Here is a 55,490-nt window from a genome sequence, read left to right on the forward strand (position 1 = left end):
GAACCGCCGCGTAGACCTCCACAGCGAACATCCCCGCCAACCCCAAAAGGGACCAGCCTATCCAGTGGACGGGTTTTACGCCGCCCGAACCAGCACAATCACCGGCGCTCCACTGGTTGGTTTTGTCACCGCCCTACACAATTGCGCTCGATGATTTGCCCAATTTTGTGTCTCGTCTGTCTATATTTTCCTCTCGGTCGCGGCTGCCCTAGGTAAGGGATCCGTTTTGAAGCCCGCAGCACTCAACGGGCATTCATGAAGGCCTTCTTGCTCAGGGCCGTGCGGAGGAGGATCGCGATGTCCAGCCAGATCGACCAGTTGTCGATGTACCAATGGTCGAAGGCGACGCGTTTGGCCATTTTCTCGTCGGTGTCGGTCTCGCCGCGCAGGCCATGGACCTGCGCCCAGCCGGTGATGCCCGGCTTGACGTTGTGGCGCCGCGCGTAGAGCGCGATCTTGCGCTCGAACTCCTGATCATGGGCGACGGCATGCGGCCGCGGCCCGACCAGCGACATCTGCCCTGTCAGGACGTTGAGCAGCTGCGGCAGTTCGTCGAGATTGTAGCGCCGCAGCAACCTCCCGATGCGGGTGACGCGGGGGTCGTTGCGCGTTGCCTGGACGATGACATCGCCATCGTCGGTCGTCGTCATCGTTCGGAACTTGAAGATCCGGAACGCCTGCTGGTTGAAGCCGTAGCGGCGCTGGCGAAACAGCACCGGGCCTGGCGAGTCGAGGCGGATGGCGACCGCGACGAGCACAAGCAGCGGCGCCGAGAGGACGAGGATCAGCGCGGCGGTGATGATGTCGAAGGTGCGTTTCAGCGCGACCGCGGCGGCGCTCAGCGGGGGCCGTGTCAGGCGCAGGCTGGTGAGGCTGCCGGTGTGGACGATGTGCGGCCGCTCGAAGCGATCCATGATCTTTTCCGGCGTGAGATGGATCGCGACAGGCAGGTTCATGAACGCGCCGATGCAGGCGTCGATCGTCTCCTGGTCCGACCAGGGCAGCGCGATGAAGACCGAGTCGGGCTGCTTCTGCCGGCAGCTCACCACCGCACTCGCCAGATCGCTGGCGAGTGCGGCGGCCGGGTCGTTGATCCGGCGGGCGTCGTTGCTGCGCAGGAAGGCGACATCGACGATCGCGTAGCCGACATTCCAGGGCTGGTGACGCTGGACGAAGGACATCACATCGGGCTCGCGGCCGATCAGAAAGACGCGCTCGCTGGTGATGCGGCCGGTCTTGCTGGCGATCGAGATGCTTGCGACCAGGGCCGAGCGTGTCAGCACGATCACCGGAATGCCGACGAGGTAGCTCGCGACGACGACGCCGCGCGAGTAATGGTCGGCGATCTTGGCCATGAAGAGGATGGCGACGAAAGCCACCATCGTGATGTTCCAGACCGAAAAGGCCGAGGCGACCTGCCCCTTGGCTGAGAGATAGTTGGCGAGCTGATAACGGCCCTGCACGGCGTTGATGAAGACGAAGATCGAGGCCAGCATGATCGCGAGTTCGAGCGTGATCTGGTCGGCCCGTAGCGCGCCATAGACCGTGAGGTGATAAGCCAGCGAAACCAGCCCGACCATCAGCATGATCACCGCCGCGTCCGTTGCCGAAGTGACGAGCCAGAGCCAGTGACGCCAGGCGTTGGCGCGCCCTTGCGTGACGGAACTCGGGGCGAAACCCATGTCGTTGACGCTCATCTGGCTCGACCGCTTTCGCACGCGCACAGCCTGGGCCGTGCGGCTCCGACGTTTCGCTGTGGCACAAGCGTGCCGTGTCAGCGCTGGTTCGGGGCAAGGGTCGCAAGCGCCATACCGCCGTGGCATGTGCCAGGTCGGGCTGTTCCGGCGCGGGAGCGGCAGGATTCAGCCGGTTCAGGCCGCGTTTCCGGCCCTCGTCCGGTCGAGGCGATGAGGGAATGCGCCGTTCTGGAACAGGCGCGTCGCGAGCGCTCCGGCTGGGTCGCCGGCTCAGCCGGCGGCGACGGAGGCGAGATGGTCGCCGTTCAGCAGGCGAACCCCGTCGGGGACGAGCAGGATGACGCGGTCGCGCGACAGGCGCGTCAGCGTGCGGCTGACCGTCTCGATCGTCAGGCCGAGGAAATCAGCGATGTCCTGCCGGCCCATCGGCAGCTGGACGGTCACGGACGACCGGCCGATCCGGGCCCAGCGCTGCTGCATCCTCAGGAGAAAGCAGACGATCTTCTCCTCCGCCGTGCGGCGGCCGAGCAGCATCATCTGCTCCTGCGCCAGGGTGAGCTCATGGCTCGCCTGTTCGTGCAAGCGCCGCAGCAGCGCCGGCTTCGCATCGACCAGGGCGGAATAGGGGAGCCTGGCAAAGGCGCAGGCTTCGACCGGATCGATCGCGTCGGCACACAGGCTGGCGCTTTCGCGCATCGACAAGCCGATGAAGTCGCCCGGCAACGCGAAGCCGACGATCTGGCGCCGCCCGTCCGGCAGCAGCGTGTAGAGGCGCACGGTGCCACTGGTGATGTTGTAGACGCTCGGGGCCGGCTGGCCCTGAACGAGCAGCGGATCGCGTGGGGCGAATTGCGCCGGGCTCGCCAGATCCTGCAGCAAGGCGAGATCGTGATCGGACAGGGCGGCGCAGACGCTGAAGAGGCGCGTTTCGCAGGACAGGCAGTCCTGCCGGATGCGCACGCCGTTGCAGCCGTGTGGCGGAGGATGGTCCACGGGCGGTCCTTGAGGTCTCCGGACGGTGTTCGTGCAGAAGGCCGAGTCAAACCATAGCCTTTGCGAGGCTCGCGGTCACCTGCGATGCGGCATGCGGGGCGTTCATGGCGCGCCGCGAGCGCGCGGCCTTGGCGCCGTCTCGGCCGCCGGGTTAGGTCTCGCATGCGCAGATCGCGGGAGGCAGACATGACGATGACCGGTTTCGGGCTGCAGGGGCCGCGCATCGCGCGCGGCGGCAAGGCCATCTATGGCGCGCCGCTTGGCATCCTGATGCTGGAGGCGCGCTTCCCGCGCATTCTCGGCGACATGGGCAATGGCGGGACCTGGCCCTTCCCGGTGCTCTACCGGGTGGTCGGTGGCGCCAGCCCCGACAAGGTGGTGCTGCGGGGTGCCGACGGGCTGCTGCCGGACTTCATCGCCGCCGCGCAGGATCTGGTGCGGCTGGGAGCGGAGGCGATCACCACCAATTGCGGCTTCCTCTCCCTGTTCCAGCGCGAGCTCGCGGCGGCCGTCGGCGTGCCGGTCGCGACCTCCTCGCTGATGCAGGTGCCCTGGGTGCAGGCGACGCTGCCGCCCGGCCAGCGGGTCGGCGTCGTCACGGTGTCGGCCGGCAGCCTGACGCCCGCGCATCTGGAAAAGGTGGGCGTCCCGCTCGACACGCCGGTCGCGGGCACGGAAGGCGGCCGCGAGTTCTTCCGCGTCCTGATCAAGGCCGAGAAGGACGATATGGATGTCGATCTGGCGCGGCAGGATGTCGTCGCCGCCGCGCTCGATCTGGTGGCGCGGCATCCCGAGGTGGGCGCGATCGTGCTCGAATGCACGAACATGCCGCCCTATGCCGCGGCCGTGCAGGCGGCGACCGGGCGGCCGGTCCACGACATCTATTCGATGATCACCTGGTTCCATGCGGGCCTGAGGCCGCGGGTGTTCTGACAGGGCAGTGATGCGGGGATAGCCTAGCGGGTTTATCCCCGGTGCCTGCGCGGGAGGCGATGCTGGGCTTCGCATTCCCCGGCGCCGAGGCGGCGCCCGACCCCGCGAGGCTACATGACCGCAACGCCGCGGCTTTCCCTGCCCCTGCTCGCCGCCGGACAGGCGCAGAAGCACGTCACCCATAACGATGCGCTGACCCGGCTCGACGCGCTGGTGCATCTCACCGTCGACAGCCGCTCTGTGGGTACGCCGCCGGCGGTGCCGACCGAGCTCTCGGCCTTCATCATCCCGCCTGGCGCGACGGGCGCCTTCGCCGGCCGCACCGACCAGGTTGCGCTGTTCGAGGATGGCGGCTGGACCTTCCTGGCGCCGCGGCCGGGCTGGCAGGCCTGGGTCACTGATGAGAGCGAGCACCATCTCTGGACCGGCAGCGAATGGCGGCGCGACAGCCCGCTCAGCAGCCTCGGCGCCAGCCTCTGGGGGGTCAACGGCACGGCCGACGTCACGACCCGCTTCGTGGTGCAGGCGCCCGCGACCCTGTTCAACCATGACGGCGCCGGGCACCAGCTCAAGCTCAACAAGGCGGCGGCCGGCGAGACGGCGAGCCTGCTGTTCCAGGACGGCTATTCCGGCCGCGCCGAGATCGGCCTCGCCGGCGACGATGATTTGCATCTCAAGGTCAGCGGCGATGGTGCGGCCTGGACCGAGGCGCTCACCGTCGAGCGGTCGACGGGCGAGGTCTCGCTGCCGGCGACGCCCTGGGCGAGCGGCGTCAATCTCCTGCTCAATGGCGATCTGCAGATCAATCAGCGCGGTTTCGCCGGCGGCGCGCTGGCGGCGGGGGGCTATGGCTTCGACCGCTGGAAGGCTGGCCCGGCGGGCACGACCCTCGCTGTTGCGGGCTACGACCTCACCCTCAGTGCCGGGGCGCTCGTGCAGCCGGTCGAGCCGGCGCTGTGGGGGCTCTCGTCCTTTGCCGGCCTGCCGCTCACGCTGTCGGTCGAGGCGTTGTCGGGTGGGGCGCTCTCGGTGACCGTCGGCAGCGTCTCGGGTTCGATTGCTGCGGGAGCGGGCCGGCGCGGCGTGACGCTGACGCCGGCTGCTGGCGATACCGGCGCGCTCTCGGTCAGTCTTGCGCCGGCCGGGCCTGCCGTGACGCTGCGCCGGATCAAGCTGGAGGTCGGGCGTCGCGCCAGCGCCTGGGTCGCGCGGCCAGCGACGCTCGAAGAGCTGCTCTGCGCCCGCTATTTCTGGCGGCCCGAGAGTTCGCTTTCGCTCGACGCCTATCAGGCCGCGGGCGGCGCGGTGGGCCAGACCCTGACGCTGCCGGCCAGAATGCGGGCGACGCCGAGCGCAAGCTTCGCCGTTTCGGGCATGGTGAATGTCGCGGGCGGAAGTCCGGCTTTGACGGTGCTGTCGCGCCGCGAGGCGCGTGCTTCGGCGACGGCCTCGGCGGCCGGGCGCGTGCAGGCCTCGTTCGGCAGCATCGCCTTCGACGCCGAGCTGTGATCAGGCCCGCTTCAGTCGAGATAGATGCTCTTCACATGCGCGTTGATGGCGGCGATATCCGGCAGCATCCCGCCATTGCGCGCGCGCAGATGGCCCTCGTGCCAGTACCAGTCGTCGAAGCCGACATTCAGCCGCTGATAGCCGGCCTCCGCCAGCAGAACGCGCATCGTCTCGCGGCGCGGCTCGACGAAATTGTGCTCGATGGTGAAGAGCGCGATGGCGTGGCGGGCGAGGTCGATCGTCCTGAGGATGTCGAGTTCCGAGCCTTCGGTGTCGAGTGAGACATAGTCGAAGCCCGAGCCCGCCTGCCCGTCGGCGGCATCCATCTGGTCGAAGGTCGCAGTCTCGACGGTGATCAGCCCGTTCTCGCTGATCGCCTGACGCCTGTGCTCGGCATAGCCGTCCGACTCGGCATATTCGGCGAGCGTGCCGATTTCCTGCGAGGGGACGAAGGACAGGAACTGGCCGCCCTCGCGATGGACGGCCCGCTCCAGGCAGGCGGCCTTGCGGCTCGCAGTGAGCCTGGCGAAAAGGATCGGGTTGGGCTCGACCAGCATACCGCTCCAGCCGTGATCTGCTTCGAGGAAGCAGGTGTTGCTGTGGAGGACGCCGTCGAAGGCGCCGATCTCGGCGAAGCGCCCGCCGCGCCGTCCGCCGCACATCGCCAGCACCCAGCGCTCCTGCTCGATCTGCGAGTTCGTCGGGGTTTCGAAGGCGTCCTGCCAGGAGAGGCGGGGGGCGGGCGTCTGGGCTGGCACGGTGTGTCGTCTCGCGGGGGCGGGACGACAGACTAGGGCAACGCGGTTGCGGATGGAACGTCTGGGCCTCGTCGTCATTGCGAGCGAAGCGAAGCAATCCAGGAAGCGTGGCGCCGCAGGTTCTGGATTGCTTCGTCGCTGCGCTCCTCGCAATGACGCGCTTCAGTGAATCTCGGGCTCGGGAATCTTCGCCGTGCCCTCGAGGTAGTCGAAGTCGCAGCCCTTGTCGGCCTGGCGGATATGGGCGGCCGACATCTTGCCCCAGCCGCGGGGGTAGTCGCGGTCGGGCGGCGTCCAGGCGGTGAGGCGCGTGGCAATCTCGGCGTCTGTCAGGGCGACCGAGATGGTGCGGGCCTCGACATCGACGCTGATGACGTCGCCGGTCTGCACGGCGGCGAGCGGCCCGCGGATGTAGGCTTCAGGGGCGACATGCAGCACGCAGGCGCCGTAGCTGGTGCCGGACATGCGGGCATCCGAGATGCGCAGCATGTCGCGCACGCCCTGCTTCAGGAGCTTCTTCGGGATCGGCATCATGCCCCATTCGGGCATGCCGGGACCACCGACCGGGCCGCAGTTCTTCAGGACCATGATGTGGTCTGGCGTGACGTCGAGGCTCTCGTCGTTCACGGCCTTCATCATCGCATCATAGTCCTCGAAGACCAGTGCCGGGCCCGAATGCTTCAGCAGGCGGGGCTCGGCGGCGGAGGGCTTGATGACGCAGCCATCGGGGGCGATGTTGCCCTTGAGCACGGCGAGGCCATTGGCGGTCGTCACGGCGTTGTCGAGCGGGCGGATGATGTTGTCGTCATAGACGGTGGCGAGCGCGATGGTTTCCGCAATCGGCTTGCCGGTGACCGTCATCGCGTCGGTGTGGAGCTTGCTCTCGAGCTGCTTCAGCAGGGCAGGCAGCCCGCCGGCATAGAAGAAATCCTCCATCAGGAATTCGCCCGACGGGCGCAGATTGGCGATCACCGGTACGGTGCGCGAGAAGGCGTCGAAATCGTCGGGCGTCAGCGACACGCCGGCGCGGCCGGCCATGGCGATCAGGTGGATGATGGCGTTGGTCGAGCCCGCGACCGCCATATGCACGGTGAGCGCATTCTCGAAGCTCTTGCGGGTGAGGATGCGGTCGGGCGTCAGATCCTCCCAAACCATCTCGACGATGCGCTTGCCTGACGCCGCTGCCATGCGGGGATGGGCGGCGTCGGCAGCCGGAATCGCGGAGGCGCCCGGCAAGGTCAGGCCCAGCACCTCGGCATGGCTCATCATGGTGGCGGCCGTGCCCATCACCATGCAGGTGCCATGGGAACGGGCGATGCCGCTTTCCATGTCCTTCCACTGCTCGTCGGTGATGGTGCCGGCCTCCTTCTCGGCCCAGTACTTCCACACGTCGGCGCCAGAACCCAGCACCTTGCCGGCCCAGTTGCCGCGCAGCATGGGACCGGCTGGCACGAAGATGAAGGGCAGGCCGGCGCTGCAGGCGCCCATGATCAGGGCCGGCGTGGACTTGTCGCAGCCCCCTAACAGCACTGCGCCGTCGAGCGGGTGGGAGCGGATCGATTCCTCCGTCTCCATCGCCAGGAAGTTGCGATAGAGCATGGTGGTGGGCTTCTGGTATTGCTCCGAGACCGACATCACGGGGATCTCGACCGGGAAGCCGCCGGCCGCCCAGACCGCGCGCTTCACCGCGTCGGCCCGGTCGCGCAGATGGGTGTGGCAGGGGTTGATCTCCGACCAGGTGTTGATGATGCCGATGACCGGCTTGCCCATGAACTCCTCATGGGCGAACCCCATCTGCAGCGCCCGCGAGCGATGCCCGAAGGAGCGCAGATCGCTGGCGCCGAACCAGCGCTTGCTGCGCAGCGTGTCGGGCGTCTTGCGGGCAGGACCCTTGCGGGGATGGGACGACATCGGCATTTCCTCGGGTGGTTTCTTGTGTGCGTTACGTCTGTCATTCCGGGGCGCAGCGAAGCTGCGAACCCGGAACCCACGACCGGGTGCGACGTCCCGGTGGGTGCTGAAGGTCTCACCCGGTCGTGGGTTCCGGGTTCATCGCTGTGCGATGCCCCGGAATGACAAGGGGCTCTACTCCGCAGCCGCGCGCTGGGCGCCCCAGCCGGAGACGATGGCGCGCAGCTGCGCCTTCTCCTCGGCGTTGAGCTCCGGCAGGCCGGGCAGGCGGACGGGGCCGACATTCGTGCCGAGCAGGCCGAGTGCTTCCTTGACGACGGTGACATTGGCGCCGTTGCCGTATTTGGTGCGCAGCGTCTCGAAACCGGCGATGGCGTCGACTTCGACCCGCGCGGCGGCGTAGTCGCCCTTTTCCAGCGCATGCCAGACCGCCAGCGACCGCTCGGGGGCGACATTGATCAGGCCGGAGGTAAAGCCGCGGGCGCCCAGCGCGTAGAAGGGCGCGGCCCAGCCCTCGGCGAGGCCGCAGATCCAGTTGGCGCGCGTCCCTTGTGTGGCCCGCACGCATTCCGACAGCAGCATCATGTTGGTCGAGGCGAACTTGACGCCGGCGACATTGGGATGGGTCGCGACGCGAACGAGGTCCTTCACGCCGATCGCATCCGAGCGGATATAGGCGACCAGCGGCAGCGTCAGCGCCTCCGCGATGGCGAGGATGTAGTCCGCCTGGGACTGGGGCGCGGCGAAGGGGTCGAGCGGGTGGTGCACCATCACCGCGTCGCAGCCGGCCTTGGCGGCGAGCCGGCCGGTCGAGACGGCTTCCCGCAAGGACCGGCCGATGCCGGCCGTGACCAGCGCCTTGCCGGCGGCGGCCTCGGCGGCCACCGCATGGCTGCGCACGACCTCGTCCGTCGTCATCGGGTAGAACTCGCCCGTGTTGCCGGCGGAGACGATGTTGTGGATGCCAGCCTGGGCGATGCGCGCCACGATCTGGCCCGTCACGGCCCAGTCGGCCTCGCCATCGGCGCCCCAGGCGGTGACATGCACGCCCGAAATGCCGCGCAAGGCAGCACGAATTTTATCACTCGTCATAGTCCAACCCTTCCGCATCGGCGCCGAACACCTGTCGCACATGGGCTTTCGCCGAGCGGACGATGTGGCGGCGCATTCTCTCTTCGGCGAGCGCGGGATCGCGCGCTCGCAGCGCCTCGTAGATGGAGCGATGTTCCTCGAAGCCCTGGCCGCGCTCGGAGGGCTCCGAGAGCAGGGCGATCCGCTGCGCGTGATCGTACATGCGCTGCCCGTCGAGCCGGCGCTCGAGATAGCCGCAGCCCGAGATGCGGTGGATCGCGCCGTGATAGGCCTCGTTCAGGGTGACGAGGTCCTCCAGCGCGCTGTGCTGCGTCGCATGGGCCATCTCCTCGATCAGCCGGGCGATCTCGGCGATATCTGCTTCGCTTAGACGGTTGGCGGCGATGTGGGTCATGACGCTTTCCAGTGCGGCGCGGCCCAGCGCCATCTCCAGCGCCTGGCGGGCGGAGAATTCGACGAACACGCCCCGGCGCGCCTCCGTGCGCACCAGCCCCTCGCTCTCCAGCTTGCGGATGGCGTCCTTCACCGGCGTGGTGCTGACCCCGAGCATCTCGGCCAGATGGCGCTCGTTCAGGCGCTCGCCATTGCGGAAGCGCCCGGCCACGATCGCCCGGCGCAGACGCTCATGCACATGCTCACGCAGGGAGCGCAGCAAATGCGGTGCGACGGGTTCGATGGTCAGGGTCTGGGGCATCGTCGGTCCGGGGGCGGGCGTCGGCCCTCGCGAATCCGCCATGCGGCCCGCGAAGTCTCGGCTCCATCTCCGCATCACTCACCACAAAGGACAAGCGGCGACAAGACTGAAATTTCAGATTTCAAATCTGGAATCCTGTGCTATCGAAGTCGGCAAGGATCCGACAACGGACCGCGCTGGCGAGACTCGCCGGCTCTGTGACAGCCATGGGAGGAAGACCGATGACGATGACACGCAGGGCGGCGCTGGCCGCCGCTTGCCTGCTGGCCGCTCCGGCCGCGCTGGCGCAAAGCGACTATCCCGGCAGCAAGGTGGTGACGATCATCGTCCCCTTCGCGGCGGGTGGAACGACAGACCTGCTGGGGCGTATTCTGGCCGACCGCTTGGGTGCGCGCCTCAACGGCAAGTTCATCGTCGAGAACCGGCCCGGCGCCGGCGGCAACACGGGTGTCGCGGCCGCCGCACGGGCGACGCCCGACGGCTACACGCTGACGATGGGCACGGTCTCGACCCATGCGATCAATCCAGGCGTTTATGCCAAGATGCCCTTCGACCACATCAAGGACTTCGCCCCGATCTCGCAGGTGGCGAGCGTTCCCAACATCCTGATGGTCAACATCGACCTGCCCGTGAAGACAGTGCCGGAGCTGATCGATCTGCTGAAGAAGAACCCCAACAAGTACTCGTTCGGCTCGTCGGGCGCGGGCACCTCGACCCATATGGCGGCGGAGCTGTTCAAGGTCTCGACCGGCACCGACATGGTGCATGTGCCCTATCGTTCGAGCGGGCAGGTGACGCAGGACCTGCTCTCCGGCCAGATCCAGATCACCTTTGACAACATCACCATCGCCTGGCCGCATGTCGAGGCCGGCAAGATCCGCGCGCTCGCGACCGCCACGCCCGAGCGCCTCGCCGTCGCCAAGGACCTGCCGGCGCTGGCCGAGTTCATCCCGGGCTATTCGGCAGCGTCCTGGCACGGTTTCTTCGCGCCCGCTGGCGTGCCCAAGGAGATCGTCGCCAAGCTTTCCAGCGAGGTTCAGGCGATCATGCGCGAGCCCGCCGTCATCGACCAGATGAAGAAGCTCGGCGTCGATCCCGTCGGTTCGACCCAGGAGCAGTTCACTGCCCATATCGCCGCAGAGACAAAGCGCTGGGCGGATGTGGCGCAGAAGGCGAATGTCCGGATCGAGTGATCGACACAGCCGACGTCATGGTCGGGCTTGACCCGACCATCTCGTAAACCAGCGATCTGGTCCTGAGATTCTCGGGTCAAGCCCGAGAATGACGCCCGTCCCACATCCAATGCGTCACAAGAACCGGATAGCGCCGCGATGACATCGACCACCCTCACCGACGACAACCGCAAGAAGCTGAAGCGCGTCTCGACCGCGACGCTGACCACGGCGCTGTTCAAGCGCGGCTTCCGCAACGTCTTCATCCAGGACGTGCGGCCGCTGGGCCAGAAGGCTGAGAGCATGGTCGGCGAGGCGTTCACGCTGCGCTACATCCCGGCGCGGGAGGATCTCGATCATCTCGGCACCTTCGAGGGGACACAGCATCCACAGCGTCGCGCGGTCGAGGATTGCCCGCCCGGCCATGTCATGGTGATCGACTCGCGCAAGGATCCGCGCGCGGCCTCGGCCGGCGGCATCCTGGTGTCGCGGCTGATGCAGCGCGGCGTCGCCGGCATCGTCACGGATGGCGGCTTCCGGGACTCGCCCGAGATCGCTGCGATGGCGATCCCCGCCTATCACAACCGCCCCAGTGCGCCGACGAACCTGATCCGCCACCATGCGCTGGACATCAACGCGCCGATCGCCTGCGGCGACGTCGCCGTCTATCCCGGCGACATCATCGTCGGCGACGGCGAGGGCGTCTGCGTCATCCCCGCCCATCTCGCCAACGAGATCGCGCCCGAAGTCTATGAGCAGACGGCCTATGAGGACTTCGTCGCCGAGCGCGTGCGCGGCGGGCAGGGCCTGTTCGGCCTGTATCCGGCGAACGAGCAGACCAAGGCCGAATTCGCGGCGTGGCGGCCCGGCTGGTCCTGACCGCCGCCGCGCCGCACCGGCGCCACATCACTAGGCAAGACGGCGAAGCCGGCCGTGACACGGGCTGAACCGGGACGCTGCCGAGGCGGCGCGTCCCGCCACGACCACATCACCATAAAAATCCGGGGGGACACCATGGTTGAAACGTCACGTCGTCAATGGCTCGCGGGCGGGCTGGCCGCCGCCGGTTCCGCGCTGGCGGGGCCGGCTCTGGGACAGGCTTTTCCATTCAAGCCGAACCAGCGCTATCCCGATCCGTCGGTCGAGATCCTCGATCCGAGCTTCGGCAAATACCGGATCTATTCGAGCACGATCGAGCAGGTCGCCAGCGGCATGCGCTGGGCCGAGGGACCCGTCTACTTTCCGGAGGGGCGCTACGTCCTGGTCAGCGACATCCCCAACAACCGGATCATGAAGTATGACGAGGTGAAGAACAGCTTCTCCGTCTTCCGCGAGAACGCCAACTTCGCCAACGGCAACACCCGCGACCGGCAGGGCCGGTTGATCACCTGCGAACACTCCGTCACGCGCCGGGTCACCCGCACCGAGAAGAGCGGCAAGATTACCGTCCTGGCCGACCGCTTCGAGGGCAAGCGGCTGAACGCGCCCAACGACGTCATCGTGAAGTCGGATGACACGATCTGGTTCACCGACCCGCTGTTCGGCATCAACGGCGAATGGGAGGGCTCGCGCGCCAAGCCCGAGCAGGCGACGACCAATGTCTACCGCATCGGCACGGATGGGAAGCTGAGCGCCGCGGTCACGGATCTGCTCAATCCCAACGGGCTCGCCTTCTCGCCCGACGAGAAGAAGCTCTATGTCGTCGAATGGCGCGGCACGCCGAACCGGAGCATCTGGAGCTTCGACATCGACGCGCAGGGCAAGGCCTCCAACAAGACCAAGGTCGTCGATGCCGCCGATTTCGGTGCGCTCGACGGGTTCAAGATCGATCGCGACGGCAATTTCTGGTGCGGCTATGGCAGCAACGGCGCCTTGAACAGCGAGCCAGCCGAGACCGGAGGCCGCAAGGTCTTCGGCCTGCGCGGCAAGCCGGAAGACCTCGACGGCGTCATGGTGTTCAGCCCGGCCGGCAAGCCGCTCGCCTTCATCCGCCTGCCCGAGCGTTGCGCCAATCTCTGCTTCGGTGGCCCCAAGGGCAATCGCTTGTATATGGCAAGCAGCCACTCGCTCTACGCTCTCTATGTCGAGGCGCATGGCGCTGTGTGACGAAACGAAGCCGCGCCGCCCCTTGGCGGTGCGGCTTCCTCAACGTTATCGTTAACGTATGCTTGAGACCTCTCTGCGAGGTTTCGCGCTTGCCCCTGCTCGCGGGAGTTGAGCGTGAACGTGATGAAGCCGGCGTCGACAGCCCTCCCAGTGAGAGCCTCATGGCCGGCGCGCTATAACGCCTGGGTCAACCGCCGGTTCGGCATGACCCGGCTCGACGACAGCGATGCGGCGGCTCTGCGGAAGGCGCAAGGCGAACAGTTCGGGCGCGTGCTGCCGCCGATTCTGCTCTCCAATCTTCTGTCTGCGGTCCTGGTCGCGATCACGGCGATGATCCATGGCTGGCTCTGGTTTCCGCTGCTCTGGGGCGCTGCGGTGGTCGCGATCGGCGTTCTCGGCATCCTGCGCATCACCCGCATCAGGGAGCGTGCGCGCGAAGACGCCCCCTCGATCAAGTTCAACGACAAGATCCTGATCGATTCCGCCCTGATGGCGCTGCCCTGGGTCGTCATGGCCGTGGTCTTCAATCCCATCGCCGTCCCGGAGATGGAGGTGCTGACCGCGACGCTGCTCGCCGGGCTCGTCTGCGCGGGCACCTTTACAATGGCGAGCATGCCGTCGGCGGCGCTGCTCTTCGCCGGGATCATCCTCGGCGCGCGCGTGATCCACATTGCGTTGTCGCCGGGTGATCACATGCTCGAGAACCTGACCTTCCAGGCGATCTACGGCTCGGTGATGCTGGTCTCTCTGCGCAGCATGGCGCAACTCTTCATCGACCGCGTCCGCGCCATCAGCAGCGCTCAGGCGCTCGGGCAGGAAGCGAAGGCCCAGGCGCGCGTCGAGGAGGCGCGACGCGAAGCGGTCGAGCGGCAGGCTGAAGCCTTCCGACGGGAGATCGGCGCCATCCTGCAGCCGGTCTTCCAGTCTGTCGATCACATGAACGGTGCGGCCGAGCAACTCGTCGCCATTTCTCAGCGCTCTCAGGACAAGCTCGGCGGGCTGCTGATGCAGGTGGGCGAAGCCAGCCGCGACATCGCCTCGGTCGAATCCTGCTCGCACCGGCTCACCGACACCATCTCGCTGATCCGCGCCGAAGCGGACCGGACGACGCAACTGGTGCGGACGGCGGCCACAGACGTCGCCGCGTCCGTCGCCGTCCGCTCGCAGCTGACGCAGGCGGTCCACGATATCGGAGAGGTCTCGGACCTGATCCGCGAGATTGCGGCGCAGACAAATCTCCTGGCCCTGAATGCGACGATCGAGGCGGCCCGTGCCGGACTGGCGGGCCGTGGCTTCGCGGTGGTGGCGACCGAGGTCAAAGGGTTGGCGGCCCGGACCGAGGCCGCGACCCAGGAAATCTCCGAACGCGTCGAGGAGGTGCGTGCCGCTACGGAGCGTTCCCTCGCGGCGGTGATGAATATCAGCGTCTCGACAGATGCGATCGTGGGCGCGACCAGCGGGATCGTTCTGGCGGTGGACCACCAGGCCGAAGCGATCCGGACCATGGTCGACCTGCTCACGCGCGCGGTCCGCGAGACGCAGCGCGCTGCCGGTGCGATCGATCTCGTCGCGGCCGACGCCGCCCTGACCATGGACAATGGCCGGCAGGTTTCGGACGCCGCTGCGGGCGTCGACGGATCGGCCCGGCGACTGGACGAATCCGTGGCGCGCTTCTCCCGTCAGGTCGTCGGGGGCTGATCAGCCTTCGCGCTCGCCGTAGAACTCGCGATACCAGGCGACGAACCGCGCGATGCCGGTTTCGATCGGCGTGTCGGGCCTGAAATCGACCCGCGCCATCAGATCGGAGACGTCGGCATAGGTCGCGCGGACGTCGCCGGGCTGCATCGGCAGGTGCCGCTTGATCGCGGCCTTGCCGCAGGCGGCCTCGATCACCGCAATGAAGCGGTCGAGGCGGACCGGCGTGTGGTTGCCGATGTTGTAGATCCGCCAGGGCGCGGCCGAGGTGGCGGGACCATGCGGGGTCTCGCCGGCGCCGCGCGCGGGCGGCAGCGCGGCAAGCCGGACGATCGCCTCGCTGATGTCGTCGACATAGGTGAAGTCGCGGCTCATCTCGGCCTCGGCATAGACCTCGATCGGCCGGCCTTCGAGGATCGCCTTGGTGAACTTGAAATAGGCCATGTCCGGCCGGCCCCAGGGGCCGTAGACGGTAAAGAAGCGCAGGCCCGTCGCCGGTATCCCATAGAGCTGCGCATAGCTGTGGGCCATCAGCTCGTTGGCGCGCTTGGTCGCCGCATAGAGCGAAATCGGGTGGTCGGCGCCGTCATGCTCGCTGAACGGCACCTTGGCATTGGCGCCATAGACCGAGCTCGACGAGGCGTAGACGAGGTGGGCGACCGGGTTGTGCCGGCAGGCCTCCAGCACCGAAAGGAAGCCGTCGAGATTGGAATGGGCATAGGCGCGCGGATTGTCGAGCGAGTATCGCACCCCGGCCTGGGCCGCGAGATGGATCACGACCTCCGGCCGGAACGCGGCGAAGACGGCCTGGAAGGCGTCGTAATCGGCGATATCGGTGGCCGAGAAGCTGAAGCCGTTGCGCGGCAGCAGCTGGTCGAGCCTAGCCTGCTTGAGGGCCGGATCGTAGTAAGGGGTCAGGTTGTCGATGCCCAGAACCTGAACGCCGCGGGCCAGCAAGGCTTGCGTGACGTGGAAGCCGACGAAGCCGGCTGCGCCCGTCAGCAGGACGCGGCCGGCTGAAACAGTGGTCATGAGGCCCGTTCTCGCCCGTCGGGGGGACAGCGCGGAAGCGCGCGCGACACCCGCTTCCCAGAGCTGATTCCATCTTGCAGATCGGGGCCCGTGTCAATCAAGCCTGGCTGGAGCGGTCGGCGGTTCGAACCGGTGGAGCCGCTTCGTCGGCGCGTCCGTCGGGAAGGCGGGCGTCGGGCGCCAGATCGTCATCCTGCAGCACACGCCAGCCGGCCCCTTCGAGATCGGCATACTGGCCGTTGCGCATGCACCAGAAGAACGCGCCGAGCCCGGCCAGGCCCAGGCCCAGCGCGAGCGGGAACAGGATGACGAGAATGTTCATGACGCGGCCTTGTGCAGAGCGGATGTCGGGCGCCGGGCGGCCCGCAGGGCGTTGAGCGTCACGACCAGCGACGACCCCGACATGGCGGCGGCGGCGACGAGCGGCGTCGCCAGCCCGGCCACCGCGATGGGAACCGCGACCGCGTTGTAGAGCACCGCGAACCAGAGGTTCTCGACCATCAGAGCCCGCGCCTTGCGGGCGATGGTGATGGCGGACGCGACGGGGCTCAGGCTGTCGCCCAGGAAGACGATGTCGGCCGCGGCCTGGGCGAGATGGGTCGCGCTGATCGGCGAGATCGAGACATGGGCCTTGGCGAGAGCCGGCGCGTCGTTGAGCCCGTCGCCGACCATTAGGACCTTGCGACCGCGCTTGGCGAGATCGTCAAGCACATGCAGCTTCTGGTCGGGACGCAGGCCCGACTGCCAGGTCGCGATGCCAAGGTCCCGGGCCACGGCTGCCACCGCGGTCTCGCGGTCTCCGGAGAGGATCATCACTTCGAGGCCGAGCCGCCGCAGCGCACCGATGCTGGACTGGGCGTCCGGCCGCAGCCGCTGGCCGACCGCGAAGACCGCGCAAGCCTCGCCATGCCGCCAGGCGATCAGCGAGGCGGTGGGGAAGCTGCCGCCGACCTGCTCGGTCAGCGCCTGCGCCTCGCAGAATTCGGCGCTGCCCAGCCGCATCTCGGTCCCATCGACGATCGCCGAGAGACCGAGGCCGCGATGCTCCTGCGTCTCGCGGCAGGGCGCAGGGCTGCCGGCGGCGCGGCTGATCGCCTGGGCGAGGGGGTGGCGGCTGGCAGTGGCCAGCGCCGCGGCCGCGCGCAGGGTCTCGGGGTCAATCGTCTCGGCGTTGAGCAGGTCGGGCTCGGGCAGGGTCAGGGTGCCGGTCTTGTCGAAGACGACCATGTCGGCCTCGGCCAGCCGCTCGAGCGCATCGCCCTCCTTGAGCATGATCTGGCGCCGGAACAGGGCCGAAGCCGCGACGACCTGCACGGCGGGAATGGCCAGTCCGAGCGCGCAGGGGCAGGTGATGATCAGGACGGTGATCGCGATGATCAGGGCCTGCTGCCACGCCAGGCCGAAGACGATCCAGCCCACGAGGGTGGCCAGCGCGGTGGCGTGGACGAGCGGGGCATAGAGCCGCGCGGCACGGTCCGAGAGGCGGACATAGCGCGAGCGGCTCTCGACGGCCTGGGCCATCAGCTTGTCGATCTCGTCGAGCAGGGTGCCGGTGCCGGCCGCCTGGACGCGCACGCTCAGCGCGCCCGTCAGGTTCATCGTGCCGGCATAGACCTGCACGCCGGGCACGATCGGGGCCGGGTCGGTTTCGCCGGTGACGAGGCTGCGGTCGATCTCGGAATGCCCGCTCTCGACGATGCCGTCGACGCAGACGCGCTCGCCCGGCTGGACGAGCACGAGGTCGCCCGGTGCGATCGCTGCGATCGGCAGCGTCGTCATCGTCCCGTCGGGCATCAGCCGTGTCGCCGACTCGGCCTTGAGCGCGGCGAGGTTGCCGGCGAGGTCGCGGGTGCGCCGGCGCATCATCTGGTCGAGATAGCGGCCGATCAGCAGGAAGAAGATCAGCATGATCGCGCCGTCGAAATAGGCGTGCTCGGAGTGGTTGGCCGTCTCGACGACGGACATGCCGAGCGCCAGCACGATGCCGAGCGTGATCGGCACATCCATGTTGACCGCGCCCGCGCGCAGGGCCCGCAGCGCGCTCTCGAAGAAGGGGCGCCCGGCATAGGCCGCCGTGGGCAGCGCGATCAGGGCCGAGAGCCAGTGGAAGAAGTCGCGCGTGACCGGGCTGATGTCGCCATTGGCGCCCGACCAAACCGAGACCGAGAGCAGCATGATGTTCATGGCGGCGAAGCCCGCGACGGCGAGGTAGCGCAGCAGCCGCCTCTCCTCCAGCGTGACGCTGTCGCGCTCGGCCGACGGCAGGAAGGGATAGGCCTTGAAGCCCAGTGCGGCGAGCTTCTCGATCACGCCCTCGGGCCGCAACGCACCCTCGGTCCACTCCACGGTCACCCGCTTCAAAGCGAGGTTGACGCGCGCCTTGAGGATTGCGGCGTCCCGGCCGAGCCCGCTCTCGATCGCATGCATGCAGCCGGCGCAGCGAATGCCCTCGACCGCCAGCTCCATGCCCGCGACGCCACCTTCACCATGGCGGACGAAGACCGAGAGATCCTGCTGCGTGGCCATACCGGTTCAGTCCTTCAGTACGACGCGGCTGCGCGAGACGAAGACCGTTTCGGTGCCCTGAACGGCCTGCACGGCCAGCGTCCAGCGGCCGCCGTGAACCGCCGGGATGGTGGCGGTATAGTCGCCTGCGGCGCCTTCGCTCAGCGACGCCGCATGGTCCTCGCGACGGGCGGCGGGATGTTCGAGCCGGGCCTCCACGAGAAGGCCGGTGACCGGCGCGCCGGCGCTGTCGCGCAGCGACAGCGTCACCACGGCATCGGCCCCGGACCGGCGAAACTGCGCGCCGGCCTGCCAGCCGCGCTGCTCCTGCGCCTGCATGCGGGCGATCTCGCCGTTGAAGCGCTGGCTCGTCTCATAGGCGCTCTTCACGTCGACGCCGGGCATGGTGGTGATCGCGATAGTCATCATCACCGCGTTGACGCCGGCGACGACCAGGAAGAAGCCGATCATGCCGGCGAGCACCATGCGCCCGGTCAGGCGGAAAGGCTGGTTGCGGCGCGGTTGCACGGGCGCTGTCAGATCGATGGGCATGATGAAGGCTCCACAGCAGGACATGGGTTTGCCCCCTCAGGGTGCGATGAAATGGTCCGTCGCGGTCACGGTCTCGCCGGCGAAGAGGTCGGCGGCGGTGAAGGTGATCGTCTGGGTTTTCTCGGCTTGGCTGCCCGCCGGCCGCGTCACCAGAACCCGGACCTCATGGGAGCTGTCGGGCGGGACGGACACGATCGGCCGCAGATCCGCGGTCGCGGGCACGCCGACGGCCTCGAGGCGCAGGCCCGGGATGCCATGAACGGTCAGCGCGATCGGGCGCTCGTCGGGGCGCTTGTTCAGGATGCGGATGGTGTAGGCGTTGCGGATCGAGCCGTCGCTCAGCGTGACGAACAGCGGCGCGCGGTCATGCAGGACCGACATCTCGACGGTACGGCGCGTCGCCAGCTGGTAGACCATGGCGCCGCCGACCACGAGGATCAGCGCGGCGTAGATCATCGTGCGCAGGCGCAGCGGATTGTAGATCGGCTTCTCGCCGGCGATACGCCGCTTGACGTTGTCGTCCGTGTCGTAGGCGATCAGCCCCTTGGGGCGGCCGACCTTCTCCATGACGTTGTCGCAGGCGTCGATGCACAGCCCGCACTGGATGCAGTCGAGCTGCGCGCCGTCGCGGATGTCGATGCCGGTCGGGCAGACGGCGACGCATTGGCGGCAATCGACACAGTCGCCCGCGGGTTCGCCCTGGGCGCGCAGGCGCTCGGCCTGCTTCACCGAGACGCGCGGATCGCCGCGGTCGTAGCGATAGGTGACGTTCAGGGCGTCGTCGTCGGTGAGCGCGGCCTGGATGCGCGGCCAGGGGCACATATAGTTGCAGACCTGCTCGCGCATGATGCCGGCGAGGGAATAGGTGGTGAAGGTCAGGATCGCGATGAAGGCGTAAGCCGTGAAGGGGGCCTGCAGTGTCGCCAGGTCGCGCACCAGCGTCGGTGCGTCGGCGAAGTAGAGCACCCAGGCGCCGCCGGTCCACCAGGCGATCATCAGCCAGACGAAGTGCTTGGCGCTCTTGCGCCAGACCTTGCTGGCCGTCCAGGGGCCTTCGTCGAGCTTGATGCGCTCGCGCCGGTCGCCTTCGAAATAGCGTTCGACCACCAGGAACAGATCGGTCCAGACCGTCTGGGGGCAGAGATAGCCGCACCAGACCCGCCCCGCGACGGCGTTCATCATGAACAGCACGAAGGCTGCCATGATCAGCAGGCCGGTGAAGTAATACACCTCCTGCGGCCAGATCTCGATGAAGAAGAAGTAGAAACGGGCATTGGCGAGATCGAGCAGGACCGCCTGGTTGGGCAGGTTGGGGCCGCGGTCCCAGCGCAGGAAGGGCAGCAGGTAGTAGACGCCGAGGCAGAGCCCGAGGATCAGCCACTTGGCGCGCCGGTAGGGACCGGACACGCTTTGCGGATAGACCTTCTTCGTCGCCGCAAACAGCGGCAGGTCGCCGAGCTCCGTCTCCTGGGAGGCCATGTTACTGGCCCCCTCCGAGCGAATGGACATAGATCGTCAGCGCCTTCACGGTTGTCGGATCGAGGCGCGGGCCCCAGGCCGGCATCACGCCGGCGCGGCTGTTGGTGATGGTCTCGGTCAGCGAGGCCAGATCCATGCCGTAGAGCGAGATGGCGTCGGAGAGGTTGGGCGCGCCGAGATCGAGATTGCCCTTGCCCGCGTCGCCATGGCAGGCGGCGCAGTTGGTCGCGAAGAGCTCGCGGCCCTTGGCGAGGTCCGCGCCCGCTTCCGTCGGCAGACCGGCCAGTTCGCGGACATGGTTGGCCACGGCGCGGATTTCGGCCGGCTTGAGCAGCCCGTCCTTGCCGAAGGCCGGCATCTGGCTGATGCGCGTGTCGTTGTTGCCGGCGACGCGGATGCCGTGCTGGAGCGTCAGGTGAATCTGGTCGAGCGTGCCGCCCCAGAGCCAGTCGTCGTCGTTGAGGTTGGGATAGCCCTTGGAGCCGGCGCCGCCGACGCCGTGGCAGGCGGCGCAATTGTCGCCGAAGGCGGCCTTGCCCTGCGCCATGGCGATCCGGAACAGCGAGGGATCGGCCTTGATCTGCTCGAGCGAGGCTTCCGCGAGGCCGCTCGACTGGGTGGCGCGGTGCTTCTGCAGCAAGGCGAGATCCTTGGCGATCTCGATGCGCGAGGCATAGCCGATGACGCCTTGCGTCGCGCCGTTGATCAGCGGCCAGGCCGGGTAGACGATCCAGTAGCCCACCGACCAGACGATCGTGGCGTAGAAGATGCCGAGCCACCAGCGCGGCAGCGGCGTGTTGAGTTCGCGGATGCCGTCCCACTCATGGCCGGTCGTGGACACGCCGGTATGGGCGTCGACCTCGTGCTTGTCGTGATTCTCAGCCATGTTCAATCGTCCTGCAGCGGGGTGCGGGCGGCCTCTTCGAACCGGGCCTTGTTCGATGGCCAGAAGGCGTAAAGGCAGACGGCGAGAAAGATGCCGACGAAGTAGAGCAGGCCTGCCGACTGCGCGAAGCGCGCCAGCCACTGATAGGTTGTGTCCATGATGACCTCGCTCAGCGGATGTTGGCTTTGTTGTCGTAGAGCTTGAAGTCGACGAGCGTGCCCAGCACCTGGAGATAGGCGATGAGCGCGTCGGCTTCGGTGATGCGGGCCGGGTCGCCGTCGAAGTCGCGGGCCTGGACCTTGGGGTAGCGTCCCTCGAGTTCGCCGGCCTTGGGGTGCTCCGGCGTCGCCTGGGCGCGCAGGTCGGTTGCCGCCTGGGCGATCATCTCGTCGGTGTAGGGCACCCCGCCGCCGCGGTTGGCGCGCAGCTCGTCGGCGATCTCGTTGAAGCTCAGATCGGTCTTGGCCAGGAAGGGGTAGCCCGGCATGATCGACTGCGGCACCAGCGCGCGCGGATCGGCGAGATGGGCGCGCTGCCACTCATCCGAATACTTGCCGCCGACGCGGGCGAGGTCGGGCCCGGTGCGCTTGGAGCCCCACTGGAAGGGCTTGTCGTACATGCTCTCGGCGGCGAGCGAGTAGTGGCCGTAGCGCTCGATCTCGTCGCGCAGCGGCCGGATCATCTGGCTGTGGCAGTTGTAGCAGCCCTCGCGGACATAGATGCCGCGGCCGGCGAGTTCGAGCGGCGTGTAGGGGCGCATGCCCTGGACCTTCTCGATCGTGTTCTTCAGGTAGAAGAGCGGGGCGATCTCGACCAGCCCGCCGACCGAGATCACCAGCAGCACGCCGATGACCAGAATGATCGAGTTGGTCTCGAAGATCTTGTGCTTCGCCCAGAGCGACTTGCGCGGGGCCTTGTTTTCGATGCTCGTCATGAAAAGCAATCCTTACTCGGCCGGCACGAGGCGGGGCTGCAGGGGGGCGTGGTCCTGGGCGCTCTCGGGCTCGCCGCTGCGGATGGTCATCCAGACGTTGAAGACCATGATCAGCGCACCGGCCAGGAAGAGCGCGCCACCGAGCGCACGGATGACGTAGAAGGGGTGCATCGCGGCGACCGTCTCGATGAACGAGTATTCGAGGAAGCCGAGCGAGGTGTAGGCCCGCCACATCAGGCCCTGGAGAATGCCCGAGACCCACATCGCGGAAATGTAGAGCACGATGCCGAGCGTCGAGACCCAGAAGTGCCAGTTCACCAGCTTGAGCGAATACAGCTCCTTGCGGTTCCAGAGCCAGGGCACGAGGCAGTAGATCGCGCCGAAGGAAATGTAGGCGACCCAGCCGAGCGCGCCGGAATGAACGTGGCCGATGGTCCAGTCGGTGTAGTGCGACAGCGAGTTGACGGCCTTGATCGACATCAGCGGGCCCTCGAAGGTCGACATGCCGTAGAAGGCGAGCGAGACGACCATCAGGCGCAGCACGGGGTCGGTGCGCAGCTTGTCCCAGGCGCCCGAGAGGGTCATGATTCCGTTGATCATGCCGCCCCAGGAGGGCATCCACAGCATGATCGAGAAGGTCATGCCCAGCGTCTGCGCCCAATCGGGCAGGGCGGTGTAGTGCAGGTGGTGGGGACCGGCCCAGATATAGATGAAGATCAGCGCCCAGAAGTGGATGATCGAGAGCCGGTAGCTGTAGACTGGCCGGTTCGCGCGCTTGGGCACGAAGTAATACATGATCGCGAGGAAGCCGGCGGTGAGGAAGAAGCCGACCGCGTTATGGCCGTACCACCACTGGAACATCGCGTCCTGCACGCCCGACCAGACGATGTAGGACTTGGGCGAGAAGATCGAGACCGGCAGGGCGAGGTTGTTGCCGAGATGCAGGACCGCGATCGTCACGATGAAGGCGAGGTAGAACCAGTTCGCCACATAGATGTGGGGTTCCTTGCGCTTCGCCAGCGTCAGCATGAAGACGAGGAGATAGGTCACCCAGACGATGGTCAGCCAGAGATCGGCATACCATTCCGGCTCGGCGTATTCCTTGCCCTGCGTGATGCCGAGCAGGTAGCCGGTGCCGGCGATGACGATGAAGAGGTTGTAGCCGAGCACCACGAACCAGGGCGAGAGGTTGCCGGCGAGGCGGGCGCGCGAGGTCCGCTGGACCACATAAAACGAGGTCGCGATCAGCACGTTGCCGCCGAAGGCGAAGATCACCGCCGAGGTGTGCAGCGGGCGCAGGCGGCCGAAATTGATCCAGGGCAGATCGAAGTTCAGAACCGGGAAGGCGAGCTGCAGCGCGATGATCAGCCCGACGGTGAAACCGGCGATGCCCCAGAACAGCGCCGCGATGGTGCCGAACTTCACCGGGTCCATGTTGTAGTTGGGCCGGCCGTCGATTTCCTGCGGTGCCGGCCCGGTGTCCGGCTTGAAGCAGCGGTTGGCGATCAGGAAGACGGTGCCGAGCGCCGCCGCCATGCCGACGATGGCATGGAAGGCATAGGCGCCGTGTTCGGTCTTGGCCGCGATCAGCAGCAGCCCCAGGAAGGCCACCGCCGCGAGCGCCATGCCCGCAATTTCGCCCGTCGTCGCCTGTCTGATCGGATTGCCCGTCGTCGCCATGCCCAGCCCCTGCTCACCTTGCGGCGCTGTCGCGCACGCTATCTGAGCCGAGCCTTAGAGGGGGCGGCGCCCGCGGGCCTTGATTCAGGTCAAGCGGGTCGCGGGACGGGGTGTCGCAGCCTCAGACGACGAGGTCCTTGGCCGGCACCGGCTCGCCGCGCGAGACATGGGCGATGTTGGCGAACATCCGCGACACGGTCGGGGCGAAATTGTCGGCGGCCATCGCAGCGAGATGGGGCGTGACGACGAGGTTGTCGAGCGTCAGCAGGTCGCTGTCGGCCGGCAGCGGCTCGATGGCGTAGACATCCATCGCGGCCCCCGCGATCACGCGGTTGCGCAGGGCGACGACGAGATCGGCCTCGTTGACGACGCCGCCGCGCGCGACATTGATCAGGATCGCGGTCTGCTTCATCGCGGCCAGCGCCGCCCGGTCGATCAGGTCGGTCGTCTCCGGCGTCAGCGGGCAATGCAGCGAGACGATGTCCGCCTGCGCCAGTATCTCTGACATCGTGGCATAGCGCACGCCCAGAGCTGCCTCTTCGGCTGCGTCGAGGGGCTGGCGCTTGGTGTAGAGGGTCGTGCAGCCGAAGCCCTTGAGTAGTTTTGCGACGTTCTGGCCGATCGCGCCGAAGCCGACGATGCCGACCGTCTTGCCCGAGAGCATGAAGGTCTCGCCCGGCAGGCTCCCGGTGCTCCAATGCCCCTTCTTCAGCTCGGCATGGCCGTAGCCGATATAGCGCAGGGCCGAGAGCATCAGCCCAAGCGCGAATTCGGCGACGGGGAGCGCGTTGCTGCCCGTGGTCCGGGCGACCTTGATGCCGAGTTCCCTGGCGGTGGCGATGTCGATGTTGTCGTAACCGACGCCCCATTTGTGCAGCAGCTTCAGCCTCTTGCCGGCGCGCAGGACGTCGCCCGAGACGGCGACCTGGCCGGAGATGGCATAATCCGCCTCGGCGATGATCTCCTTCATGTGCGCGTCGCCGCGGGCGGTGCCATGGGTCAGCACAAAGCCCGGCGGCAGCAGCGCGCGCAGCTTCTCGGCGCGCGCCGGCGTGGTCATGTCGAGGAGGCAGATGGTCTCGGTCATCGTCTGGTTCCGTTGTCAGATCGTGAAGCGGGCGCCGGCGCGGGCGAGGCCGCCCGAAATCGCGACAGGCGTGCCGTCGGCGCGCCAGCAGGCGGCGCCGGTCAGCGTGCCGTCGTCGTTGAAGCGAATCGCGTTCATGCCGCCGGCAATGCGCGGCATCCGGACGATGCGGTGGCCGCGCGCGCGCAGCGCTTCGGCGACGGTCTCGGGAAAGGCCTCCTCGAGTTCGAGCACGCCGCCTTCCGTCCAGATGCGCGGCGCCTCGACCGCCTCCTGCAGGCTCATGCCGTGGTCGATCAGGTTGACGATCGCCTGCAAGGCGGAGGGGAAGATGCGCAGCGCGCCGGGCAGGCCGAGCGCGAAGGCGAGCTTGCCCTCCTTCAGCACGATCATCGGCGACATCGAGGTGAAGACGCGCTTGCCCGGAGCAATCGAGAGTGCGCGGCCGGGGTGCGGGTCGAAATTGAACATGTAGTTGTTGGTCAGCATCCCCGTGCCGGGGATCTGGGTGGAGGCGCCGAACAGGCCGTTGATGGTCTGCGTCGCGGTGACGACGTTGCCGTCTGCATCGGCGACCGTGACATGGGTGGTGTCGTTTGATTCGCCCGGCGCCAGGCCCGCAGACCAAGCCTTGGCCTCATCCATCACGATGAGCGCGCGGCGTTCATCGGCATAGGCCTTGTCGATCAACCGGTCGACCGGGACCTTGACGAAGGCCGGGTCGGCGGTCGCCACGGCCCGGTCGGCGAAGGCGATCTTGAGCGCCTCGGCCAGGAGGTGGATGGCGTCGGGCGAGCCGAATCCGAGCGCGCCGATGTCGTAGCCCTCGAGGATGTTCAGCATCTGCGCGATGTGGACGCCGGACGAGGCCGGCGGCGGCGGCCCCAGGATCTCGTGGCCGCGATAGCTCCCGCGAATGGGTTCGCGCGTCTCGACCCGGTAGGCGGCGAGATCGTCCTGGCCGATCAAACCGCCATGGGCCTCCATGAAAACGGTCAGCGCCTTGCCGAGCGGGCCGCCATAGAGCGCGGCGGGGCCGGTCTCGGCGATCAAGCTCAGGCTTTTGGCGTAGTCGCTCTGAACCAGCCTCGTGCCGGCAGGCAGGGCCGCGCCATCGCGCAGGAACAGCGCCGCGAGGCCCGGATCGCGCGCGAGATCGGCGACATTGTCGGCGATGCAGTTGGAGAGATAGGGCGTGACCGTGAAGCCGCGGCCAGCGAGCGCGATGGCCGGCTGCAGGACGTCCGCCAGGGGCAGCGTGCCGAAGCGGGCGAGCGCCTCGCACCAGCCCGCCAGCGCACCGGGCACCGCGACGGCCTTGGGGCCGACGACGTTCTCGCGGTCGCGCACGTCGCGCTGCTTGCCGATCTCGTCGGAGAGGCAGTCATACATGTCGGGCGTTGCCCGCCGCGGCGCGGTCGAGAGCCCGTCCAGCACGACATGGCGGCCATCGGCCATGCGGATATGGGCGAGCCCGCCGCCGAGGATGCCGACCATCATCGGCTCAACCACGGTCAGCGCGAAGAGTGCGGCCACCGCCGCATCGACCGCGTTGCCGCCGGCCAGCAGCATCTGGGAGCCTGCCGCCGAGGCGAGGGGATGGTTGGTGACGACCATGCCGCGCGAGCCGGTCGCCGGCTTCTTGTCGCAGGTGAAGGAAGTGACGCGGGGGGCGCGGGCGGTGGCGGTCATGGCGTTCGTGGTTCCGGATCGGGGACGGGCCGTGACAGCATCTCCCGTTCCGACGAGGCTGGGGAGGGCCGCCGCGGCATGCCGCGGCGGCGTCAGGATCAGGCTTCGACCTTGCTGGCGAAATGCGCGATGAAGCGGGCGCAGATGTCGGTCAGCTTCTCGGTCAGCGCGGCGCCGGTCTCGGCCGAGCAGAGGCGCGGATCGCCCTTGGCGACGCCGAGATTGTAGGTCTCGTCATATTCGTTGGGCATCGCGACCTCATGGCCCTCGAAGCTCGCAAGGCCGAGGCCCGTAAAGGGCAGGTCGAGGATGGGGTCGCGCTTCAGCGGCTTGGCGTCGGGGATCAGGTCCTTGCGGATCAGCTCGGGGAAGAGATGCAGGCCGATCGAGGTCAGCGGGTCGGCGCCGTGGCCGGCGACGGCAGCGGCCTTGTCGGCTCCGCCGAGGATGCCCGGCAGCAGGCCGTAGCCGATACGCCAGAGATAGAGGCTCGGCAGGACGATCTGCTCGCGCAGATAGAGTTCGCGGGCGACCTCCGAGATCGGCCCGACATTGCCGCCATGGCCGTTGATCACGATGATCCGGGTCAGGCCATTGCGATGCAGCGAATCCACCATCTCGGCGATGACGGTGGTCAGCGTCGCCTGCGAAATCGCAATGCCGCCGGTCATCGAGCCGAACCAGTCGGCGCCGCCGAAAGGCAGGACCGGCGCCACCAGCGTGCGCGTGCCGGCCTTGCTGGCGCGGATGGCGGCCAGTTCGGCGATCTTCTCGGCGAGAAGGTAGTCACCCATCGGGGCATGCGGGCCCTGGTCCTCATGGCTGCCCATCGGCAGCAGGATGATGGGGTTGTCTTTCAGGATCTCGCGGGCCTCGCCCCCGGTGATGGTGCCCATATGGACGAGGGGATCGGTTTTGGCAGCCATGGGACTGTGTCCTTGCAGGTTTCGGTTGTGGGTCAACGGCTGGCGGTGCGCGGGTCGAGCGCGTCGCGCAGGCCGTCGCAGAGCAGGTTCATGGCGAGGATGGTGAGCGTCAGCGCGGCGCAGGGCCAGACCAGCAGCAGCGGCGCCTGCTCCATGGTGGCGCGCGCGCCGCGGATCATCAGCCCCCAGGAAGGGGCGGGCGGGACGACGCCGAGACCAAGGAAGGAGAGCCCGCTCTCCAGCACGACGGCGGCGGCGACCGCGAGCGAGAGCTGGACCAGGATCGGCCCGGCGATGTTGGGCAGCACGGTCCGCAGCAGGAGATAGGCGGGCCGTGCGCCAAGCGCGCGCGTCGCCTCGACATAGTCGCGGCCTTTCACTGAGAGAACCTCGGCATGGGTGACGCGCGCGAAGCCCGGCAGATAGAGCACCGAGAGCACGAGGATCAGCGTCGCGGCGCCGGGGCCGAGCAGGGTCACCACCAAAAGAGCCAGAAGGATCGGCGGGAAGCAGAGCACGATGTCCATGCTGCGCACCGAGAGAAAGGCCGCGGCGCCCTTGCCCCAGCCGCCGATCAGCCCGAGCAGCACGCCAATGGCGCCGGCCGTCAGGGCGGAGACGAAGGCCACGCCCAGGCTGGTGCGCGCGCCCCAGAGCAGGCGCGCCAGCACGTCCCGCCCGAACTCGTCGCGGCCCAGCCAGGAGCCCGCCATGGGGCCGGCGAGCCGGTTGGCGACGTCCTGGCGGATCGGGTCGGGCAGGGGGAAGAGCGGCGCGCAGAGCGCCGCCAGCGCGATCAGGGCGACAAAGCCGCCGGGCAGCCAGAGGCGCTTTAAATGACGGTTGCCGCTCATGAATGGGCCACCCGCGGGTCGAGCCAAGCGTGGACGAGCTCGACCACGAGGTTGAGCAGCAGGAACAGCACCGAAATCGTCAGCACGATGCCGACCACCATGGGGTAGTCGCGGCCCTCGACGGCGCGCAGCAGCGGCGTCGACATGCCCGGCCAGTTGAACACGTATTCTACCAGCACCGTGCCGCCGAGCAGCGTGCCCATCTGCAGGCCGAGCACGGTGACGACCGGGTTCAGCGCGTTGCGCAGGACGTGGACGACGATGACGCGGGTGGGCGAGAGGCCCTTGGCGCGGGCGGTGCGGACATAGTCGTTGGCGAGCGCGTCCAGCATCGCAGCGCGCGTCATCCGGAACAGCACCGCCGCCAGCCCCTTGGCGATGGCGATGGCGGGGAGGATCAGCAGCTTCAGATGCTGCACGGGGTCCTGCGCGAAGGGCACGAATCCGCCGGCCGGCATGATCCGCAGCGTCTGCGCGAAGAGCAGCACGAGCAGCGTGCCCAGCACGAAGACCGGCACGGCGAGCAGCAGCGCGGTGACGCCCGAGGCGGCGCGGTCGAAGGCGCCACCACGATCGAGCGCGGCGAAGACGCCCGCCGGAACGCCGACCAGAATCGCGATGACGCTCCCAGCGGCGATCAGTTCGAGCGTGCGCGGCAGCCGCAGCGCGATCTCGCTGATCACCGGGTAGTCGTCGATGAGCGAGGTGCCGAGATCGCCGCGCAGCAGCCCACTGATGAAGGCGGCGTATTGCACGAAGAGCGGCCGCTCGAGCCCTAGCTTCTCGCGCAGCTCGGCGACGGAGGCCGGGTCCGGCGAGACGCCGCCGGTCGAGAGCAGGAGCTCGGCGGGGTCGCCGGGCACCATGTGCAGCGCCAGGAAGACGATCGTCGCGACGAGCCAGGCTAGCCCTGCGACGACGGTCAGCTTGCGCGCCAGCCAGGTCATGCTCATCCGAAATAAGTCTCTTCGAGCATGTTGCCGGAGGAGTTGGAGAGGGCGCCGGGCAGGTTGGTGAAGCCCATCACGCTCTTGTCCATGCCGTAGCCTTGGCTGCGCCAGGCGAGGCCGACGAGCGGCACCTCCTCCAGCGCGGCCCGCTGCATCTCCTTGTAGATCTCGACGCGCTTGGCCTGGTCGAACTCGGCGCGGCCCTTCGCGAGGGCGGCGATGGTGCGCGGCGCGTCGACGCGGAAGGAGCGGCCATGGCTCGGCGAGAGCGAGGTGTCGAGAACGACCGTCAGTCCGTCGGGATCGTTGTTGTCCGAGGAGACGCCGTGGATCGCCATGTCGTACTGGCCCTTCGAGCCGCGGGCGACGCGGGTCGACCAGTCGGGCAACTGCAGTTCGCACTGGATGCCGACCGCGGCGAGGTGCTGCTGGACGATCTCGGCGGTGTCCTTGTGCATGCCGAACTGGGCGGTGGCGAGCAGGGTCGTCTGGAAGCCGTTGCCGAAGCCCGCTTCCGTCAGCAGCGCCTTGGCGCGGGCGGGGTCGTAGTTCCAGCCATGGGCGAGGTCCTTGTCCCACCAGGGCGTGCCCTCGGCGATCGGCAGGCCCTCGAGCGGCTTGCCGCGGCCGAAGAAGGCGACCTTGACGATGTCCTCCCGCCGCACGGCGTGGGCGACGGCGCGGCGCACGCGCGGATCGTTGAAGGGCGGCTTGGAGCCGTTGAACAGCACGTCCATGAACGGCCCCTGCTGGGTGTCTAGCTTGAGGCGCGGATCGGCCTCGACCGCCGCCATCGACTGCCAGGGGACGTATTCGATCATGTCGACATCGCCCGACTGGAGGGCGGCGAAGCGCAGGTTCTCGTCGGCATAGACGACGAACTTGATGCCCTTCAGCTTCGGGATGCCGGGCTTGTAGAATTTGTCGAAGGCCGCGATCTCGACCGAGGAGCCCCGCTCCTGTCCGAGCAGCCGGAAGGGGCCGGCGCCGATCCACTCGGCCGGCGTGGATTTCCGCGAGAGGATGAAGGTGTTGTAGTTGCCGAACCAGCTCGGCAGCGTCGCCTGCGGCGTCTTGGTGATGAGACGGACCGTGCCGGGATCGGGGATCTCGATGCGCTCCACGCTCTGAAACTGGCTTCGCATATAGGCGGTCGATTTCTCGCCGGCGATCTGCTCGATCGACCACTTCACGTCCTCGGCGGTGACCGGATCGCCATTGTGGAAGACGCAGCCGGGCCGCAGCTTGAAGACCCAGGCGCCGTCGCCGTCGAGCGACCAGGAGGTCGCCAGTTCGCCGCGCAGCTCGCCATTGGCGCCATAGGAGACGAGGCTGCGGTGGATCAGCATCTTGACCGTGCCGGCCGAGGCGCCGGTCGAGACCCAGGGCTGGAGATTGGGCGGAAAGGCCGACAGGCCGTAGCGCAGGATGCCGGCGGCGCGTTGCGCACTGGCCGGGCGGGAGAGCAGCGGCAGGCTCGCGAAGGGCGCGGCCAAGCCGGCGGCCAGCATTGTGCGGCGTGAGATCGTCATCGGCTTTCTCCTCGCTGTGGTCGTCGTCGCCGTGCGCGTTGTCGCATCTGTCCGGCGTCCCTCGTCTGGCAAGAAGAGCGCCATCGGGGCTGCGACGCCAGTCCGGCAGCGCATGGCGGCCATGCGTCGTGTATACATGGCGGATTTTTGATGTCTGGCACCGAAGCGCCTAGAGTTGCCGCATCGACATGCCGGATGAGGACGCTCGACCGTGAACGTAATGACGCCGCCCCAGGCGCAGGATGCGGAAAGCCGGCCGGCTCGCGAGCGGGTCTATGCCCATATCCGCGAGCAGATCCTGCGCGGCGTCTATGCCGGAGGCTCCTTCGTCGAGGAGGAGGCGATCTCGTCTGTCATGGGCGTGTCGCGGACGCCGGTCCGCGAGGCGTTTCACCGGCTCGAGGCGGAGCGCTTCATCGACCTGCTGCCGCGCCGCGGGGCGCTGGTGCGGCAGGTCACGGCACAGGAACTGGCCGATCTCTACGAGACCCGCCGCATGATCGAGGGCTATGCCGTCGCCCGCATCTGCCGGGAGAAGATCGTGCTGCCCGAGACGATGGAGGCGATTCTCGACCGTCTCGACGCGATCGCCGGCAGCGACCATTTCGCCCGCGTCGAGCTCAACCGCGAATTCCATTTCGGCATGGTGCAGGCGCTGGGCAACGAGGTGCTGTCGGAACTTTACCAGTCGCTGGGGGCGCGCCAGCAGCGCGTCGCCATGCGGGCGCTGGCGGTGGATCCGGGTCGGATCGAGCGCATCCGCGTCGAGCACCGCGACTTTATCGCGGCGCTGCGGGCCTTCGACGAGGGGCGCGCGCGCGCCGTCCTCGACGAGCATCTGCGGCCCGTGACCGGGGTGGTGTCGCGCCTGCCGGGCTATGGGCCGCCAGGCGCGAGCGATGCGGGCGCTTGATCGCGTTCAGACCGGGATCAACTGCATCGGCGCCGGGTAATAGCGGAAGCCTTCGCCCGCCTTGGCGAGGTTGCCAAAGCCCGGCCAGGCGAAGTGATAGGACATCACCGGCGTTTTCTCCTGCGCCAGCATCGTCAACAGCCGGACGCGCGACTGAACCGCCTGCTTGGGATCGCTGTCATAGGCGAATTCGAGGCGCGGGTTCTCGGTCAGCAGCACGGCGTGGTGCGTCAGGTCGCCGAGGAAGACGAAGGATTTGCCGGCCGAGGCGACCTTGAAGATGTGGTGGCCGGCGGTGTGGCCGGGTGCCGCGATCGCCTGCACGCCGGGCAGGAATTCCTGCTGGTCCTTGAAGAAGACGATGCGGTCTCGCACCGGCATCAGGTTGGCGCGGGCATGCTCGATGAAGGCCTTGAGCGGCGAGCCGAGCTTGCTCTCGTCGGTCCAGAAATCGAAATCGATCTGGCTGATATGGATCCGGGCATTCGGAAAGAGCGGCTTGCCATCGGCCGTGCAGATGCCGCCGATATGGTCGATATGGGCGTGGCTGCAGACGATGTCGTCGATGTCGCCAGGCTTGATGCCGGCCTCTTCCATGCTTTTCAACAGCCGGCCCGTGGTGGGGCCAAAGGCTTTGGAGAAGCCCATGCCGGTATCGAACATGACGAGCCGGTCGCCGAAATTCACGATCGGGATGTTCTGCTCGAGGACGACGTTGTCCTTGGGCAGGAAGCTGCTCTCGAGCATGCCGTAGACGGTGTCCTTGGGCACGCCGAGGAAGCTCGTGCCGGGGTCGCCGAGCGGCAGCGGCCCGTCGGAGACGACGGTGACCTCCGCCGTGCCGAGCATGAAGCGGTAGAAATAAGCCGGTTGCGTCTTCGACAGCGGCGCCTTGGCGGCCGCCGGCCCGATCAGCGGGACGCTTCCACCGGTGGCGGCGAGCGCGGCGGCTGCGCCCAGGAAGCCGCGGCGGCTCGCTGACGGCAGACGGAATGGGTCGTTCGACATGGCATGTCCTCCTGATGGCAGTGGGGGCCGGCTTTGCGGCCTGTGCTCTTGGGTTTGCACGAGGGGGCATTCGGCCTCGCCTCGGCTCCGGGGAGGACGATGCACCTGCGTCGGCGGGCGGACCAATACCGGTTCGCTCTAGCGGCCATAACGCAAAGCTGGCGGGAGGGTTGGGCGTCGCTGGTCACGGGCGCCCAGCGCCGTTATGCAGGCATGCGGCTCGCCGCAGGCCTCAAGGAGACCAAATCGGGCATGGATCTACGGCAGCTCCGGTATTTCGCGGCCATCGTCGAGCAGGGTTCCTTCTCGAAGGCCGCCACCAAGCTGCGCGTGGCGCAGCCCGCGCTGAGCCAGCATCTGCGGCATATGGAGGATGAGCTCGGCGTCGCGCTGCTGCATCGCGGCACGCGCGGTGTGCTGCCGACGGAAGCCGGCGAGCGCCTGCTGGCCCGCGCCCACATCATCCTGGCCGAGTTCGGGGCGCTGCGCGAGGCGGTGCGCGGCGAGGCCGAACTGCCGGGCGGCGAGGTCCGCATCGGCCTGCCGGGCACGGTGAGCGAGCAGTTCAGCGTGCCGCTGATCCAGGCGGCGCGCGAGCGCTATCCGGCCATCCGCATCCGCATCGCCGAGGCGATGAGCGGCTTCGTGCTCGACTGGCTGCGCCGCGGCGAGGTCGATCTCGCGATGATCTACTCGACCTCCGACCCCAAGGGGCTCGGCATCCACCATGTCCTGACCGAGGAACTCTGCCTGTTCTCGGCGGCGGGGACGGCGGGAGCGCCGGCTGCGCCCGGGCAGGCCGTGGCCATGGCCGACGCCGCGTCGCTCGACCTGATCCTGCCCGGCATCGGCCATGGCCTGCGCGACCAGATCGACGAGGCGGCGGCCTCGGCGGGGACAACCATCCAGCCGGCGATCGAGATCGAATCCTACAGCCAGATCAAGCGGCTGGTGGAGCAGGGCTTCGGCTACAGCATCCTGCCGCGGATGGCGGTGGCGGCGCAGGAGAAGGCCGGGCTGTTCCGGACCTGGCCGCTGGAGCGACCGACGCTCTACCGCAAGGTCTACCTCGCCTATTCGACCGAGCGGCCGATGCCGGCGGCGGCGCGCGCCATCGGGCAATTGTCCTGGGAGATCCTGCGCGGACTCGTCACTGACGAGACCTGGACGGCGACGCTGGGCCAGGATGGCGGGCCGCCGACGCTGTACGGGTGAGGCTGGCGGCGCGCCGGTTACAACGGACGCGCCGTTCCTTCCATCCGCAGGCGCCCATCGGCGCCTTCCGTCCAGGTCCGGAGGCTGCCGTCGGCGTTGCGCCGGGCTTTGACGAGAAAATGCCCGCCGGCGATCAGCGGGCTCAGGCCGCGGTAGTCGAGCGCGAGCGTCGTTGTCCCCGCCAGCGTGGCCGCGATGTTGAGCATCAGCGTCGCCTGGATCGGGCCATGGACGACGAGCCCGGCATAGCCTTCCTCGGCCGTCGCGTAGGGCTGGTCGTAATGGATGCGGTGGCCGTTGAAGGTCAGGGCCGAGTAGCGGAAGAGCAGGGTCGGGCTGGCCTCGACCTCCCAGATGAGATCGGCCGGCTCCGGCGCGGCGTTGGCGGCGGGCGCTGCGGCCGGCAGGCTCGAGGCCTCGCGGTAGACGATGTCGTGGCGCTCGCGCAGGGCGAGACCGCGCGGGGTCGAGACCTCGTGATGGACGGCGACGAAGCAGAGCGCGCCGGTGCGGCCCTCCTTGGCCGTGACCTCGCCGATGGTCGAGCGGCGCGTGACGACATCGCCCTCGCGCAGCGGCGCCAGCGCCTCGAGGCGCCCGCCCGCCCACATCCGGCGCGGCAGCGGCACCGGCGGCAGGAAATCGCCCTTCGCCGGATGACCATCGGGTCCGAGCGCGCTCATCGGCGCGATTGGTGGTGCGAGACACCAGTGCAGCGCTAAGGCCGCTGCGCCCTGCGGGCCGGGCGCGAGATGGGGCGCGAAGGTGGCCGCATAGCTCTCGATCAGGCGTGGCGTAACGAGGTCCGAGGCTTCCTCCGTGCGGCCGATCCAGCTGCGGAGATGGTCGATGTCCATCGGTACGAACGCTTTCAGTACGACCGCGGCATGCCCAGCACATGCTCCGCGAGATAGGACAGGATCAGATTGGTCGAGATCGGCGCCACCTGGTAGAGCCGCGTCTCCCTGAACTTGCGCTCGATATCGTATTCTTCGGCGAAGCCGAAGCCGCCATGGGTCTGGATGCAGGCATTGGCTGCTTCGAAGGAGGCGTCCGCCGCCAGCATCTTGGCCATGTTCGCCTCCGCGCCTGCATTCTCGCCGGCCTCATAAAGCCGCACCGCCTCCCGCACCATCAGCTCGGCGGCGCGCATATTGGCGTAGGCCTTTGCAATCGGGAACTGGATGCCCTGGTTCTGGCCGATCGGCCGGCCGAAGACCTGCCGCTCCTTGGCGTAGGCCGAGGCCTTCTCGATGAACCATTTGGCGTCGCCGACGCATTCGGCGGCGATCAGGATGCGCTCGGCGTTCATCCCCGAGAGGATGTAGCGGAAGCCCTTGCCCTCCTCGCCGACGAGGTTGTCAGCGGGGATGCGGACATTGTCGAAGAAGACCTCGGTGGTGGCATGGTTCATCATCGTCCGGATCGGCCGGATGGTGAGCCCGCTTTTGAGCGCCTCACGCATGTCGAGCAGGAAGACCGAGAGCCCGTCGGTGCGCTTGGCGACCTGGTCGCGCGGGGTGGTCCGGGCCAGCAGCAGCATCAGGTCCGACTGGGCGGCGCGGCTGGTCCAGATTTTCTGGCCGTTGACGATGTAATGGTCGCCCTCGCGTTTCGCGGTGGTGCGCAGCGCGGTGGTGTCGGTGCCGCTGGTCGGCTCGGTGACGCCGAAGGCCTGCAGGCGCAGTTCGCCCGAGGCGACGCGCGGCAGCCAGGCCTGCTTCTGCGCCTCCGAGCCGTGGCGCAGCACCGTGCCCATCACATACATCTGGGCATGGCAGGCGCCGCCATTGCAGCCCTGGCGCTGGATCTCCTCCATGATGACTGATGCCGCCGACAGCGTCAGGCCGGCGCCGCCATAGGCCTCGGGGATCAGCGCCGAGAGGAAGCCGCTTTCGGTGAGCGCCGCAACGAACTCGGTCGGATAGGCCATCTCGCGGTCAAGCTTGCGCCAGTACTCGCCAGGGAAGCCGGCGCAGAGGCGGGCGACGGCGTCGCGGATCTCGGCATGGTCGGATGGGTGCTGCATGGCGTCGCTTGTTCTGCTGTCGGGTTCGATCAACCTCTACGTCATCCCGGACGCAGCGAAGCGGAGCTCCGGGATCCATCGTAGGGCGGATACGGCCCAGAGGGCTCGCTCTACGATGGATCCCGGATCTGCGCGGCTTCGCCGCTTGTCCGGAATGACGGTGAGGTTCGTGAGGCAGGCGATGGGCCAAACTCGGCCCGTAACGCCTCGTCATGCTGGCCGAGCGCCGGCACGGGGCGCATCGTGACGCGCTGCCCGTCGACGATGGCGGGCGGGGCGAGGACCTCGACGGGGCCGGACGGCGTCGGCGTCGCTAGGGCGGTCGCGGCAGGGTGGGTGATCAGATCGCCGACGCTGGAGACGGTGCCATAGGCGATGGCGTAGCGATCGAGCGCGGCGGTGACCTCGGCGAAGGGCCGCGTGGCGAGCAGGGCCTGAACCTCGCGATCCACCGTCTCGCGCTGCCGCACCCGCAGGACATTGGTGGCGAAGCGGGCGTCCTCGGCGAGCGCCGCGCTGCCCAGGACCTCGCGGGCCAGGATCTGCCATTCGCGCTCGCTCTGGATCGAGATCAGCACATCGCCGTCGGCGGTCGAGAAGACGCCATAGGGGGCGATCGAGGGGTGGGCGAGCCCCAGCCGCGGCGGCTCGATGCCGCCATAGCGCCGCGTCAGATAGGGCACGTTCATCAGGTCGCCGAGCGTGTCGAACAGCGAGAGCTGGATCGCGGAGCCCTGGCCGGTTTTCGCACGCCGCAGCAGCGCCTCCAGGATCGCGGCATAGGCGGCCTGGCCGGTGGCGATGTCGGCGATCGAGACGCCGATGCGCGACGGCCCCGAGGCCTGCGTGCCGGTGATGGCAGCGAGGCCGGACTCGGCCTGGACCAGCAGGTCATAGGCCTTGCGGGTGTGGTGCGGTGTGCCCGGCGCATAGCCCGAGACGTCGCAGGTGATCAGCCGGGGATAGCGCGCGCGCAACTCGGTCGCGCCGAGGCCGAGCCGGCCGGTGGCACCCGGTGCGAGGTTCTGGATGAAGACATCGGCCTGAGCGAGCATCGTCTCGACCATGGCGCGGTCATCGGCCTGCTTGAGATCGACGCGGCAGGATTCCTTGCCGCGGTTGAGCCAGACGAAATAGGAGGACAGGCCCTTCGCATAGTCGTCATAGCCGCGTGCGAAGTCCCCTTCCGCGCGTTCGAGCTTGATGACGCGCGCGCCGGCATCGGCGAGCTTGCAGGTCGCGGTCGGCACGGCTACCGCCTGCTCCAGCGCCACCACCAGAATTCCCTCGAGGGCGTTCTTCATCGTCCCGGCGATCCGCCTTACCCGTCGCAATGGCGCCAGACGGGCGGTCGAAACCAGGCGGAGTCAAATAGGGTTTTGCGATGAGGGGCATAGCGAAATGCTCGCTGCGCCGCGATCTCCATAGATTATCGCTATGGCCCTCATCGTTTTATCCTACTTGCCCCGCCCGACCGCCCATGCACCCCTCTGCGCTCCAGGCAGCGTGCCACCCAAGAGCGCGCTCCAGAAACCATTCAGGGAGAGGTCACGATGGGCACCAAGAGATCAGCCGTAGCCGCATTCGCCCTGGGAGCGCTGATAGCGCTGCCGGCGCAGGCGCAGGACAAGCCGAAGGAACTCGTCGTGGGGATCGCGACCTTCCTGTCCGGACCCGCTTCGGTCTTCGGCGTGCCGGGCCGCAATGCCGCCGATCTGTTCATCGAGGAGCTGAACGCCAAGGGCGGCATCCTCGGCGTGCCGGTGAAGCCTGTCTATGTCGACGAGGGCGCGGGCACCAACCAGCTGATCTCGGAGTATCGCCGCGTCGTCCAGGACCAGGGCGCGCAGGTGATGTTCGGCGCGATCTCGTCGGGCTCCTGCAACGCGCTCGCCCCCGTCGCCGAGGACCTCAAGGTCGTCAACGTGATGTGGGACTGCGGCACGCAGACCATCTTCGAGGAGGGCAAGTGGAAGTATTCGGTCCGCACCCAGGGCCATGCCGGCGCCGAGATGATGGCGACGCTGCTCTACCTGATGAAGGTCAAGCCGGACTTCAAGACGATCGCGGTGGTCAACCAGGACTATGCCTGGGGCCGTGAGTCCTGGGCGCTGTTCCAGGCCGGGCTGAAGGCTCTGAAGCCGGATGTCAGGATCGTCGCCGAGCTGTTCCCGAAATTCGGCGCGCCCGATTTCTCGACCGAGATCACGCGCCTCTCGGCGCTGCGGCCCGATGTCGTGCTCTCGACCTCCTGGGGCGGCGATCTCGACACCTTCGTCCAGCAGGCCGCGGCGCGCGGCCTCCTGAAGCAGTCGACTTTCGTGCTGCCGCTCGCCGAAAGCTCGATGGAGCGCCTCGGCGCCGTGATGCCCGAAGGCGTCATCGTCGGCGGCCGCGGCGACCATTACTTCCTGCATCCCAAGCACAAGAACTCGGCCGAGATGCAGAATTTCGTGAAGAAGTACCGCGAGAAGACCAACGTCTATCCGATCTATCCGACCTTCCACATGAACCAGGCCGTCACCGGCCTCACCAAGGCCTATGAGAAGGCCAGCGCCGCCAATGGCGGCAAGTGGCCTACCAAGGAGCAGGTGATCGCTGCCTTCGAGGGGCTGGAGTTCAAGTCGCTGACCGGGACGATCACCATCCGTTCGGACCATCAGGGCCTCGAGGACCAGTTGCTCGGCACCACCAAGCGCGTGCCGGAATACCCCTTCGCCGTCTACGACAAGATGGCGCTCTATCCCGGCAAGCTGGTGACCACCCCGGTCGGCGAGAAGTCGCTGGAATGGTTCGCCAAGATCAAGCCGGATCTGGTCAACGACAAGTCGATCGAGACCTTCGAATATTCGAAGTAACGCGTTCCCTTATCCACGTCGTCATCCCGGACGAGCGGCGAAGCCGCGATGATCCGGGATCCATGCCTGAACTGTTCCGGCATGGATCCCGGGTCTCCCTTCGGTCGCCCGGGATGACGGCGTGAGGATGTTCGGACTGAAGAACGGTTCTCAATGCCTCCTGAAATGCTCTTCCTCGCCGCGCTCGACGGCCTCGCCTATGGCTCGCTGCTGTTCCTGGTGGCGGTCGGGCTGTCGCTGATCTTCGGCGTGCTCGGCGTGCTCAATGTCGCCCATGGCTCGTTCTACGCGATCGGCGCCTATGTCGCGGCGAGCGCCGTGCTGGCGGCGGCCGGGATGGGTCTGCCGACCTGGCTCGCCTTCCCGCTCTTTCTGATCTCCGCCGTTCTCGTCGGCGTCGTCGTCGGCGGGTTGGTCGAGGCGCTGCTGCTGCGGCGAATCTACGGCAAGGAGGAGGTGCTGCAGCTCCTCGTCACCTTCGCGGTGTTCATGATCCTCGAGGACGCGCAGAAGGTCGTCTTCGGCACGCAGCCGCTTTTCGCCAATGCGCCGATGAACTGGCTCGGCACGATCGAGGTCTTCGGCATCTACTACACCAATTACCAGCTCATCCTGATCCCGCTGGTGGCGCTGGCCGTTCTGGTGGGCCTGCGGCTGTTCCTGCGCCGGACCGCCTTCGGGCGCGCGATCGTCGCGGTGACCCAGGACCGCGAGGCGGCGATGGCGATGGGCATCAATGCGACGCGCATCTATCTCTTCACCTTCATGATCGGGGCCTCGCTGGCGGCGCTGGGCGGGGCTCTGTCCTCGGCCACGACCTCGCTGACGCCGGGCATCGGCTCGGGGATGATCGTGCTGTCCTTCGCGGTGGCGGCCACGGCCGGGCTCGGGCGGATCGAGGGTGCGGCGGTCGCAGCCCTGATGATCGGGCTGGGGCGCTCGGCGGCGGTTTATTTCGCGCCGGAATTCGACGTGCTGATCCCCTATCTGATCATGGTCGCGGTGCTGCTGATCAAGCCGGAAGGGCTGTTCACCACGCTGCAGACGAGGAAAGTCTGATGGCGCGCCAGTATCTCATCGGCGCGGCGCTGCTGATCGCGCTCATCGTCTTTCCCGTGATCTCGCCCTGGGCGACGGTCATTCTCACCGTGGCGCTTTGCGAGGGGCTGGCGGCGCTCGGCATCCTCGTGTTGCTGCGGGCGGGCCAAGTCTCCTTCGGCCATGGGCTGTTCTTCGCCTTCTCGGCCTATGTCGTCGCCTTCATGGCGGCCGCGAGCTTCGGACACGAGGTGCTGCTGCTGGTGCCGATCGCCACCGCGGCGTCGGGTCTGGTCGCCGCGCTGGTCGGGCTCTTCATGGTGCGCTACCGGGCGATCTTCTTCGGCATGCTCAACCTCGCCATCTCGATGGTGTTCTTCTCGCTTCTGGAGAAGCTGTTCTCGATCACCGGTGGGGCCGACGGCAAGCGCGTGCCGCGGCCGACGCTGGCGGGGATGACGCTGGAGCGCGAGACCTTCGAGTTCTGGATGTTCTACATCACCCTGGCGCTGGCGGTGGTCGCGGCGCTCGGCGTCGCACGCTATCTCGTCTCGCCCGGCGGCAAAGCGCTGGAGGCGATCAAGTCCAACGAGACGCGGCTGGAATATCTCGGCGTCTCCAGCCGCAAGGTGCTCTACGGCGCCTATCTGCTGTCGGGGCTGCTGGCGGGCTTGGGCGGAGCGATCATCGCGCTGGTCTCGGGCCATGTCACGCCGGAGCTGGCCTATTGGGTGCGCTCTGGCGAGTTCGTCTTCATCGCGATCCTCGGCGGCGTCGGCGGCGTGGCGGGGCCGTTCCTGGGCGCGCTGATGTTCCAGATCATCCGCGGCTATGCGGCCGTCCACGCGCCCGAGACTTGGCATGCCGTGCTGGGCGTGATGCTGCTGGTGATCATCTTCTTCGCGCCGAGCGGGCTCTACGGGCTGATCGCGGGTCGCAAGCGCGCCGCTGCGCAGAAGGAGACCGCGCCATGAGCGAGTTCATTCTCGAGGCGCGCGACCTGAACCTGAGTTTCGGCGGCGTGCTGGCCGCCAATGGCGCGAGCCTGAGCGTGCGCGCCAATGAGCGCATCGCCATCATCGGCCCCAACGGCGCCGGCAAGACCACCTTCATCAACCTCTGCACCGGCTATCTGAAACCGCAATCGGGACGTGTGATCTTCGCGGGGCAGGACGTGACGGGGCTGTCGCCGCGCACGATCACGCGGCGCGGCATCGGCCGCTCCTTCCAGATTCCGCAGCTCTTCACCGACAACACGGTGATGGAGAACCTGCTGCTGGCGCTGAGCGCGCGCGAGGGCACCTGGTCGCCCTTCCTGCGGCTCGACCGCCACCCCAAGCGCGAGGAGATGGTCGCGCTGCTCGACAGTGTCGGCCTGCGCGACACTGCGGAACGGCTCGTGCGGGAGCTGCCGGAGGGCATGCGCAAGCTCATCGACATCGCTGTGGCGCTGGCGCTGGACCCAAAGCTGATCTTCATGGACGAGCCGACCTCGGGCGTCTCCAGCTCCGAGAAGTTCCAGGTGATGGACACGCTGACGCGCGCACTCGATGCCCGCGCCACGACCGCGATCTTCGTCGAGCACGACATGGACGTGGTTGCGCGCTACGCCAGCCGCGTCGCCGTCTGGTCGGGCGGCCGCATCGCGCTGGAGGGCACGCCCGACGAGATCCTCAATCATCCCGAGGTGCGCGAAACCGTGATCGGGGTGGGAGTCTAGCCATGCTGGAGATCAGGGGACTGTCTGCCGTCATCGAAGGCGTGCAGGTGCTGCGCAAGGTCGATTTTGCGCTGGCCGAGGGCGCGACGGTGGCGCTGATCGGCCGCAACGGCGCGGGCAAGACCAGCCTGCTGCGCGCGATCATGGGCTTCATGACCGTGACGGAGGGCACCATCGCCTTCGACAGCCGGCCAATCCTGACGATGCCGCCGCATGAGCGGCCGCGGCTCGGCATCGGTTATGCGCCGGAGGACCGCCGGCTGTTCTCGAGCTTCTCGATCGAGGAGAACATCCGCCTGCCGGCCGAAGTCATGAAGGTGCCGGGCGCCGAGATCGCCAGGCGGCTGGAGGGCATCTACCAGGTGCTGCCGGAACTGGCCGATCTGCGCCACCGCGCGGCGGCGGGGCTTTCGGGAGGCCAGGGCAAGATGGCGGCGCTGGCCCGGGCGCTGATGGTGGGGCAGCGCGTCATCCTGCTGGACGAGCCGTTCCAGGGCCTCGCGCCGGTGCTGGCGCAGCGCTATGCGACCGCCCTGCGCGCTCTGCGCGACAGCCATCCCGAGATCGCGTTGCTCATCACCGAATCCAACCCCAGTCTGCTGCGCAGCTTCGCCGAACGCGCCTATGCGATCGAGCGCGGCGAGGTCACGGAGGTGGCCGGCGGCCTGGCGGCGAGTTCGCTCGAAGCGGCGGGGCTGCATTAGGCGCAGGATGGGCTCTGCCCTCGGCTGGCATTGGACAATGAGCCGCCAAGGATATACATCTTAGGGAGTATATCAGGAGATTGCGTCATGCAGGTCGCGCGTTGGGGTAACAGTCTGGCCGTGCGTCTGCCTGCATCCGTGGTCGAGGCACTCGGCCTCAAGGAAGGCGACGACATCGAGATCCGCGTCGCCGGCGAGCGTGCCTTCGACGTGGGGCTCGACCGTAGCCGCGAACGGGCGCTCGAACGTGTCCGCGCGCTGCGCAGGCCCCTGCCGCCCGGCTGGCGTTTCGACCGCGACGAGGCCAATGCGCGGTGACGGCACCGCACGAATTCCTGGATACGAATGTGCTGATCTACGCCTTTTCCGATGATCCTCGCTCGGCCCGTGCCGAAGCCCTGCTGGCGAAGGGCTGTGCCAGCAGCGTGCAGGCGCTCAACGAATTCGCCAATGTCGCGCGGCGCAAGCTCGCGATGGAGTGGCGGGAAGTGCAGGAGGCTCTGGACGCGATCCGAGCGTTGCTCTCTGCGGTCGCCCCCCTTGATTTGGAAACGCATCTCGTCGGCATCAAACTCGCCGAGCGCCACCGGCTCTCGGTCTATGACGCGATGATGATCGCGGCGGCTCTGCACCTCCGCTGCACGACCTTCTGGTCGGAGGATCTGCAGGACGGGCTGGTCGTGGAGGAACGCCTCACCGTCCGAAACCCATTTCTCGCGGGATCGAGATGAACCGCATCAGCCTGCCCTGAGCGGGTGGACCTCAAACGAGATATGCGCCCCGGATTTGGGGCTTCAATAGGAGTAAAGACATGACCCAGCACTTCATCAACGGCCGCCATGTGGCGGGCCGCAGCGGCGAGACCATGGCCGTGCTGGCGCCCGCTACCGGCGAGGAGTTCACCCGCATCGCCTGCGGCACGGCCGAGGACATCGACGACGCCGTGAAGGCGGCGCGCGCGGCTTATGAAGGTGCCTGGGGCAGGCTCACGGCGGCCGAGCGCGGCCGGCTGATTGCCAAGCTCGGGCTCAAGGTTCTCGACAACTTCGACGAGCTTGCCCGCACGGAGGCGCAGGACACGGGCAAGCCGATGGCGCAGGCGCGTGCCGATATCGAGGCGACCGCCCGCTATTTCGAGTTCTATGGCGGTGCCGCCGACAAGGTGCACGGGCATATCGTGCCGTTTCTCAACGGCTACAGCGTCAACGTCATCCATGAGCCGCATGGCGTCACCGGGCATATCCTGCCGTGGAACTACCCGGCGCAGATGTTCGGGCGGTCGCTGACGGCGGCGCTCGCCATGGGCAATGCGGTGGTGCTGAAGCCGGCCGAAGAGGCCTGCCAGACGGCGCTGCGGCTGGCGGTTCTGGCCTCCGAGGTCGGTTTCCCCGATGGCGCGATCAACATCGTCACCGGCCGCGGGCACGAGGCGGGCGCGGCGCTCTCGGCCCATCACGGCGTCGACTTCATGTCCTTCACCGGCTCGCCCGAGGTCGGCAAGATGGTGCAGCACGCCTGCGCCGAGCATCTGATCCCCTGCACGCTGGAGCTCGGCGGCAAGTCGCCCCAGATCGTCTTCGACGATGCCGATTTCGACGCCGCCGTGCCGATCGTCTGCAAGGCGATCGTCCAGAACACCGGGCAGACCTGCTCGGCCGGCTCGCGCGTGCTGGTGCAGAGCCACGTCTATGACGACTTCATGGGCGCGGTCGCCAAGGAGTTCACCAAGCTGCGCGCCGGCACGCCGGAGATGGATCTCGATTGCGGCGCGGTGATCAACGCCAAGCAGCGTGGCCGCGTGCAGAGCTTCATCGACCAGGCCCGCGAGGCCGGCATCCCGGTGATCGCCGAAGGCCAGATCGCGCAGGGCGTGCCCAATGGCGGCTTCTATGTGACGCCGACGCTGTTCGGGAAGGTGCCGCGCGGCAACCGGCTGGAGCAGGAGGAGGTGTTCGGTCCGGTGCTCGCCGCCTTCCCCTTCAGCGACGAGGCGGATGCGATCAAGCTGGCGAATTCCACCGAATACGGCCTCGTCGCGGCGGTCTGGACCAAGGATGGCGGGCGCCAGCAGCGTGTCGCCAAGAAGGTCCGCGCCGGCCAGGTCTTCATCAACGGCTATGGCGCCGGCGGCGGCATCGAGTTGCCTTTTGGGGGCACCGGCAAATCCGGCCATGGCCGCGAAAAGGGCTTCGCCGCGCTGGAGGAGTTCGCGGTGACCAAGACGATCGTGCACAAGCACGGGTGAGAACTGTCATTCCGGGGCAGCGCCGTTGGCGCGCCCCGGAATGACAAACCCTCACATCATGATGACGTGGCGGATCGTGCGGCCTTCATTCAATGCGTCGAAGCCCTCATTGATGCCGTCGAGCCCGCTCTGGCTGGTCATTAGCTTGTCCACCGGCAGCTTGCCGCGCAGATAGAGATCGACGAAGCGCGGGATGTCGCGCACGGGGATGCAGGAGCCCACATAGGAGCCCTTCAGCGTGCGCTCCTCGCCGACGAGGCGCACGGGCGAGAGCGACAGGGTGTGGGCGGGGTTGGCGAGGCCTGCCGTCGTGGTGGTGCCGCCGCGCCGCGTGATCTGGTAGGCGAGGTCGAGCGCCTTGACCGAGCCCGCCATCTCCAGCCCGTGATCGACGCCGCCCTTGGTCGCGGCGCGGATCGCCTCAATGACGCCAGGGTCGCCCGCGTTGAAGGTGTCGGTCGCGCCCAGATCGCGCGCGATCGCAAGCTTTTCATCCGATAGATCGACAGCGATAACGCGGGACGCGCCGCAGGCGGCGGCTCCCAACAGCGCGCTCAGGCCGACGCCGCCGAGGCCAACCACGGCGACCGTTTCGCCGGCCCGGACCTTGGCCGTGTTCACCGCCGCGCCGACGCCGGTCAGTACCGCGCAGCCGAAGAGCGCGGCGATCTCGTGGGGGATGTCGGCCTCAAGCTTCACCAGCGAATGGCGCGAGATCACAGCGTATTCGGCGAAGGCGGAAACGCCGACATGATGGTTCAACGGCTTTCCGCCGACGGAGAGCCGGCGCCCGCCGCCGAGCAGCTCGCCGACGCCATTGGCGGCATTGCCCGGCTCGCAGAGCGCCGGGCGGCCTTCGGCGCAGGGCGAGCAATGCCCGCAGGAGGGCACGAAGACCATGATGACGCGGTCGCCCTTCTTGAGATCCTGCACGCCCGGGCCGGGCTCCACGACCTCGCCGGCCGCCTCATGGCCAAGCACCATCGGCACGGGGCGGATGCGGTTGCCATCGATCACCGAGAGGTCTGAATGACACAGGCCCGCTGCCCTGACACGCACGAGCACCTCGCCCGGGCCGGGCGGGGCGAGTTCGACCTCCTCGATCGAAAGCGGGCGGCTGTGCGCATAGGGCGCGGAAACCGGGCTGGCGTTCAGGACGGCGGCGCGAATTTTCATGCAGGCGTTTCCTCGGCAGGCTTGTTGGTTGTTGCCGGCATCGGGCCGCAAAAGCCATGCGCTGTCAAAGACCGAATCGTGATCCGGGCCATAAGTCTGGAGCATGCAGCGAGGCGGGAGACCTGGGCTGAAGCGGCGTTGGTGCGGAAGCGCGCGTCAACGGCGCCGGGGTTCCGGCGATGGCTGGAGCATCCTTCGAGACAACGCTTCGCGGCTCCTCAGGATGAGGGCGGAGGCGTCGCCCCGCTCTCGACGGCTCAGGCTGCCTTGTCCTTCATGCCGCCATCGGTGAGGCGGTACCAGGCGATGATGGCCGAGACGTAAAGCTCGTTCAGCGCATGCAGCGGCAGCGGCGTGATCGGCACGACCGGGAAGGGCAGGCAGCCCTTGTCCCCGGTCGCGATGTAGCCGGCCAACGCCTTGCCCATGGCGCTCTGCAGCCCGACGCCGCGGCCCATGCAGCCGATGTCAACGAGCAGGCCGGGCTCCGGCTCGTGCAGATGGGGCAGGAAATCGCGCGTCAGCGCCACACGACCGCACCAGCGGAAGTCGAAGGGCACGCCCTTGGCCTGGGGATACATCTTGCCGACGACACGCTCGAGATGGGCCCAGTCGGCGGCGTCCTTGGGTTCGCGGAACGGGCCGCGCCCGCCCATCAGCAGGCGGTTCTGATGGTCCTTGCGGAAATAGAGCAGCAATTGGCGCGTGTCCGAGACGACCTGGCCCTCGGGCAGGATCGTGCCGGCGACATTGTCGGACAGCGGCTGCGTCGCGACAATGAAGGAGTTGGGCCGGATCACGGTCTGGCGCAGCTTCGGGATCAGGTCGCCGGTGTAGCCATTGGTGGCGACGACGACGCGCGGGGCCGTCACGGAGGCGCCCTGCGCCGTCCGGATGGTCCAGTTCGCGGCGCTGCGCGTCAGCGAGACGACCTTGCTCTGGCCGTGGATGGCGGCGCCCGCCGCGAGCGCCGCCTTCGTCAGCCCGCGGGCATAGGCCAGCGGCTGCACGCCGCCGGCGCGCCGGTCGACCCAGCCGGCGAGGTAGCGGTCGGTGCCGAGGAGGCGAGCGGCGCCGTCCTTGTCGAGGAACTGCGCATCGACGCCGCGCGACTGCCATTCGGCGGCGCGCCGCTTCACCGTCTCGACCATGGCCGGCGTATGCGCCCCTTGAATCCATCCGGTGCGCTTGTGCGGCACGTCCATGCCGTGTTTCGCGATTAGGTCGAAGACGAGATCGGCGGTCGAGCCGACGAAGCCGATCAGGGCCTCTCCCGCGACGGGGCCGAATTTGGCGAGGATTTCGCTCGGATCATATTTGATGCCGGGGATGACCTGCCCGCCATTGCGGCCCGAGCCGCCCCAGCCGGGCTCATGGCTCTCGAGCACCACGACGGAGACGCCCGCCTCCGCCAGATGCAGCGCGGTCGACAGCCCGGCAAAGCCGGCGCCGATCACGCACACATCGGCGCTGACATCCTGCGCCAGCGGCGGTGTCGGCGCGGCGGCCGGTGCGGTTGCAAACCAGAGCGAGGGCTCCAGTGGGAAGGGTTCGGCCATCGGCAGGCTCCTCAGATCGGGCGCAGCACGCGGCGCAGGAAATCCTGCGTGCGCGGATGGCTGGGCGCGCTAAGCACCTCGCGCGACGGTCCCTGCTCGACGATGACGCCGCCATCCAGGAACAGGACGCGGTCGGCCACCTCGCGGGCGAAGCCCATCTCATGGGTGACGACGAGCATGGTCATGCCGTCTTCGGCGAGGCTCTTCATCACCTGTAGCACCTCGCCGACGAGTTCGGGGTCGAGCGCCGAGGTCGGTTCGTCGAACAGGATCGCCTTGGGCTGCATGCAGAGCGCGCGCGCGATGGCGACGCGCTGCATCTGCCCACCCGAGAGCTGGCCGGGATAGGCATCCATCTTGTTGCCGAGGCCGACACGGTCGAGCAGTTCGCGCCCTCGTGCCATGGCCTGCGCCGCCGGCTCCTTCTTCACGAAGATCGGCCCCTCGACGACGTTCTCCAGCGCGGTGCGGTGCGGGAACAGGTTGAAGCGCTGGAACACCATCGCCATCGCCGTGCGGATGCCGACGATCGAGGGTTTGTCGCGCTCGACGCGTTCGCCGTCGATCGTGATCGCGCCGCCATCATAGGATTCGAGCCCGTTGATGCAGCGCAGGATCGTCGACTTGCCGGAGCCGGACGGTCCGATCAGGCAGACGACCTCGCCCCTGGCGACGCTCGCCGTGATGCCCTTCAGCACCGGAAACGAGCCGAAGCTCTTGGTGACGCCGGTGATCTCGATCATCGGCGCGCCCGCGACCACATGCCCGGTCATCGCCTGGCCCCCTTGCCGAAGCGGCGTTCGAGCCAGCTCACCAGCCCCATCAGCGGCAGGCACATCGCCAGGTAGAGCAGGGCGACCAGCGTGTAGACGGTCATGTTCTTGAAGGTGGAGGAGGCGATCAGCGTGCCCTGCAGCGTCAGCTCGGCCACCGTGATGGTCGAGGCCTGCGAGGAATCCTTCAGCATCATCACCATGATGTTGCCATAGGGCGGCAGCACGAGGCGGATCGCCTGCGGCAGGATGACCCGGCGCATGGTCAGGCCCCAGCCCATGCCGATCGACTGCGCGGCCTCGATCTGGCCGTGGTCGATCGCCTCGATGCCGGCGCGGAAATTCTCGGACTGATAGGCCGAATAGGCGATGCCGAGCCCGATGATCGCCGCCTGCAGCGCCGTCAGCGCGATGCCGAACTCCGGCAGCACGAAGTAGATGTAGAAGAGCTGCACCAGGATCGGGATACCGCGCAGCGTGTTGACGATGACCTTTGCGGTCGTCGACAGCCAGCCGATGCCCGAAACCCGCATCAGCGCCCAGACCAGGCCGAGCACAGTCGAGAGCGCGAGCGAGCCCAGCGCGACGATGAGCGTGAACTTCACGCCCTGCAGCAGCAGCGGCAGGAACTGGGTGGCGTCGCGCAGGAAGGTTTGCATGCGGTTCTGACGGTGGTTGTCGAAAGGATATCGCGGCAGCCCGCTCACCACGGTTCGTCATCCCGGGCGCAGCGAAGCGAAGACCCGGGATCCATTCCGGAACCGTTCCGGCATGGATCCCGGATCGGCGCCGCTTCGCGGCTTGTCCGGGATGACGGCGTCGGGGGCGGTTTTGCTACCGGATTAGACGAGGCCCCATTTGGCCAGGATCTTGTCGACCGTGCCGTCGGCCTTGAGCTTGGCGAGGCCGGCATTGATCTTCTTCAGGAGCTCGCCATCGGTCTTGCGCACGCCGATGCCGACCGAGCCCGAGATGACCGGCTTGTAGCTCTTGACGATGCGCACGCGGGGGAACTGCCCCTGCGAGAGATTGTAGGCGATGATCGGCAGGTCGAAGACGGCGGCCTGGACGCGGCCGGCATTCACGTCGGCGAGAATGTCCGGCAGGGTCTTGTAGAGCTTCACCTCCGAGAACAGGCCCGATTTCTGCAGTCGGTCGACATAGGCCGTGCCGATCTGCACGCCGATCGTCATGCCCTTCATCTCTTCGAACGAGACGTAATCCTTGGTGTCGGTCGCCGGCACGATCAGGCCTTCGCCATAGGTGTAGATCGGCGCCGAGAAATCGATCACCTCCTGGCGGACCGGGGTGATGTACATCGCGGCGGCGACGATATCGATCTTGCTGCCCGTCAGCGACGGAATCAGCGTCGAGAACTGCATGCCCTCGACCTCGACCTTGAAGTCGGACGCCGCGGCGATCGCCCTGATCAGGTCGACCATCACGCCTTCGATGGTGTTGGTCTTGGTGTCGAGGAAGGTGAACGGGCTGCCCGTCGGCGTCGAGCCGACCTTGAGAACCGCTTGCGCCTGGGCCGGAGCGATCCCGGCCGCGAGCGCGCTGCCTGCCAGCATCGACAGAAATGTCCGACGTTCCATGGCGATATCCCCTGCTTGTGCGCGTGCCTGATCTGTCCGGCACAATTTTCATCTGCGTGAAGATACGAGCATAGGACGATCTTGTCGGCAAGCTATTTCACGTGCATGAAATAGCGGCGACGAATGGAGCCTTCATGAGCAGCCCTGCCGCCACGCCGTCCGCCCCGCAGGTCGATGAGGAGATCGGGGCCGGCCTGCGCCGCCTCAGGCGCGAGCGCAGCCTGTCGCTGGTCGACCTGGCGGCCCGCACCAATCTCTCGATCGGCTTCCTCAGCCAGATCGAGCGCGGCAAATCCTCGCCGACGCTGCGGGCGCTCGCCAGCATGGCGGACGCGCTCGGGGTGGGGATCGGCGATCTGTTTCCCCAGACCGGCGTCGTCGGCGACCAGACCGCGACGATCGTGCGCGGGGGGGCTCGCAGCGCATTGCAACTCTGGCGCTCGGGCATTCGCAAGCAGTTGCTCACCCCTCATACCGAGGGCTCGAAGCTGAGCCTCTATCTCGTCGAGATGGAACGCGGCGCGAGCACCGGCGACGAACTCTACACCCATGGCGGCGAGGAGGCCGGGCTGGTGATGAGCGGCGCGATGGCCCTTCGCGTCGAAAGCGAAAGCTGGACGCTGCTGGAGGGCGACAGCTTCCGTTTCCTGTCCTCTCGACCGCATCGCTTTTCCAATGCGGCAGACGGCGAGACGCGGGTTCTGTGGGTCAATTGTCTGTAGGCCCGCCGGCTGGTGCCGGAGGGCCGGAGGGCCGGAGGGCTGCGTTTTGCCCTCGCGCGAGCGCCGTGTCTGAAGGCTCCGGCCTGTGCGGCCTCTCTATGGGTCCGCGCGTCAATGGGCGAGCAGGACCGGCAGGCGCAGTTCGGCGAGGACGCTCTTGGTCGCCCCGCCGAGGACGAAATCCCGCAGGCGGGAATGGCCGAAACCGCCCATGGCGAGCATCTGCGCGCCGGCTGCGAGGGCGGCCTCCTGCAGGGCCACGGCGATGGTTCTGGCGCCGAGCGTGATGTTGCTCGCCGTGGCGTTCACACCGCGCGCCTGCAGGGACGATGTCAGCGCGCCTGCGATATCGGCGCCCTGCAGCGTCTTCTCGTCGGTGACCGTCAGGACCGTGACGCGACCGCCAGGGGCCAGCAGGGTCAGCGCATCCCCCAAGGCGCGCGCGGCGACGCGGCTGCCGTCCCAGGCGATCGCGAGGTGATCGAGGCTCGCCAGCTTCGCCGAGGCCGGCACCAGAACCGCCGGGCGGCCCGAGCCGAAGATCACGCCTTGCGCGATGTCCTGTGCCCCGTAGGCTTCATTGGCCCAGGGCAGCACGGACAGGTCGAAATAGCGCGCCTGTGCGGCAGCCGCGTCGGGCTCCGCCCCCATCGCCACCTTCCGGGTCTTGAAACCCAGTTCGATTTTCGCGCGGCAGGCGGCTTCGACGAGGCCCCGCAGCCGCTCGCATTCGGCGCTGCTCTTTTCTTCCGCGGCGCGAACCAGCCCGGGAATGTCGAGGAGCGCTCCGCCCAGCGGCGCATAGACCGGCGGCAGATCCACCGTGAAGGCCCCGACATGAAGGTTGCAGCGCAGCGCCGCTGCGAAGCCGGTCGCGGCGAGAATGGCCTCGTCCGCGACAACCTCGCCATAGGTCCCCAGAGGCATATAGGCCGTCCGCGTCATCGTCATCGTTTACGCTCCCGTCACTGTGCAGCGGCGATCGGGCGTATCCCGTCGGCCGGGATGAGGCGGCCCCGTTCTCGCGGACGCCGCCCCGTCGCGACATGAAAGCGGTCGCCGGGTCCGGTTTGTCTCGCGGCTCGGGGCCTTTTGGTCATCCAAGCGGAATTCTGGCTTGCGATGTGCGGCTCCGCCTTGCGTTTGATCAAATGGAAGGCGCCGCAGCCCGATTCCGGTGGCCGGACGTCGTCCCTGCTCAGCTGATGCCGGCGCGATTTGCGGGATGGGCGATCCGTCGCGGCCGTGGCGCACTGCGACCGTCCGGGTGTTCTGACGAGGCTCGACCGGATAAGGCTGACCCGCCGCCCTCGCGGCGGTCGAATGGTAGCGGGAGAGGGACTCGAACCCCCGACACGCGGATTATGATTCCGCTGCTCTAACCAGCTGAGCTACCCCGCCCCACGAGCGGGTCACCGCGAAGCGGTGGCCCGTGAGAGGCCGCGATATAGGGGGGTGGGCCTATGCTCGTCAAGCCTTCGTCGCGGCAAGTTTGCGCAGGCGCACAACCTTGAAATAACCGGAGCCGACATGGGCGGTCTCGTAGCGCCCTGTCTTCGCGGCCCAGCCGGTCAGCCGGCTGACCTTGAAGTCGGAGCTCCAGCCGACGGCGCGGGCCAGCGGAGCCAGAGCGGTCCAAAAGGCCGCGAAGGGGCCGCCATCGTCGACGAGGCGGCTCGAGATCACGATCTCGCCGCCGGGCTTCAGCACCCGGTCCATCTCGGTCAGGGCCTGCTCGGGGTCAGGCACCAGGGTGATGACGAATTGCGCGGTCACGGCGTCGAAGGCCTCGTCGGCGAAACCGAGCCGGCAGGCATCCATCACCATCAGCCCGCGCACATGCGACAGGCCCTGGCTCGCGACCTTGCGGTTGGCGACCTTGAGCATGTCGAGCGAGAGGTCGGCGCCGACGACGCGGGAGCCCGGGGTGAAATAGGGCAGGGTCAGGCCGGTGCCGACGCCGATCTCGAGGATGTCGGGCCCGCAGGCGCAGGCCGCGGCGACGGCCTCGCGCTGCGGCCCGGCCAGCAGGTTCTGGTAGATCCGGTCATAGATGCGCGCCCAGACGGCATAGACGCGCTTCTGGCTTTCGAGATGGTCTGGCACCGGCATGGAACGGCTCGCGAGCAGGATGGACGAAGATGAGCCGGGCGGCCGGCGTCAGGAGAGGGCGAGGTCGGCGACGGGCCTCGCCTGCGGCATCCGCAATTCGGGACGGATGATGGTGCCCCCGCCGAGCACGCGGGCGCCGGGGGCGGCATCGGCATAGATCACGCAGGCCTGGCCGGGCGAGACGCCCTCTTCGTCGGTGGCGAGCTCGACCTTGAGCCCGGCCGCGTCGCGCAAGAGCCGCGCCTCGCGGGGCGGGCGCGTCGAGCGCACGCGCACGGCGACGTCGAGGCCTTCCGGCGGCAGGTCCTCGAGCGGCACGTCGCCGAGCCAGTTGAGATCGCGCAGCCGGACCTCGCGGACATTCAGCGCCTCGCGCGGGCCGACGATGACGCGGGCCTCGTCGGCGTCGAGCCGCAGGACATAGAGTGGCTCCGGCGTGCTCAGGCCCAGGCCCTTGCGCTGGCCGACGGTGAAGCGCAGCACGCCCTCGTGGCGGCCGAGCACCCGGCCGTCGAGATGGACGATCTCGCCCGGCCGCGCCGCGCCCGGCTTCAGCCGCTCGATCACGTCGGCATAGCGGCCATTGGGGACGAAGCAGATGTCCTGGCTGTCGGGCTTGTCGGCGATGCCGAGCCCGAGTTCGGCGGCGAGAGCGCGGGTCTGCGCCTTGTCGATATGGCCGAGCGGGAAACGCAGTAGGTCAAGCTGCTCCTGCGTCGTGGCATAGAGGAAGTAGCTCTGGTCGCGGCTGGCGTCGGCCGCTCGGAACAGGCCGCGATGGCCGTTGGGTAGTTCGCGCGAGACGACATAGTGGCCCGTCGCCAGCGCCTCGGCGCCGAGCTCGCGGGCGAGCCCGAGCAGATCCTGGAACTTCACGGTGCGGTTGCACTCGACGCAGGGGATCGGCGTCTCGCCGGCGAGGTAGCTCTCGGCGAAGCGCTCGATCACGGCGTCGCGGAAGCGGCTTTCGTAATCGAGCACATAATGGGGGATGCCGATCTGCTCGGCGACGCGGCGCGCATCATGAATGTCCTGGCCGGCGCAGCAGGACCCGGCGCGGTGGACGGCGGCGCCGTGGTCGTAGAGCTGCAGCGTCACGCCGACGACGTCGTAGCCCTCGCGCTTCAGCAGCGCTGCCACGACCGAGGAATCGACGCCGCCCGACATCGCCGCGACGACGCGTGTGCCTGCGGGCGGCTTGGCGATGTCGAGGGAGTTGCGGGGCGTCGTCATGGAATGCTGCGGTTCTGCGGCGTGAAGGCGGGCCATAGGCGGGTCTATACCGGCTTTGGGGCGCCGCTGCCAGCCGCGATGGGCAAAACCTGCCGCCCGCCCGGGTCAGTGCGGCTGTTCTTGCCGCCATCTGGGGCCCGGCTTATGCCTTAAGCTTCTGAAATAATTGGAAATCATGTCTGGCTCGGCCCTTGCTGGAGAGTGCTGGGCGCCTCGTGCCCCCTGTTGCGGACGAAACAATGTCGATTCAGCCAGTGTTGAGTTCCCCGCCTCCTGCGGACACCGTCAGCCAGCGCCGGCCTTCCGCCGAGCGCGATGACGGCTCGGCGCGGGAGAGCTTCGCCCTGCCGCCGGCAGAGCCCGTTCGGGAGAATGCGACGTCCGTCCGCGAGGCGCGGAAGGACGCCGCCTCTCAGTCCGGCGAAGCGCGTCGTGAGGCCGGCGAGACACGGCGCGCGGCCGACGCTGCTGCGGCCACGGAAGACGCGGCCGAAACGCAGACCAAGAGCCAGGCGAGTTCAGCCGACACCGGCGCGAAGGCGCAGGCCCCGGCGTCCGGCAAACCCGGCGGAGCGGTGGGCGACAGCGTCGCCAGCGCGTCTCCCCAGGCCTCACCGGCCCCGTCGAATCTCGACATCGCGGCCCTGGTCAGCATTGCGGCCGCCGCCGAGGGCGAAAATCTGCCGACGCAGTCTGGCGAAGCCACTCAATCTGTGGGCGAGAAGCCTGTCGGCACGCAGGTCAAGGACGGGGCCGATGCTCTGTCCGCGGCCCTGCCGGAGACGGTGAGCGTCGACGTCGCAATCGCACCGCTCGACCCCATCGCTGCGGCGCAGACGCCGTCCGCGCCGGTCGTGGCCCTGCCGATCGACGTGGCGCTCGCGGTCAACGTGCCCGCTACCGAAGGAGAAGGCGAAGGCGATTGGCTCGCCGGCAAGGCGCAATCCACGCCAGGCGTAGTGGTGATCCCGGCTGCGGCTGGGCCCGAGACGGCCGACGCCGACGGCTCCGATGCGGCCGGGTCCATGCCGGTGCTGCCGGGGCAGTCCGGCGCGACAGGCGCTGCCGCAGCGGGCGCGACCGCCACGGCCGAGCCGGCATCCGGGATCCCGTCCCCGACCGGTGCGTCGGCCATCCCTGCGACCCTGGCCGCGATCTCGGCTGCGACCTTGTCGGTCACCGGCGACGCCGGGCAGCCGGCCAAGACCGGCGCCGTGGCCAAGGGCGGCGAAGAGGCCGCCAAGCTGCAAGGCGGCGCGACCCCGGCGCCGGGACCCGCCGCGCCGGAGCCCAAATCCCTCGAGACCTTCGAGCAGGCGCTCAACGCTGTCGACCTGTCGGCGGGCAACGCCCAGGGGGCTGCGCGGCCCGACCCCCTGCGCCTGATGACGACGCAAGAGCCGATGGCCGCCCAGCCCGGCGCCCCGCAAGGTCAGGCGACGGCGGCGAGCCAGCCGACCCCGCTGCATGTGCTGCCGATCGAGATCGGTCTGCGGGCGCTCGCCGGGGCCCGCCAGTTCGAGATCAGGCTCGACCCCGGCGAACTCGGGCGTGTCGATGTCAGCCTCTCGATCTCCGAGTCCGGCGAAGTCAGCGCCAAGATGGTTGTCGACCGCGTCGAGACGCTGCATCTGCTGCAGCGCGACGCCCGCACGCTCGAGCGGGCCTTCGAACAGGCCGGGCTGAAACCCTCCGATGCCGGTGTCGACATCTCGCTGCGCGATCCCGCCGACCAGTCGGGCTTCCGGCAGAACCGGCAGCAGGACGAGGCGTCGCAGCAGCGGCGTGGCCCCGTCACGGGTTCCGAGACCGACGAAAACACATCCATTCCCGCGCTGTCTGCGCCGCTACGCCGCTTCGTGCGGCTCGGCGGCGTCGATATGAGCGTCTGACCAGAGGAGGAGCGCCATGGCCGTCT

General features: G+C 67.9%; 52 protein-coding genes and 1 tRNA gene (1 of these 53 running past the window's edge). 19 read left to right on the forward strand and 34 right to left on the reverse strand.

Annotation, left to right across the window (positions count from 1 at the left end; translation table 11 throughout):
- Positions 1–242: 242 nt before the first annotated feature.
- Positions 243–1,697 (reverse strand): undecaprenyl-phosphate glucose phosphotransferase, encoded by a 1,455-nt coding sequence (locus Q8S38_RS05285; protein WP_305679387.1) that lies wholly within the window; start codon positions 1,695–1,697, stop codon positions 243–245.
- 270 nt (positions 1,698–1,967) lie between these two features.
- Positions 1,968–2,690 (reverse strand): Crp/Fnr family transcriptional regulator, encoded by a 723-nt coding sequence (locus tag Q8S38_RS05290; protein WP_305679388.1) that lies wholly within the window; start codon positions 2,688–2,690, stop codon positions 1,968–1,970.
- A 192-nt stretch (positions 2,691–2,882) separates the two neighbouring features.
- Here Q8S38_RS05290 and Q8S38_RS05295 point away from each other — a divergent pair, with 192 nt between their 5' ends.
- Positions 2,883–3,623, forward strand: a complete 741-nt coding sequence (locus Q8S38_RS05295) for an aspartate/glutamate racemase family protein (RefSeq protein WP_305679521.1) — start codon at positions 2,883–2,885, stop codon at positions 3,621–3,623.
- 114 nt (positions 3,624–3,737) lie between these two features.
- Complete coding sequence (locus tag Q8S38_RS05300) at positions 3,738–5,132, forward strand: DUF2793 domain-containing protein (protein ID WP_305679389.1); 1,395 nt, start codon at positions 3,738–3,740, stop codon at positions 5,130–5,132.
- An 11-nt stretch (positions 5,133–5,143) separates the two neighbouring features.
- On the opposite strand, the gene Q8S38_RS05305 is transcribed toward Q8S38_RS05300, so the two are convergent.
- From Q8S38_RS05305 to Q8S38_RS05320, 4 genes are all read right to left on the reverse strand, one after another.
- Entirely contained in the window at positions 5,144–5,890 is a 747-nt protein-coding gene (locus Q8S38_RS05305) for an FkbM family methyltransferase (protein ID WP_305679390.1), read from the reverse strand.
- Between the two features lie 162 nt (positions 5,891–6,052).
- Positions 6,053–7,801, reverse strand: coding sequence for an L-arabinonate dehydratase (gene araD / locus Q8S38_RS05310; protein ID WP_305679391.1), 1,749 nt, complete (start codon positions 7,799–7,801; stop codon positions 6,053–6,055).
- 174 nt (positions 7,802–7,975) lie between these two features.
- A complete protein-coding gene (locus Q8S38_RS05315) occupies positions 7,976–8,893 on the reverse strand; it encodes a dihydrodipicolinate synthase family protein (protein WP_305679392.1) in 918 nt (305 codons plus the stop codon).
- Positions 8,883–9,587, reverse strand: a complete 705-nt coding sequence (locus tag Q8S38_RS05320; protein WP_305679393.1) for a GntR family transcriptional regulator — start codon at positions 9,585–9,587, stop codon at positions 8,883–8,885. The genes Q8S38_RS05315 and Q8S38_RS05320 overlap by 11 nt, the downstream gene beginning before the upstream one ends.
- A 221-nt stretch (positions 9,588–9,808) precedes the next feature.
- Here Q8S38_RS05320 and Q8S38_RS05325 point away from each other — a divergent pair, with 221 nt between their 5' ends.
- The 4 genes from Q8S38_RS05325 to Q8S38_RS05340 all read left to right on the forward strand — a co-directional run bounded on the left by Q8S38_RS05325 (position 9,809) and on the right by Q8S38_RS05340 (position 14,563).
- Positions 9,809–10,780, forward strand: coding sequence for a Bug family tripartite tricarboxylate transporter substrate binding protein (locus tag Q8S38_RS05325; RefSeq protein ID WP_305679394.1), 972 nt, complete (start codon positions 9,809–9,811; stop codon positions 10,778–10,780).
- 138 nt (positions 10,781–10,918) lie between these two features.
- A complete protein-coding gene (locus Q8S38_RS05330) occupies positions 10,919–11,638 on the forward strand; it encodes a ribonuclease activity regulator RraA (RefSeq protein ID WP_305679395.1) in 720 nt (239 codons plus the stop codon).
- A gap of 135 nt (positions 11,639–11,773) precedes the next feature.
- Entirely contained in the window at positions 11,774–12,865 is a 1,092-nt protein-coding gene (locus Q8S38_RS05335) for an SMP-30/gluconolactonase/LRE family protein (protein ID WP_305679396.1), read from the forward strand.
- 123 nt (positions 12,866–12,988) lie between these two features.
- Positions 12,989–14,563, forward strand: a complete 1,575-nt coding sequence (locus tag Q8S38_RS05340) for a methyl-accepting chemotaxis protein (RefSeq protein ID WP_305679522.1) — start codon at positions 12,989–12,991, stop codon at positions 14,561–14,563.
- Here the strand turns inward: Q8S38_RS05340 and Q8S38_RS05345 are convergent, their stop codons facing one another.
- From Q8S38_RS05345 to Q8S38_RS05415, 15 genes are all read right to left on the reverse strand, one after another.
- Complete coding sequence (locus tag Q8S38_RS05345) at positions 14,564–15,592, reverse strand: NAD-dependent epimerase (protein WP_305679397.1); 1,029 nt, start codon at positions 15,590–15,592, stop codon at positions 14,564–14,566. It abuts the gene before it with no gap.
- Between the two features lie 97 nt (positions 15,593–15,689).
- Positions 15,690–15,914, reverse strand: a complete 225-nt coding sequence (gene ccoS, locus Q8S38_RS05350) for a cbb3-type cytochrome oxidase assembly protein CcoS (RefSeq protein ID WP_305679398.1) — start codon at positions 15,912–15,914, stop codon at positions 15,690–15,692.
- Positions 15,911–18,118 carry a heavy metal translocating P-type ATPase gene (locus Q8S38_RS05355; RefSeq protein ID WP_305679399.1) on the reverse strand — a complete coding sequence of 736 codons (2,208 nt, stop codon included), beginning with the start codon at positions 18,116–18,118 and terminating at the stop codon, positions 15,911–15,913. Before Q8S38_RS05355 ends, ccoS begins: the two co-directional genes overlap by 4 nt.
- A gap of 6 nt (positions 18,119–18,124) precedes the next feature.
- Positions 18,125–18,649: a FixH family protein gene (locus tag Q8S38_RS05360; protein WP_305679400.1), complete on the reverse strand. Its 525-nt coding sequence runs from the start codon at positions 18,647–18,649 to the stop codon at positions 18,125–18,127.
- 36 nt (positions 18,650–18,685) lie between these two features.
- Positions 18,686–20,128, reverse strand: a complete 1,443-nt coding sequence (gene ccoG / locus Q8S38_RS05365; protein ID WP_305679401.1) for a cytochrome c oxidase accessory protein CcoG — start codon at positions 20,126–20,128, stop codon at positions 18,686–18,688.
- A 1-nt stretch (position 20,129) separates the two neighbouring features.
- Complete coding sequence (gene ccoP, locus Q8S38_RS05370) at positions 20,130–21,014, reverse strand: cytochrome-c oxidase, cbb3-type subunit III (protein ID WP_305679402.1); 885 nt, start codon at positions 21,012–21,014, stop codon at positions 20,130–20,132.
- Positions 21,015–21,016: 2 nt separating this feature from the next.
- Positions 21,017–21,172, reverse strand: a complete 156-nt coding sequence (locus Q8S38_RS05375; RefSeq protein WP_305679403.1) for a cbb3-type cytochrome c oxidase subunit 3 — start codon at positions 21,170–21,172, stop codon at positions 21,017–21,019.
- 11 nt (positions 21,173–21,183) lie between these two features.
- The gene (ccoO, locus tag Q8S38_RS05380; RefSeq protein ID WP_305679404.1) at positions 21,184–21,948 is read right to left on the reverse strand and encodes a cytochrome-c oxidase, cbb3-type subunit II; all 765 of its coding nucleotides are present in this window, start codon (positions 21,946–21,948) and stop codon (positions 21,184–21,186) included.
- Positions 21,949–21,960: 12 nt separating this feature from the next.
- Entirely contained in the window at positions 21,961–23,628 is a 1,668-nt protein-coding gene (ccoN, locus tag Q8S38_RS05385) for a cytochrome-c oxidase, cbb3-type subunit I (RefSeq protein ID WP_305679405.1), read from the reverse strand.
- Between the two features lie 121 nt (positions 23,629–23,749).
- Positions 23,750–24,715, reverse strand: a complete 966-nt coding sequence (locus Q8S38_RS05390) for a 2-hydroxyacid dehydrogenase (protein WP_305679406.1) — start codon at positions 24,713–24,715, stop codon at positions 23,750–23,752.
- Between the two features lie 15 nt (positions 24,716–24,730).
- Entirely contained in the window at positions 24,731–26,407 is a 1,677-nt protein-coding gene (gene ggt / locus Q8S38_RS05395; protein WP_305679407.1) for a gamma-glutamyltransferase, read from the reverse strand.
- A 98-nt stretch (positions 26,408–26,505) separates the two neighbouring features.
- Entirely contained in the window at positions 26,506–27,333 is an 828-nt protein-coding gene (locus Q8S38_RS05400) for a creatininase family protein (protein WP_305679408.1), read from the reverse strand.
- A 32-nt stretch (positions 27,334–27,365) separates the two neighbouring features.
- Positions 27,366–28,187: an ABC transporter permease gene (locus tag Q8S38_RS05405; RefSeq protein ID WP_305679409.1), complete on the reverse strand. Its 822-nt coding sequence runs from the start codon at positions 28,185–28,187 to the stop codon at positions 27,366–27,368.
- A complete protein-coding gene (locus Q8S38_RS05410) occupies positions 28,184–29,140 on the reverse strand; it encodes an ABC transporter permease (RefSeq protein WP_371125835.1) in 957 nt (318 codons plus the stop codon). The genes Q8S38_RS05405 and Q8S38_RS05410 overlap by 4 nt, the downstream gene beginning before the upstream one ends.
- On the reverse strand, positions 29,137–30,669 hold the full coding sequence (locus Q8S38_RS05415; protein WP_305679410.1) for an ABC transporter substrate-binding protein: 1,533 nt from the start codon (positions 30,667–30,669) through the stop codon (positions 29,137–29,139). The genes Q8S38_RS05410 and Q8S38_RS05415 overlap by 4 nt, the downstream gene beginning before the upstream one ends.
- A gap of 220 nt (positions 30,670–30,889) precedes the next feature.
- Here Q8S38_RS05415 and Q8S38_RS05420 point away from each other — a divergent pair, with 220 nt between their 5' ends.
- Positions 30,890–31,582, forward strand: coding sequence for a GntR family transcriptional regulator (locus Q8S38_RS05420; protein WP_305679524.1), 693 nt, complete (start codon positions 30,890–30,892; stop codon positions 31,580–31,582).
- 6 nt (positions 31,583–31,588) lie between these two features.
- Here the strand turns inward: Q8S38_RS05420 and Q8S38_RS05425 are convergent, their stop codons facing one another.
- Positions 31,589–32,590 carry an MBL fold metallo-hydrolase gene (locus tag Q8S38_RS05425; protein ID WP_305679411.1) on the reverse strand — a complete coding sequence of 334 codons (1,002 nt, stop codon included), beginning with the start codon at positions 32,588–32,590 and terminating at the stop codon, positions 31,589–31,591.
- Between the two features lie 252 nt (positions 32,591–32,842).
- On the opposite strand from Q8S38_RS05425, the gene Q8S38_RS05430 reads away from it, so the two are divergent.
- Positions 32,843–33,805 (forward strand): LysR family transcriptional regulator, encoded by a 963-nt coding sequence (locus tag Q8S38_RS05430; RefSeq protein ID WP_305679412.1) that lies wholly within the window; start codon positions 32,843–32,845, stop codon positions 33,803–33,805.
- A 17-nt stretch (positions 33,806–33,822) separates the two neighbouring features.
- On the opposite strand, the gene Q8S38_RS05435 is transcribed toward Q8S38_RS05430, so the two are convergent.
- From Q8S38_RS05435 to Q8S38_RS05445, 3 genes are all read right to left on the reverse strand, one after another.
- Positions 33,823–34,662, reverse strand: a complete 840-nt coding sequence (locus Q8S38_RS05435) for an HTD2 family dehydratase (protein ID WP_305679413.1) — start codon at positions 34,660–34,662, stop codon at positions 33,823–33,825.
- A gap of 14 nt (positions 34,663–34,676) precedes the next feature.
- Positions 34,677–35,834, reverse strand: a complete 1,158-nt coding sequence (locus tag Q8S38_RS05440; RefSeq protein WP_305679414.1) for an acyl-CoA dehydrogenase family protein — start codon at positions 35,832–35,834, stop codon at positions 34,677–34,679.
- Positions 35,835–35,944: 110 nt separating this feature from the next.
- The gene (locus tag Q8S38_RS05445) at positions 35,945–37,138 is read right to left on the reverse strand and encodes a CaiB/BaiF CoA transferase family protein (protein ID WP_305679415.1); all 1,194 of its coding nucleotides are present in this window, start codon (positions 37,136–37,138) and stop codon (positions 35,945–35,947) included.
- Between the two features lie 249 nt (positions 37,139–37,387).
- Between Q8S38_RS05445 and Q8S38_RS05450 the strand changes: the two genes are divergently transcribed.
- From Q8S38_RS05450 to Q8S38_RS05485, 8 genes are all read left to right on the forward strand, one after another.
- A complete protein-coding gene (locus tag Q8S38_RS05450) occupies positions 37,388–38,692 on the forward strand; it encodes an ABC transporter substrate-binding protein (protein ID WP_305679416.1) in 1,305 nt (434 codons plus the stop codon).
- Positions 38,693–38,845: 153 nt separating this feature from the next.
- Positions 38,846–39,751: a branched-chain amino acid ABC transporter permease gene (locus Q8S38_RS05455; protein ID WP_305679417.1), complete on the forward strand. Its 906-nt coding sequence runs from the start codon at positions 38,846–38,848 to the stop codon at positions 39,749–39,751.
- Positions 39,751–40,704, forward strand: coding sequence for a branched-chain amino acid ABC transporter permease (locus Q8S38_RS05460; RefSeq protein WP_305679418.1), 954 nt, complete (start codon positions 39,751–39,753; stop codon positions 40,702–40,704). Before Q8S38_RS05455 ends, Q8S38_RS05460 begins: the two co-directional genes overlap by 1 nt.
- Entirely contained in the window at positions 40,701–41,450 is a 750-nt protein-coding gene (locus tag Q8S38_RS05465) for an ABC transporter ATP-binding protein (RefSeq protein ID WP_305679419.1), read from the forward strand. Before Q8S38_RS05460 ends, Q8S38_RS05465 begins: the two co-directional genes overlap by 4 nt.
- A gap of 2 nt (positions 41,451–41,452) precedes the next feature.
- Positions 41,453–42,154: an ABC transporter ATP-binding protein gene (locus tag Q8S38_RS05470; protein ID WP_305679420.1), complete on the forward strand. Its 702-nt coding sequence runs from the start codon at positions 41,453–41,455 to the stop codon at positions 42,152–42,154.
- Between the two features lie 87 nt (positions 42,155–42,241).
- Entirely contained in the window at positions 42,242–42,472 is a 231-nt protein-coding gene (locus tag Q8S38_RS05475) for an AbrB/MazE/SpoVT family DNA-binding domain-containing protein (protein ID WP_305679421.1), read from the forward strand.
- Complete coding sequence (locus tag Q8S38_RS05480) at positions 42,469–42,885, forward strand: PIN domain-containing protein (RefSeq protein ID WP_305679422.1); 417 nt, start codon at positions 42,469–42,471, stop codon at positions 42,883–42,885. The genes Q8S38_RS05475 and Q8S38_RS05480 overlap by 4 nt, the downstream gene beginning before the upstream one ends.
- Positions 42,886–42,965: 80 nt before the next feature.
- Positions 42,966–44,399, forward strand: a complete 1,434-nt coding sequence (locus Q8S38_RS05485) for an aldehyde dehydrogenase family protein (protein ID WP_305679423.1) — start codon at positions 42,966–42,968, stop codon at positions 44,397–44,399.
- A gap of 51 nt (positions 44,400–44,450) precedes the next feature.
- Here the strand turns inward: Q8S38_RS05485 and Q8S38_RS05490 are convergent, their stop codons facing one another.
- The 5 genes from Q8S38_RS05490 to Q8S38_RS05510 form a co-directional block, all read right to left on the reverse strand.
- On the reverse strand, positions 44,451–45,575 hold the full coding sequence (locus tag Q8S38_RS05490; RefSeq protein ID WP_305679424.1) for a zinc-dependent alcohol dehydrogenase family protein: 1,125 nt from the start codon (positions 45,573–45,575) through the stop codon (positions 44,451–44,453).
- A 257-nt stretch (positions 45,576–45,832) separates the two neighbouring features.
- A complete protein-coding gene (locus Q8S38_RS05495) occupies positions 45,833–47,134 on the reverse strand; it encodes an NAD(P)/FAD-dependent oxidoreductase (protein ID WP_305679425.1) in 1,302 nt (433 codons plus the stop codon).
- Positions 47,135–47,145: 11 nt separating this feature from the next.
- The gene (locus Q8S38_RS05500) at positions 47,146–47,877 is read right to left on the reverse strand and encodes an amino acid ABC transporter ATP-binding protein (RefSeq protein WP_305679525.1); all 732 of its coding nucleotides are present in this window, start codon (positions 47,875–47,877) and stop codon (positions 47,146–47,148) included.
- Between the two features lie 26 nt (positions 47,878–47,903).
- Complete coding sequence (locus Q8S38_RS05505) at positions 47,904–48,566, reverse strand: amino acid ABC transporter permease (RefSeq protein ID WP_305679426.1); 663 nt, start codon at positions 48,564–48,566, stop codon at positions 47,904–47,906.
- A 183-nt stretch (positions 48,567–48,749) separates the two neighbouring features.
- Complete coding sequence (locus Q8S38_RS05510; protein WP_305679427.1) at positions 48,750–49,505, reverse strand: ABC transporter substrate-binding protein; 756 nt, start codon at positions 49,503–49,505, stop codon at positions 48,750–48,752.
- A 134-nt stretch (positions 49,506–49,639) separates the two neighbouring features.
- Between Q8S38_RS05510 and Q8S38_RS05515 the strand changes: the two genes are divergently transcribed.
- Positions 49,640–50,227 (forward strand): helix-turn-helix domain-containing protein, encoded by a 588-nt coding sequence (locus tag Q8S38_RS05515; protein ID WP_305679428.1) that lies wholly within the window; start codon positions 49,640–49,642, stop codon positions 50,225–50,227.
- Positions 50,228–50,338: 111 nt separating this feature from the next.
- Here Q8S38_RS05515 and Q8S38_RS05520 read toward each other — a convergent pair whose 3' ends face one another.
- The 4 genes from Q8S38_RS05520 to mnmA all read right to left on the reverse strand — a co-directional run bounded on the left by Q8S38_RS05520 (position 50,339) and on the right by mnmA (position 53,572).
- Positions 50,339–51,178, reverse strand: a complete 840-nt coding sequence (locus Q8S38_RS05520) for a universal stress protein (RefSeq protein WP_305679429.1) — start codon at positions 51,176–51,178, stop codon at positions 50,339–50,341.
- A gap of 373 nt (positions 51,179–51,551) precedes the next feature.
- Positions 51,552–51,628: transfer RNA gene (locus Q8S38_RS05525), tRNA-Met, on the reverse strand.
- A gap of 69 nt (positions 51,629–51,697) precedes the next feature.
- Complete coding sequence (locus tag Q8S38_RS05530) at positions 51,698–52,339, reverse strand: class I SAM-dependent methyltransferase (RefSeq protein ID WP_305679430.1); 642 nt, start codon at positions 52,337–52,339, stop codon at positions 51,698–51,700.
- A 48-nt stretch (positions 52,340–52,387) separates the two neighbouring features.
- Complete coding sequence (gene mnmA, locus Q8S38_RS05535; protein WP_305679431.1) at positions 52,388–53,572, reverse strand: tRNA 2-thiouridine(34) synthase MnmA; 1,185 nt, start codon at positions 53,570–53,572, stop codon at positions 52,388–52,390.
- Positions 53,573–53,811: 239 nt separating this feature from the next.
- On the opposite strand from mnmA, the gene Q8S38_RS05540 reads away from it, so the two are divergent.
- Both Q8S38_RS05540 and Q8S38_RS05545 read left to right on the forward strand, forming a co-directional pair.
- On the forward strand, positions 53,812–55,464 hold the full coding sequence (locus Q8S38_RS05540) for a flagellar hook-length control protein FliK (protein ID WP_305679432.1): 1,653 nt from the start codon (positions 53,812–53,814) through the stop codon (positions 55,462–55,464).
- A 16-nt stretch (positions 55,465–55,480) separates the two neighbouring features.
- Positions 55,481–55,490: the 5' portion of a flagellar hook assembly protein FlgD gene (locus Q8S38_RS05545; protein ID WP_305679433.1), read on the forward strand. Its footprint extends 671 nt past the window's final position; only the first 10 of its 681 coding nucleotides appear in the window; the start codon lies at positions 55,481–55,483; its stop codon lies off the right edge, out of view.

Origin of the sequence: Allobosea sp. (assembly GCF_030695125.1) — a bacterium.
Classification (GTDB): domain Bacteria; phylum Pseudomonadota; class Alphaproteobacteria; order Rhizobiales; family Beijerinckiaceae; genus Allobosea.

Excerpts from the sequence above, each read along its gene's own strand:
- Q8S38_RS05410 (WP_371125835.1), bottom strand. The coding sequence starts at position 29,140 with ATGAGCATGACCTGGCTGGCGCGCAAGCTGACCGTCGTCGCAGGGCTA.
- Q8S38_RS05485 (WP_305679423.1), top strand. The coding sequence starts at position 42,966 with ATGACCCAGCACTTCATCAACGGCCGCCATGTGGCGGGCCGCAGCGGC.
- Q8S38_RS05540 (WP_305679432.1), top strand. The coding sequence starts at position 53,812 with ATGTCGATTCAGCCAGTGTTGAGTTCCCCGCCTCCTGCGGACACCGTC.
- ccoP (WP_305679402.1), bottom strand. The coding sequence starts at position 21,014 with ATGGCTGAGAATCACGACAAGCACGAGGTCGACGCCCATACCGGCGTG.
- ccoN (WP_305679405.1), bottom strand. The coding sequence starts at position 23,628 with ATGGCGACGACGGGCAATCCGATCAGACAGGCGACGACGGGCGAAATT.
- Q8S38_RS05450 (WP_305679416.1), top strand. The coding sequence starts at position 37,388 with ATGGGCACCAAGAGATCAGCCGTAGCCGCATTCGCCCTGGGAGCGCTG.
- araD (WP_305679391.1), bottom strand. The coding sequence starts at position 7,801 with ATGTCGTCCCATCCCCGCAAGGGTCCTGCCCGCAAGACGCCCGACACG.
- Q8S38_RS05320 (WP_305679393.1), bottom strand. The coding sequence starts at position 9,587 with ATGCCCCAGACCCTGACCATCGAACCCGTCGCACCGCATTTGCTGCGC.
- Q8S38_RS05460 (WP_305679418.1), top strand. The coding sequence starts at position 39,751 with ATGGCGCGCCAGTATCTCATCGGCGCGGCGCTGCTGATCGCGCTCATC.
- Q8S38_RS05335 (WP_305679396.1), top strand. The coding sequence starts at position 11,774 with ATGGTTGAAACGTCACGTCGTCAATGGCTCGCGGGCGGGCTGGCCGCC.
- Q8S38_RS05340 (WP_305679522.1), top strand. The coding sequence starts at position 12,989 with ATGAAGCCGGCGTCGACAGCCCTCCCAGTGAGAGCCTCATGGCCGGCG.
- Q8S38_RS05520 (WP_305679429.1), bottom strand. The coding sequence starts at position 51,178 with ATGACGATGACGCGGACGGCCTATATGCCTCTGGGGACCTATGGCGAG.
- Q8S38_RS05360 (WP_305679400.1), bottom strand. The coding sequence starts at position 18,649 with ATGCCCATCGATCTGACAGCGCCCGTGCAACCGCGCCGCAACCAGCCT.
- Q8S38_RS05475 (WP_305679421.1), top strand. The coding sequence starts at position 42,242 with ATGCAGGTCGCGCGTTGGGGTAACAGTCTGGCCGTGCGTCTGCCTGCA.
- Q8S38_RS05430 (WP_305679412.1), top strand. The coding sequence starts at position 32,843 with ATGGATCTACGGCAGCTCCGGTATTTCGCGGCCATCGTCGAGCAGGGT.
- Q8S38_RS05345 (WP_305679397.1), bottom strand. The coding sequence starts at position 15,592 with ATGACCACTGTTTCAGCCGGCCGCGTCCTGCTGACGGGCGCAGCCGGC.
- Q8S38_RS05285 (WP_305679387.1), bottom strand. The coding sequence starts at position 1,697 with ATGAGCGTCAACGACATGGGTTTCGCCCCGAGTTCCGTCACGCAAGGG.
- ccoG (WP_305679401.1), bottom strand. The coding sequence starts at position 20,128 with ATGGCCTCCCAGGAGACGGAGCTCGGCGACCTGCCGCTGTTTGCGGCG.
- Q8S38_RS05330 (WP_305679395.1), top strand. The coding sequence starts at position 10,919 with ATGACATCGACCACCCTCACCGACGACAACCGCAAGAAGCTGAAGCGC.
- Q8S38_RS05510 (WP_305679427.1), bottom strand. The coding sequence starts at position 49,505 with ATGGAACGTCGGACATTTCTGTCGATGCTGGCAGGCAGCGCGCTCGCG.
- ccoO (WP_305679404.1), bottom strand. The coding sequence starts at position 21,948 with ATGACGAGCATCGAAAACAAGGCCCCGCGCAAGTCGCTCTGGGCGAAG.
- Q8S38_RS05375 (WP_305679403.1), bottom strand. The coding sequence starts at position 21,172 with ATGGACACAACCTATCAGTGGCTGGCGCGCTTCGCGCAGTCGGCAGGC.
- Q8S38_RS05455 (WP_305679417.1), top strand. The coding sequence starts at position 38,846 with ATGCCTCCTGAAATGCTCTTCCTCGCCGCGCTCGACGGCCTCGCCTAT.
- Q8S38_RS05435 (WP_305679413.1), bottom strand. The coding sequence starts at position 34,662 with ATGGACATCGACCATCTCCGCAGCTGGATCGGCCGCACGGAGGAAGCC.
- Q8S38_RS05325 (WP_305679394.1), top strand. The coding sequence starts at position 9,809 with ATGACGATGACACGCAGGGCGGCGCTGGCCGCCGCTTGCCTGCTGGCC.
- Q8S38_RS05530 (WP_305679430.1), bottom strand. The coding sequence starts at position 52,339 with ATGCCGGTGCCAGACCATCTCGAAAGCCAGAAGCGCGTCTATGCCGTC.
- Q8S38_RS05390 (WP_305679406.1), bottom strand. The coding sequence starts at position 24,715 with ATGACCGAGACCATCTGCCTCCTCGACATGACCACGCCGGCGCGCGCC.
- Q8S38_RS05425 (WP_305679411.1), bottom strand. The coding sequence starts at position 32,590 with ATGTCGAACGACCCATTCCGTCTGCCGTCAGCGAGCCGCCGCGGCTTC.
- Q8S38_RS05495 (WP_305679425.1), bottom strand. The coding sequence starts at position 47,134 with ATGGCCGAACCCTTCCCACTGGAGCCCTCGCTCTGGTTTGCAACCGCA.
- Q8S38_RS05405 (WP_305679409.1), bottom strand. The coding sequence starts at position 28,187 with ATGAGCGGCAACCGTCATTTAAAGCGCCTCTGGCTGCCCGGCGGCTTT.
- Q8S38_RS05490 (WP_305679424.1), bottom strand. The coding sequence starts at position 45,575 with ATGAAAATTCGCGCCGCCGTCCTGAACGCCAGCCCGGTTTCCGCGCCC.
- Q8S38_RS05355 (WP_305679399.1), bottom strand. The coding sequence starts at position 18,118 with ATGGCCACGCAGCAGGATCTCTCGGTCTTCGTCCGCCATGGTGAAGGT.
- Q8S38_RS05440 (WP_305679414.1), bottom strand. The coding sequence starts at position 35,834 with ATGCAGCACCCATCCGACCATGCCGAGATCCGCGACGCCGTCGCCCGC.
- Q8S38_RS05420 (WP_305679524.1), top strand. The coding sequence starts at position 30,890 with ATGACGCCGCCCCAGGCGCAGGATGCGGAAAGCCGGCCGGCTCGCGAG.
- Q8S38_RS05445 (WP_305679415.1), bottom strand. The coding sequence starts at position 37,138 with ATGAAGAACGCCCTCGAGGGAATTCTGGTGGTGGCGCTGGAGCAGGCG.
- Q8S38_RS05400 (WP_305679408.1), bottom strand. The coding sequence starts at position 27,333 with ATGGCTGCCAAAACCGATCCCCTCGTCCATATGGGCACCATCACCGGG.
- Q8S38_RS05300 (WP_305679389.1), top strand. The coding sequence starts at position 3,738 with ATGACCGCAACGCCGCGGCTTTCCCTGCCCCTGCTCGCCGCCGGACAG.
- mnmA (WP_305679431.1), bottom strand. The coding sequence starts at position 53,572 with ATGACGACGCCCCGCAACTCCCTCGACATCGCCAAGCCGCCCGCAGGC.
- ccoS (WP_305679398.1), bottom strand. The coding sequence starts at position 15,914 with ATGAACATTCTCGTCATCCTGTTCCCGCTCGCGCTGGGCCTGGGCCTG.
- Q8S38_RS05295 (WP_305679521.1), top strand. The coding sequence starts at position 2,883 with ATGACCGGTTTCGGGCTGCAGGGGCCGCGCATCGCGCGCGGCGGCAAG.
- ggt (WP_305679407.1), bottom strand. The coding sequence starts at position 26,407 with ATGACCGCCACCGCCCGCGCCCCCCGCGTCACTTCCTTCACCTGCGAC.
- Q8S38_RS05470 (WP_305679420.1), top strand. The coding sequence starts at position 41,453 with ATGCTGGAGATCAGGGGACTGTCTGCCGTCATCGAAGGCGTGCAGGTG.
- Q8S38_RS05515 (WP_305679428.1), top strand. The coding sequence starts at position 49,640 with ATGAGCAGCCCTGCCGCCACGCCGTCCGCCCCGCAGGTCGATGAGGAG.
- Q8S38_RS05315 (WP_305679392.1), bottom strand. The coding sequence starts at position 8,893 with ATGACGAGTGATAAAATTCGTGCTGCCTTGCGCGGCATTTCGGGCGTG.
- Q8S38_RS05505 (WP_305679426.1), bottom strand. The coding sequence starts at position 48,566 with ATGCAAACCTTCCTGCGCGACGCCACCCAGTTCCTGCCGCTGCTGCTG.
- Q8S38_RS05415 (WP_305679410.1), bottom strand. The coding sequence starts at position 30,669 with ATGACGATCTCACGCCGCACAATGCTGGCCGCCGGCTTGGCCGCGCCC.
- Q8S38_RS05465 (WP_305679419.1), top strand. The coding sequence starts at position 40,701 with ATGAGCGAGTTCATTCTCGAGGCGCGCGACCTGAACCTGAGTTTCGGC.
- Q8S38_RS05500 (WP_305679525.1), bottom strand. The coding sequence starts at position 47,877 with ATGATCGAGATCACCGGCGTCACCAAGAGCTTCGGCTCGTTTCCGGTG.